A 55257-nucleotide genomic window follows, 5' to 3' on the forward strand; every position below is an offset into this window, starting at 1 on the left:
GGGGGAGGCCACAGCATCGGTGGGGCCGGGCGATGTGCTCGGTATGAGGAGGAGTGACCATGGGGCTGCTGACCATCGGGGCGTTCGCGAAGGCGTCCCGGCTGTCGCCGAAAGCACTGCGCCTGTACGACGAACTCGGCCTGCTGCCCCCCGCTCGCGTCGACCCGGTGACCGGCTACCGCCTCTACGCGCCGGAGCAACTCGACCAGGCCCGCCTGGTCGCCTGGCTCCGCCGCCTGGGAATGCCCCTGGCCCGCATCCAGCACGTCTGCACGCTGGAGGCGGGCCCGGCAGCAGCCCAGGAGGTCCGCGCGTTCTGGGCGCAGGTCGAAGCCGACACCGCCGTACGGCGGGACCTGGCCACCTTCCTCATCGACCATCTGACCTGGAAGGACCCAGCCATGTCCCCGACCGCGAAGCCCCTGGGAATCCGTTACGCCGCCCTTTCCGACAGGGGCCTGGTCCGCGAGAGCAACCAGGACACCGCCTACGCAGGGTCCCGTCTGCTCGCCGTCGCCGACGGCTTCGGCAGCGCAGGAGCCCCCGCGAGCGCTGCCGCCGTCGACGCGCTCAAGCACCTCGAAGCCGGCAGCGTCAAACCCGGCAGCATCCCGGCAGGCGACCTCCTCAACCTCCTCGAAGACGCCGTCGACCAGGCCAAGGAGGCAGTCCACGGTGTCGCCCGGACCGGCTCCCCAGCCGAAGACGGCCCCTCAACCGCAGAAGCCGGTACGACACTCACCGCAATGTTCTGGACCGGATCACAGCTCGCCCTCGTCCACGTCGGTGACTCCCGCGTCTACCTCCTGCGTGACCAAGAGCTGTTCCAGATCACCCACGACCACACCCTGGTGCAGTCGATGGTCGACGACGGGCGCCTCAGCCCGGAGGAAGCCGCCTCCCACCCCCAGCGGTCGCTGCTGGTACGAGCCCTGGGTCAAGGAGCCGACGCCACCCCCGACATGCGCCTCCACGACGCCCGGCCACACGACCGATACCTGCTCTGCTCCGACGGTCTGTCGACCGTCGCGGCGACCGACGAGATCCAACGGGTTCTTTCCGAGACCCGGGAGCCCGAGCACGCAGTCCGCCAACTCGTCGCCCTCGCCAACGACTCGGGCGGCCCCGACAACGTCAGCTGCGTGGTCGCCGATGTCGTGGAGCTCCAGCAGTAGGAAAGCTTGACTCCGCGGGTGAACCATCACCCTGCCTCCCCTGTTCGGGACTCGGCGGAGGCTCGCTCACCTCGGCCAGGAGTTCCGCGAACATGGGGCGGAGTCGTGCAGCGAGTGCGGGATCGGTTCGTTCCAGTTCGTCCGTCACCACGGTGACGGCCGCGCTCAGCGCGCGGTGGAGTTCCGGCTCGGCGAGTGAACGGACGAGGGTCGTCTCCAGCGGTGCTGTCAGGTCATCGGGCAGCAGGTGGGCGCCTTTGGCGTACGCGGTGGGGTGACCCAGCCGCAGGCAGGCCAGCGTGATCACGTGGTCGCGGATGCCGCTGATCCAGTGCACGGCCTGCCACCAGCGCCTGCGCCGGATGCAGATTCCGGCGTGGAGGGCATGGTGCCAGACGAGTCCGGCCAGGGTGTTGCGATCGGGGTCCGCAAAGGGTTCGACCGGCTGCGGCCTGCCGAAGACCGTCCGCCACTGCGGGCCCCGAGGGCCGAACTCGGCCTCGGGCGCGAAGGTCACGTCGATCTCAAGCCACCCGGGCAGGAGGAAGACGCGGATGGTGCTCGCACCGACTTGCAGGTCCCAGTGGTGCTGGGCGCCGAGTTCGTCGTAGAGCCATCTCGTCCATCGCTTCAGCGTTGCGGTGAGATCGCCGCGGACGGCGAGGACGACATCCGTGTCCGACCAGCGGTCACCGACTCCGACGGCATGCGACCCGGTGAGCGCGGCACCGACGACGGCCTCGTCGGCCTCGGCGTTCGCGAGCAGCCGCTCTCGCACGTTGTCCCGCTCTTCGACACTGAACATCACGCAACTCCCCTCTCTCTTCGTGCCTGCACATGGCAATCCCGATCTTCCTGCCTGCGGCCAACCACCCTGCGACAGCGGCCGCTCGTGATAGGGAGTGCGAATGCCTGCTCGACTACCGCTCGTTGAACAGATCGATGCCCTACGCTCTGCGCTCTCCCAAAACACGGACCTGACCGACGTGTTGACCAGGGCGGCGACGTTGGAGCTGCCCGGCTGGTACGTGACGGCGGGCTGTCTCTTCCAGACGGTGTGGAACGTACGCACCGGCAGACCCCCGACCAACGGCATCAAGGACTACGACATCTTCTACTTCGACGACGCCGACCTGTCCTGGGAGGCGGAGGATGCCGTGATCAAGGCGGGGCACGAGGTGTTCGCCGGTCTGCCGGCCGAGGTGGAGATCCGCAACGAGGCCCGTGTGCACCTCTGGTACGAGCAGAAGTTCGGAGTGCCTTGTCCGCCGCACGACTCCACCGAGGCAGCGATCGACTCCTTCGCCGCGACGACGTGCTGTCTGGGGGTGCGGCTTGAGCCCGGTGGAAGCTGGCGCGTCTATGCGCCACACGGGCTGTCCGACGTGTTCAACCTCGTGGTCCGGCCCAACCCGGTGCTTGCCCCTCGGGAGGTGTACGAGGCCAAGGCGGCGCGCTGGCAGGACGAGTGGCCGGAGCTCACTGTGCTGCCGTGGCCGAGCTGAGGTCCGGATGCGGATGGTCATGGGGCGGGATAATCGGGCGGAACCCGTCCGGCTCGCCAACTCCAAATCGCCACGCGCTACGTCTGAAATCATCCGGGAGCGGAGTGGGGAGGTAATTGGGTATTGCCTCACCACTCACCCAGGCATTACGGTTACACCTATGACTGCCGGGTCGGCCTTGTGCCGTGAACGAGTTGGGCACCCGGCCTCCGAGTGAGGCCGGGGCGGGGTAGAGCCCCGCCCGCCGTTACCTCGTACGACGTGCTCGTACGACATCTTCGTGAGACTCCTTTCACGCCTGCGTGACTGCGCGCCCGCACCCCCTCGGCGTCACCCACCCGTGCCCGTGTGCGCCCACGCCCCAAATTCCATGCGCCCGCGCAAACGCCCAAACGCGTGCCTTCGTGCATCCATTGCACCCATTCCCACCCCACGGGATTCCCCCTGCCCAAAAACAAAAGAAAGCAGCGAATGCCCAACCCCTTCAACCAACAAGTCATCGAAGAATTCCGGGCCAACCACGGAAAGGTCGGCGGCTATTTCGAGGGAGCGCGCCTGCTCCTCCTCACCACCACCGGCAGCCGCACCGGAACCCCGCACACGACCCCCGTCGGCTACTACCCCGACGGCGGCGAGCGGGTCCTCGTCATCGCGTCGGCCGGTGGCGCGCCCGGTCACCCGGACTGGTACCGCAATCTCGTCGCGACCCCGCGGGTGACCGTCGAGGACGGCGTCTTCACGTACGAAGCGGAGGCCGTCGTACTCGAACCCGCCGAGCGGGACCGTGCGTTCGCCCGCGCCGTGGAGGCCGACTCGGGGTGGGCCGACTACCAGGAGAAGACGGATCGGGTGATCCCCGTCGTTGCCCTGCGCCGGATCGCGCACGGAAGCCCGCCGAACATGAACGACGGCTCCATGGCCGAATACCTGAAGGTCGTCCACGACGCCTTCCGACGCGAACTCGCCCTCATCCGCGAGGAGTTCAAGAAGTCGGGTTCCTCGCTCGGCGCCCAGCTCCGCGTCAACTGCCTCACCCTCTGCCAGGGCCTGCACAACCACCACACCGGTGAGGATCTCGGCATCTTCCCGCTCCTCGCCGCACGGCACCCTGAACTCGGTCCGACCCTCGACCGCCTCCGCCAGGAGCACGAGACGATCGCCGACCTGCTCGGACAACTACGTGAGGTACTGGCCGCCACCGAGCAGGCGGAACCCGGCCGCGTACTCGCCCAGGTGGAACACCTGACGGCCGAGCTCGAAGCCCACCTGACCTACGAGGAAGAGCAGTTGATCCCACTCCTGGCCCTGGCGGGAGAACCGGACTGGTAGATCACCACGGCAGCGCGGGCCGGTAGATCGCCACGGCAACAGGCGCTGTCCGAGCAGCTCGGCGCTGATGGATCACCACGGCAGGGGCCGCGCGTGCACCACGTCCAGCCGCGACACCGCCCGCGTCAGCACCACGTACACCCGGTGCGGCCCCCGCGCCTCCGCCTCCGCGACGGCCGCGGGTTCGACGGCGACGACGTGGTCGTACTCGAGTCCCTTGGCGAGGGTCGCGGGCAACACCGCGACCCGCGCGCCCAGTTCGGCGGGTCCGGCGGTCTCGATGCCCGCGGCGCGGAGCGCCTCCCGCACACCTGCGACATCGGCGTCGGCGGCGATCACGCCGATCGACCCCTCGTGCGTGAGCGCTCCGCGCACCGCGTCGACGGTCGCGGCGAGGACGTCGGACACGTGCCGGACGTTCAACTCGCCGTCCGTCCTGAAGGATTGGGACGGAGGTACGCGCACGTCCAGGCGGGCCAGCAGCCGGTTGGCGAGTCCGACGACGGCTGCCGGGACGCGGAAGCCGGTCGTCAGGGGGACGACCGCGGCATCCGGTTTGCCCAGATGCGCGAGCAGTTCGTCCCAACTCCGGGCCGCCCAGGGAGTCGTGCCCTGCGCGAGGTCGCCGAGCACGGTCAGCGACCCGAACGGCGCCCGGCGCGCGATCGCCCGGCACTCCATCGGTGACAGGTCCTGGGCCTCGTCGATCACCAAGTGGCCGTAGCCCTCGGGGTGTTCGACGAGCCCGCCGACCTCGTCGAGAAGGACGAGGTCGGCGGCCGACCAGCGTGCCGACCTGTAGGAGCGCGGCGGCTTCGCCCACAGGATCGCCTGCTGCTCGTCCGCGTCCAGGAGCCCGTCCGCCGCGGCCGCCAACACCTCGGCATCGGTGAGGAGTTCGGCGAGCACCTCCTCGGGAGACACCTTGGGCCACACCGCGTCGACGTATGCACTGACGGGCCTGGCCCGCGACATCTTCCGCACCCAGGCGTTCGTACGCGGCCCCGCGCGCCGTTCCGCCTGCTCCAGCAAGCACCCCACGACTCGCGTCCGCACCCGCTCACGCCCGACGGCGTACGGGGGTTCCTCGGCTCGTACGCCGTCCACGATGCGGCCGAGTTCGTCGGCCGGGATGCGCCACCGGTACGAACCGTCCGGCACAGCAAGGGAGTTGACGGGACCGGGACCGCCGATCCGTCCGTACAGGGCCCGGCGGAGCACCTCCGCCATCCGCGCGTCGTGTTTGACGACGGCGGCGCGCTCGTCGTCCTCCCCCGTGACGGGATGGCGGGCGATCTCGTCCCCGAGGGTCGACTGCCGTACGCCTGTCTCGCCGAGCGCGGGCAGGACCTCGGAGATGTACGACAGGAAGGTGCGGTTGGGGCCGAGGATCAGCAGGCCGGCGCGGCGGATGCGCTGCGGGTGGGTGTAGAGGAGGTACGCGGCCCGGTGCAGTCCGACGGCCGTCTTGCCGGTGCCCGGGGCTCCCTGCACACAGACCGAGGACGCGAGATCACCTCGTACGAGATCGTCCTGTTCGGGCTGGATGGTCGCGGCGATGTCGCGCATCGGGCCGACGCGGGGGCGCTCGATCTCGCCCGCGAGGATACGGCTCGGCCGCGCGTGGCCCTCCTCCCCGATGTGCTCGTCCTCCAGGCCCGTTAGATCCGCGGAGTCCCCCAGGCTCCCCGGCGCCCAGCCGAACCGCCGCCGGACGGCGACGCCCTGCGGCGCACGGGCGCTCGCCTGGTAGAAGGCCCGTGAGACGGGGGCACGCCAGTCGACGACGAGGGGCGGCGCGGAGGGGTGCTCGGTGATCCGCAGCCGCCCGATGTGATAGCTCTGCCCGGCGTGCTCACCGGCCGCCGCACTCGAACCAGAACCAGCACCAGCACCCGCACCCGCGCTCCCGAAGTCCAACCTGCCGAAGAACAGCGGTCCTTGGGGCAGCTCGCGCATCTCCTTGGCCTTGCTGCGCAGGCGGTGGCCGAGCACTTCGGCGTCGGCACCGGAGGCGGAGACGTCCTCGCCGGTGACGACGTGCTCCTCGGCGCCGGCGACCATCGCGGCGAGGGCCGCGCGGCAGGTGTCGTGGTAGTCGCGTTCGCGGGTGAGGGACCGGGCGAGCGTCCGGGGCTGGTCGAGGACAGGGTCGGGTGACGTCATTCCAGCCAGGGTAGCGGAATAACGTAACCGAGTTACATTCTTTACCCAGTATCGCCGGGCGGTCGCACACTGGACAGCCCCGCAAACCCTGTCGCCAGCCCCTCGAACGCCCGCCGGGCAGCGGTCACGGCATCCCGTCGTACGTCCGCCACCGGCTCCCCCTCCGCGATCCGCCGCCAGTTCTCCAGCGCGAGGATTCGCTGTACGGCGGTGATCTGACCGGCGGCGAGCCGGGCGTCGAGGCCGCCGCCCAGGGCCACGGCGAGCGCCGCCTCGGATCGCTCGGCGTACGCGTACGCCCTTGCCGCCAGCGAAGGCGTCCCGTAGAGCAGCCGGTGGAAGGCGAGGACATTCGGGTGGTCGTTGAGCCCGGTGACGGGGTCATGGCGGCGGAGTCCGTCCAGGAAGTGCTCCAGCAGCGCGTCCGTGGCCGACTGTCCCTGCGGCCGCCCGGCGACGACCCGCGCCGCCTCCGTCTCGTGATCGGCGAAGCGGTACAGGACCAGATCCTCCTTGGCCGGGAAGTACCGGAAGAGGGTCGGCTTGGAGATCTCGGCGGCCGCCGCCACCTCGGCGACGGACACGGCGTCGAACCCCTTCTCCAGGAAGAGCCCGATCGCGATGTCGGACACCGCCTGGTACATCCGCTGCTTCTTGCGCTCCCGGAGCCCGATCTCAGCCATGCCCCGAGCCTACGCACGGCACCGGCCACCCCTTGACCTCAACCAAGCTTGAGGCCGAAGACTGCGCGACGACAGCCCTTCTTCTTAGGAGTGACCGATGCGTGCGGCACAGGTGAAGGCGTTCGGCGGCCCCGAGGTTCTCGTCCAGGTGGAGATTCCGGACCCGGTCCCGGGACCCGGCGAGGTGGTGATCGATGTCGCCTACGCGGACACGATCTTCCTGGAGGCCCAGTTGCGGACCGGCTGGGGCCGGGAGTACTTCGCGGTGACACCGCCGTACGTCCCCGGAGGCGGCGTATCGGGTGTGGTCAGCGCCCTCGGTGCGGGCGTCGCCGACGAGTGGCTGGGGCGCCGGGTCACCGCATCCGTGACGGGCAGCTACGCGGAGCGGGCCGTCGCGGCGGCCTCGGCCCTCTCCGTCGTACCGGACTCCCTCGACCTCCTCACGGCCGCGGCCCTGGTCCACGACGGCCTCACCGCCACCGGCCTGATCGAACTGACCGGCATCGGCGCCACCGACCGCGTGCTCGTCCTCGGCGCCTCCGGAGGCATGGGCACGCTCCTTGTCCAACTGGCCCACGCGCGCGGGGCTCGCGTGGTGGCCGTGGCCCGGGGCGCCGCGAAACTCGCCCTGGTAAGGGAGTTGGGGGCGGACGCGGCGATCGACGCCACCGACGCCGACTGGCCCGCGGCCGCCCGGCACGCCCTCGGCGGATCCGTCGCGGCCGCCGATGTCGTCCTGGACGGCGTCGGCGGCCAACTCGGCGCCGCCGCCTTCCCGTTGACCGCCAAGGGCGGCCGCTTCTCGGCCCACGGGGCCCCCTCGGGCAGCTTCTCCCCCATCGACCCGGCCGAAGCCGCCCACCGCGACATCACCCTCTTCGGCATCGCCGACGTCCAGTTCACCCCCGCCGACCTCCACCGTTTCACCTCCATCGCCCTCGCCGAGGCCGCGGCGGGGCGGCTGCGGCCGGTGATTGGCGAGGTGTTTCCGCTGGAGCGGGCGGGGGATGCGCATGTGGCTTTGGAGGGGCGGGGGTTGGTGGGGAAGGTGGTGCTGGAGGTGTGAGGAGGTACGGGTGAGAGGCCCGCCCCGGGGGCGCTCAGGCCGGCGTCCCCCGCCGCCAATGCGGTACCGCCGCCAGAATCCACAGGTCGTCGAGATGCTTGTTCCAGGTGGCGACGGCGGCCTTGGAGTCCTCGCTGCCTTCCCGGGTCCAGACGCTCAAGTCGGTGCGGTAGCCCTTGGGATCGTGGAACTCGGGGTCCGAACTGCGTAGTTGCGTGCGGGCGGCCACGTCGTACAGACCGTGCAGCACCTGCTTCCCGTTGAAGATGCAGATCTTGTCCCTCGGTATGCCCTGGTAGAGGCGGTACTCGCACTCCACACTCACCCGCCCCATCACGGTGAGCCGCTCCGCGAACCCCGAAAGCGTCCGGTCGTAGTGCTGGCACATCAGCTCCAGGCGCTTGCGGAAGTCGGGGTCGTCCAGGGGCGCACCGTCCGGTCCCACGCGCGAGGGGACGGTCATCTGCTGCCCGAAGTCCGGAATCAGGACCCTCACGGAGACGTGTCTGGTCGGTCCGGGATCATCGAGAAGGCCCTCCAGCCGGCGATGGAGCTCGCTGTAGAGCGTCTCCCCGGTGTAACCGAGAAAGCGGATCTCCACCTCTCGGGCACGGAACGCCTCGCTCACGAAACTGCCCAGATCCCTCGACTCGACCTGGACACGCGGTGGCATCCGGAGCGATGCGGCCAGTTCCTTCACCGAGTCGTACAACACGTAGCCGACGAGACTGAGCAGCGCGCCACCGAGGAATGCCTTGTCCTCCAAGGCGTCTCCGACCGGCTTGACGAACTGCGCGGTCAGTCCGGTGACAAAGATCCCGATGAGCAGGACACGCGTCACCAACGGCTCGAACCTTGCCTGATACCGCCTCAGGCGTTCACCACCGCGTTCCGCCGAACCGCGCCGCATGCCGGACATGGCCAGCCCCTCTCCCCCGAGGCCCGGCGGTCCGACGCGGCAGCTCACATGCCCACGGGCAACCCGGCCTGACTAGTGGTGCCATGGTCCCCATCCGGCAACGCACGGGCAAGGTAGGGGTTCGACAGCAGGCGTGGAGGCAGTCCAAGGGACCCTTTCACCATCCGCAGGGTCATCCCGTACGAATCCACCGCACGGCTCACGTTGGGAGCGTCGAGGCTTGCGCCGGTGATCAGGCGGTCCAGATCCACGTAGGCGGAGCGCACGTTCTCGATCCACCGGTAGACGTGCCAGTCCCGCTCCCAGTCCTTGGTGTGAGCAGGGGGCAGGGTTCTGCTCCAGCGCTGGAACATGCGGGCGCGGATCTCGGGCCGGGTCGGGGTGAGATGCATGTGCCGGACCAGGTCGTACAGAGGGTCCCCGACCATCGCCATCTCCCAGTCGATGATCGTGAGGGCGAGCTTGTGGTCCCGTCGCACCAGGTTCCAGGGGTTCAGATCACCGTGCAGCAGGGCCGACTCTCTCGGCGTCACTCGGTGACGGGCCAGCATCTCCCACAGACGGCGTGCGTTGGGCAGCCCCAGGACACCGGCCAGGTGCTTGGTCTCCTTGGGCAACTCGTCCACCAATTGCACCAGTAGCTCACTCAGCCAGGCGAAGAAGCGAACGTCGTTCGCGGTGGGGTCCAATGGCCGGTAGTCCACGTCGGTCAGGGCCCGGAGCTGGTCGACGAGTCCGTCCGCCTCGTGCGGCAGCAGGCCGTTCACGGGATGGCTGGGGGGCTGGTCGCTGTCGTGCGGGCCGACGTACGTGTGGATTGCCAAGGGGTCCTTCGTGTGGCTGGTGCCCAGCGCCAGCACCCGCGGCGCCGCCACATCGGCTCCGGACCGCTCAATGGCCCGCAGGACGGCGTGCTCGCTGAGAAGCGTGGGTTCGCGACGGCTGACGGCGGCCACCTTGCGGCGCACCATGACGGGGAACCCGACGCCCGGTACCCGCACCACCGTGTTGAGGTGCGCGGTGCCCTTGAACACCTGAGCGGCTGGCGCGGCGCCCTCCAGCCGCAACGCCTCAAGCACCGCGGTGTGCGGAAAGTCGGCAGGCTCCCGCAGCCTTCTGTCGGGCTGCCAGCCGATGGCGATGACGGCCCGATCGTCGCCGTGCCACTTCCTCCGGGACATCTGCCACCGGTGCAGGACTCGCTCGATCTCGGCCTCGTCGGGCACGTTGACGAGGCCCAGCGGTTGGGCCGCCGCCTCAAGTGCACGGCGCACCGCTTGCGTCGCCGTCTCCAGGCACTTCTGGTCGAGCGACACCTCCAGCGACTTCGCCGCACGCATCACATCGGGATACACCGACTGCGCACGTTCGAAAGCGACGTAGTGACCGAGATCCTTGACGAGACCGGCAGCCGCCGCCGGCCTGACCGTCTGAACGGCGTTGGCCCAGGCATCGACGACCTCGTCCCACTGGGACTCTGGATAGCGCATGCGGACGAGGTGGGTGGCCAGGTCGTGCAGCGGATCACCGTAGGTCGCGAGTTCCCAGTCGACGCAGATCAAGGGTGGTTCGCCGCGGTAGGTGACGATGACGTTGTCGCGGTGCAGATCCGTGTGGAGCAGGCTGTGCGGGCGGCGGGCCATGACGGGCACCCGGTCCGCCAGCCGGACCAGGGCGTCGTCCGGGATGCCCAGAGCGGCGAACAGTCCGCCGAAGTCATGCCAATTGGGCCGACGGATCTGCCGGTCGGTGAGATGCGCCAGCGTACGCAGGAACCCCTGACTGTCCTTGTGGCTGGGCGGCCACCCGTCCGGGAGGGGCGGTAACGCCTCCTTCCGCACTTTCGACATCTGCGCCAGCAGTCCTGCCATCGCCCTTATCAGCACGGTGTCCACAGGCTTGCCGTTCGGGCAGACCGCGGAGAGCGGCAGGCCCTCCACATAGCTGTGCACGGCTGTGCCGCCTCGGCTGGCGACGCAGCGCGGTACATGTGGCAGCGTGCCCTCGACGGCCCGGAGAATGTCCACTTCGCGCCATGTTCTGATCACCACGGGCAGCGCTTCCGGCCTCCGTGTCCGGACGATCACCGAGGTGCCCGGATCGCAGCTCACATAGCGCGCCATGGCCTCGGTCAGTGGAAGTACGTAGTTCCGGTTGTGATGGCCGCCGCTCGCCACTCCGTGCTGTTTCGCCAGCCGTACGAACGTGTCGTAGGCGTCATTGGCGATGCGTTGCTCCCTGGGCACAAACCCGGGAACAGGAGGTGCTCCCACTGGCCACTCCTGGAAGTGATTGGTGAGCGCACCATAGCCGGGTCGTAAATCACTCACGACCGGAGACAGGAATTGACTGGTCTCAATGCGGTGACCGCGGTGTGCAGGACGCCCGGGATGGGCAACAGTCGGCCGGTTCTCTCACTCCGCGAGCGCGCCCCAGATCGAGTCGAACCAGGACTGCATGCTGCTGACGAAGACGCTCCCCGTGGTGACCTCCGGGTCGTCAGTCTTCTCGTAGTGCGTCAGCGTCGCCCCCAGCCCGAGGACGTCCAGCGCAAGGACCTCCTCTCCGTCGTCCAGCTCGATGGTCCGCTCGATCACTTCGTACGGACCAATGCAGCGCCTCGGTTCCGTTGAGGAGGTAGAGCTTGAAGGTCGGCGCCAGGGGCACATGGCGGATCTCGACATCGACGAAGGGCACCAGGCCCTCGACCCGCAGGTCCCGCAGCGCGCTTCGCAGCGAGGCGGAGTGGCGCTCTGTGATCCCGTTCAGCCGGTCCTGAAGGCGCAGATCGTCCGGAGCGCCCTTGGTACTCGGGTAAGGCAGACTCAGTTCGTCGGACGGCAGCAGCATGCGCAGAGCGATCCGCTCGGGAGAGATCTCCCGGTCGCGTATGCGTTCCGCCTGCATACGAATGTGCGCGTCCAGGGACTCCGATGTCAGCGTGTAGACGTCCAAGGTCACCTCGGGCGCCTCGAAAGCCTCGTTGATGAACGACCTCAGCGTCACCGCTTGCGCAGGACGCCCGGTCCGCGTCCCCGACGAGTGGATTCGCTGCGCCTTGATCACCCTGGAGCCGCTGCCCTGATGGGTCTCGATCCACCCCTCATCGCGCAGCGCCCTCAGGACGCGCTGCACGGTGTCCCGGGAGACCCCGAGTTCGTGGGCCAGAAAGCGCTGAGGCGGCAGCAGGGTCCCCAACGGATAGACACCTGCGGCCATGCGCTCCCGCAGTGTCTCCAAGACGCGCGAGACCTCTCCGCCACCACCGTCGCCGGACCGCACTCCACCCATACGGCGACCGTAGTGCCACCCGCTGGGACATGCTGTCGCTGCCTCGAGACTCCTCTGGTCGGACACCCCACCGTCGGCGACTTCGCAACGCGGGGGCCTTCGGGCCGACCGGCGCCGCGAACAGCCCGCCGAACTCAGTCCAATTGGGCTGGGAGCATTGCTCAGCAGGCCGCTACCCCCGCGGCCGAGCAAACAGCACACGACGAGCCGACCTTGATCTCGATGTTCACGGGCCTGTCCGCCAGCCTCCGGCCGACGAACCGAACACGAGAAGACAGGCAGTGGGCCTTACAACTCCTGGGCCGCAGCGAACTCACTGTGCCCCCGACGCCACCGATCGAGCGCGGCCACGACCTGTCCCATGGTTGGCACCGTCTTCAACTCCAAGGGTTCCGACGCGGCTGCCAGCACTTTTTGTATCTTGCTGCCCGCACGGGTCAGGAGGCTCTCCTCGTTCTCCGACCCCGCGCCCAACGACAGGGACATGCGGATGATGTCGGTGAACACCGATTGCGCCCGCTTGTAGTCAAGCAACTTGGGTAGATCCTCTTCCCACCGGGCCGAGCTGCCGGGCGTGACCTCCTCGACAGCGGCACACCACTGCTCTGCCATCAGGCGTTCCTGTCGCTCCGGGTACCGCATCAGATAGAGGTGCGTGGCCAAGTCGTACAAAGGATCACCGAACATCGCCAACTCCCAGTCGATCGTCCAGAGTCGGCCCTGGGGATCGACAACGAAGTTCTCCCGGTGCAGATCGGCGTGCAGAAGGCAGAAGGGGCGTTCGGCCAGGCCTGACACACGCTTCTTGAGGCGCTTGAAGGAGTCGCCGTCCAGCCCGAGCTCGCCGAACAGGCTCTCGAAAGCACCCAGGTTGTCTTGGTACACGCGTTCTTCGGTGAAGCAGACGAGCCGTTCCAGGAAGCCGGAGGTGTCCCCTTCCGTCGCACGGTCCCGAAGCGCGCATCTCCTCTCCACGGTGAGCACTTCGGGTCTGACTGCAGCCAGCTGTTTGAAAAGAGAGACGATTTGCCCGAAGACGGACGGCGGGATCAAACAGCCGGACCCGTGCAGCGACCCCAGCGTCTCCCCCTCGATGAACCGCTGAAGACCGACGTTTCCTGCCTGGATGATGTCGGGGATGTCCGTGATATGCCCCTGCAAAGCCTGCAGCAGCTGCTCCTCCGAAGCGAAGCAACGCCGGTCGAACCAGAGCAGGTTGCTGCGCGGTTCACGGCATTTCCATCGCACCTGTTCGGCAGCCTCCGCCCCGCTGGGCAGCGGAAACACATACGTCTCGTGGTGGTAGCCCTGGAGTGGCCCTTCGACCACGTTCACGTTGCCACTCACCTCGACGGCTTGCTGCCAAGCCGTGGAAGCCGGTTCGGGTGACATTGCCCGTTCTCTCGCGTGAGACCACACCAATGTTGAAGGAGAGGGAAAAAGGTACTCCTCTGCCGTGAGCATCGTGCCAGAAGCGATTGTTTCGATCACCTCCATCCCCTGCGTGAGCGTAGAGAAGCTCACACGTGCGAAAGTAGACGGTTGGCGGAAGCACACCGCGAGGGCGCGGAGCACCGGTCGGAGTGGTCCACAATGTCGTCGTGACGACGAAGAGGCCCATGCGCGGCAGACCTCGTGAGCAGGAAGACCTGCGACAACTCCTGCACAGCGTGGACGCGGTGCTCTTCGACTTCGACGGCCCTCTCTGTGACCTGTTCGGCAAGGCGCCCACCGCGCCCATCGCCGAGAAGATCAAGACCATGGCGCGGCACGAATGGGGCACTCTCGACCGGGAGGTCGAGGACTGCCACGACTCGCACGGAATCCTCCAACAGCTCAGGAACATGCTCGACGGGGAAGCGGCGCTCCATCGCAGCCGCGCGGTTTTGGACAGGGCGCACACCATCGTCACCCGGTATGAATACGCCGCTGTAAATTCCGCTGTGCAGGCTCCGGATGTCGAGACCTTGCTGGACGTACTGCTCGACCTGCGAAAGCGTCTCGTAGTCGTGAGCAACAACGCCGAGGAACCCATCTGGCAATACCTTAAGCGGGCTGACCTGCAGTCAAAGTTCGAGGCGGTCTGCGGCCGCGACGCGCGGGAACCGCGACGCATGAAGCCCGATCCCGACGTAGTGCTCCGCGGCCTGGAAACCCTGGACGGGCTGGCACCCTCCCGCGCCCTGCTGGTGGGCGATCAGCTCACCGACCTCCAGGCTGCCCGGTCTGCGAGGGTCCGCTTCCTCGGATTCACGCAGAACAACAAGCGCCGCCGGCAGATGAATCGGAACGGCGCGGATGAGGTGGTCGCGTCACACGCCCCGGTGGTCGCAGCGGCTCGGACACTCCTGGACGACTACTCCGCCAGAAGGCTCCACATCGAGTCGAAATAGGTCTGCATGCTGTCCACGAAGAAGGAGCTCGAGGATTCCGGATCTGCGTCCTTCTCGTAGTGCATGAGGTTGGCTCCAATGCCTTCGACATCGATAGCGGTCAGCACCTCCCCGTCGTCCAGCCTGATCCGGCGCTCGACCACTTGGTACAGCCCGAACAGCGCCTCAGATCCGTTGAGCACATACAACTTGAAGTTCGGAACGACGGATGTGTGCCGGATGTCCAGACTGACCTCCGGCACCAGCTCCTCGACCCGCAAGGATTCAAGCGTGTGCCGCAGCGAGGACGCCGACCGGCGCGCGATGTCCCACACCCGCTCCACCGGGCGACGGTCGGACGGGTTGTCCTTGGAGATGGGAAACGGCAGCCAGACTCCCTCTGCAGGCACCAGAATGCGTATGGCCACGCGTTGGGGTGCGCTCTGAGGCTCCCCACGAATCCGCTCCGCCTGCAACCGGACGTGGGTGTCGAGGGATTCACCGGTCAGGGTGAAGACGTCCAGGCTGACCTCGGGCCGGCCGAAGGCCTGGCTGATGATCGGCCCGAGACCCGTGGGCCGAGGGACCGTGCTGACCACGACCGCGGGTTGTATGCGCTGAGTCTTGACCACACGGGATCCGCTGCCCTGCCGGGACTCGACCCAGCCTTCGCCGGCCAGTGTCTTCAGCACCCGCTGGATGGTGTCCCGGGATACCCCGAGTTCCTCGGCCAGGGCTCGCTGCGGCGGCAGAGAGCTTCCCAATGCGTAATCACCATTGGCCATGCGGTTGCGCAAGACCTCCAAGACACGCCCGAACTCCCTGCCGCCTCCTTCGCCGGTCCGCTCTACATCCACATGCCGACCGTACCTCTTCCGGCCCACAAGCAAACCAGTTCCAGTCAAATCGAAAACCCAACTTGACTGCCTGTTAAGGGATCACGCGAGACGGGGAAATCAATCCTAAGTCAACCAGTCCAATTGGGCGGCTAGTTGATCGCTTGAGTGAAGTGGACGGAGTGGGGGACATGGTCATCTTCCAACTGGTGGGCGCTGCCATCGAATTCGGTACGGCCCAGCTGGTGCGCTCGGAGCTCGGGTTCGCAGGTCTGGTTCTGCTGACCCTGGCACTGGTGGGTATACGAGCAGGGCATCCGCGGCTGGCCGGCTGGGCAGCCTTCCTCTTCCTCCTGCTCACCCTTCAACTTCAGGTCTGACCCCGAAGGGCCCGCAGCAAGGGTTCCAGCGACCCCACCACATCCTCGGCCCCCGCATCCCGCAGCAGCTTCTCCTTGTAGCCGTTACGCGCGTAGCCGAGGAACGGGACTCCGGCTCGCTGGGCGGCGAGGAAGTCCGAGGGGGTGTCGCCGATCATGAGGGCGGCCGAGGGGGCGGCGCCCAGGGTGCTCAGGGCTCGGTTGAGGCAGTGCGGGTGGGGCTTGAGGTGGTCCAGGTTGCGGGTGCGGCCGTAGACGTTGGGGGCGAAGCACTCGGTGAGGCCGCGGCTCTCCAGGTAACGGGCCACCACGCGCGGGGAGTTGTTGGTGGCCACCGCGAGGCGGACCCCGACGGCCGTCCAGGTCCGTATCAGGGGATCGGCGAACGGGGTCGGCCAGGCGGACGGTACCGCCTTGAGTTCGTGCTGGGTGAGCAGTTCCTCGAGCTCGGCCACCAGGTCGCTGTGCGGATGCCGCTGGTTGACCATGCGCAGCACGACATGCGGATCGGGATGGACCCGTTCCTCCTCGCTCAGCAGCCCTCGCAGCCCCTGCTCCTCCAGCCACTCCACCAGGTTCCTCGCCACGTCCTCCGCCGAAAGCCCCGCGAACAGCCGACAGATCGGCCCGTCGAAGTCGAAGAGGACGAAGCGAGCACGGTCGATCACTTCCCGCAGGTTCTCTGTCTCTGTCGCCACCGGTTCAGTCTGCGCTGTATGAGGAGTCACTAGGAGAGTGTCAGGTCCGTGGTGATGGTTTCCCAGAGGGCGTTGAACCACTTCTGGGATTCCTCCACGAAGGAGGCGTCCCGGTGACCGGTCGTCTTCTCGAAGGAGAAGAGGAGCGAGGAGGAGCCGACGGCGTCGTACATGTCGAGTACTCCTCCGCTGTCCACCGTCTCCTCGCGCCTGGTGATCATGTAGTACGCGATCAGCGCCTCCGACTCGTTCAGGAGGTACAGCTTCACCGGTGGAGTGAACGGCAGGGCGCGGAAGGTCACGCGGACATCGATGCCGTGCGAGTGGCGCAGGGTCTGGAGGTTGTGGCGCAGGACGTGTCCCTGGGCGTTGCGCTGGGCCAGCCACCGCTTGTGGACCGCGTCGTCGTCGGTGCGGCCCTCGACCGGGACCGGGAACGCCAGGGTGATGTCCCGGGAGGGCAGCAGGATCCGGACGTCGATCGACTCGGGCCGGATGGCGCCCTCGTGGATCAGGCGCACCGGTTCACCGAGGGCCACCATCAGGGTCTCCGCGGTGAGGCACGCGGCGTCTATACGGACGTGCGGGGCCGCGAACGCCTCGGCCAGGCGCGGCGCGAGGCCCACCATCGTGGTCTGGGGTTCGTCGCGGGTGGGTGACACGTCCGCGATCCGCGGCGGGCTGCCCCTGCCGGTGTTGCTGAGCAGCCCGTCGCTCTGGAGTGAGCTGAGGGCCTGGCGGACGGTGCCGCGCTCGACGCCGAACTCGTCCGCCAGCTCCGCCTGGGTGGGCAGGCGGTCGCCCGCCTTGAGATCCCCGGCACGGATCCGGTCCCGCAGGACGCCGGCGATCTCCTGGGACGAGAGCCTTCTGTCACCGTTCACTGCCACGTTCTCCTGGGTCACGACCAAACGCTACAACTCCCATCCATCTATGGGGAGTTGTTTGAAAGTTGTTTATGAGTACAAGCCAAGTGGGGACAACTTAAGCATAGTTGGTCGCCAACTTAGCCAAGTTGGCGGAAGTTTTGCTTCCCCCTTTACCTCCCCCAGAAGCAGGAGGAACCACCATGCCTGTCATCGCCCTCCTCTCCGCCGTCTTCGTCGTCGGCTTCGAGCAGCTCGTCCAGTGGCACTACGGCCCCACAGGCATCGTCGGCCTGCTGCTGCTCACCATCGGAATCAAGGCGAAAAGCCCCACCTGCAGCTCCATCGGAGCGGTCGTCCTGGCCCTGATGGTCACGGGCCCGGCCCTCTGACCCGCATGCGTCCGAACCGGAGAACCCTCCGCCCAGGAGGCCTCAGCTCGTGAGCACCAGCTCCGAGCTGATGGTCTCCCACAGCGCGTTGAACCACAGGTGGGACTGCTCGACGAAGGTCGTGTCCCGCAGCCCGTTCCCCTGCATGAAGGGGAACAGCATGGACTGGGTGCCCTGGACGTCGTACATCTCCAGGTGCACATGGTCGATCTCCTCCTCGCGCTTGGCGAGGGTGTAGTACGCGAAGAGCGCCTCGGACCCGTTGAGCAGATACAGCTTCACGGGCGGCGTGAAGGGGAGCGCACGGAAGGTGACGTTGACCTCGATGCCGTGCGTGGCTCGCAGCGCGAACAGGTTGTGGCGCAGGACCTGCCCCTGGGCGTTGCGGTTGGCCAGCCAATTGCGCTGAAGGACGTCGTCGTTGGACCCGCCGTCGGCCGACGCGTCCACCGTGGTCGGGAAGGCCAGCGGGATGTCACTACTGGGAAGCAGCACCCGGACGTCGATCCTGGCCGGTTTTATTCGCTCGGCGTGGATCTGACGGAGCGGCTCGCCCATGGCGAGGGTGAGTGAGATGGACGTCAGGCACAGCGCGTCGATCTCCACATGAGGGGCCGCGAAGGCTTCCGTTATCCTCGCGCCGAGTGCCACCGTGGTGGGCTGCGGCGGGGCTTCGGGCCCGGTCAGGGCCCTTCCCAGGTCGTTCGCGACGGTCGCCGGGCTCCCTTTGGAGACGTTGACGAGCAGTTGCTCCGACTGCAGGATGCGCAGCGCCTGCCGTACGGCCCCACGCTCGACGCCGAACTCGTCCGCCAGCCTGGCCTGGGTGGGCATGCGCTGGCCGGCCCGCAGTTGACCGGACCTGATCCGGCTGCGCAGCTCGTCGGCCACCTCGCGATGCGATGCCAGTGACCGTGGTGACCTGTTTCGCCCATTGGCGGCGGCGTGTTCCGGGTCCACGACCAAACCCTACAACTTCCCGCCATCTTTGGGCAGTTACGGGATAGGTGGTTATGAGTCGACCCAACGCGGAGATAACTATGAATAAGTTGGTCACCAACTTAAGCAACATGGTCAAACTTCCAGGGGGTTGGCCGCCAGGGTCGCAAGCGTTGACCAGGTGGACGGTTCCCAGCGGTTCCCAGCCGAGGTTCGCCTCCCCGTCCCCAAGGAGGGACCGTCATGCCGCTCGTCGCCCTCGTAGTCGCCGCCCTCGCCATCGGATTCGAACAGCTCATCCAGTGGAAGTACGGGCCGATGGGAATCATCGCGTTCGTCGCGCTGACCATCGGCATCAAGGCCAAGAACACCATGCTCAGCGGCATCGGAGCTGTGCTCATCGTGATGCTGCTCGCCCAGTCCGGCTGATCGGGCGCCACCGTCCGGACAGTCCGGCTGACCGAGCTCCCCCCTGGAGGGGAGCCGGGAGCTCGGTCAGTCAGCACCACCCACAACCACAACTGAACAGCTACAAGAGCTACCAGCTACCAGCTACGGATCAACGGCCACCACCGGCACGGCGGGGAAGGAGCCCGGCCGCACAAGCTCAGAAGACCGCGATCAGAAGATGTCCGGGCACCACGGTCGCCTGGACGTTCGCAGCAGGGCGTCGGCCACGGAGCCGGCGCCCGCTCGTTCTTCCCGGACCCGGCCCAGCGCCACGAGCCGCGCCGCCGACTCGTCGCCCAGCCACAGCCGCGCCAACTCACCCACATCCAGCGTGAGTTCGGCGTCCAGCGTGGTCGGCGCACAGGACGCCCCGTCCGGCCCGGCCTCCAGCCGGTACCGCCCGGCCGAGAGCCCGTCCCGGTCGGTCACCTCAAGCACCAGCGTCCCCGTACCCCCGTACGTCCGCGCCTCCAGAGCCCGTACGACATCCAGGATCCGCACCCACAGCCAGTCCGACTGTGTCGTGATCCGGGCGGCCCTCGGGTCGGGCAGGAACTGCGGCAGCAGGTCGTCGGGGGCCCGCATGCCCGTCTTGACCCTGGTGATCCAGTCGATCGAACAGAGGTACTGCCACAGGGCGCGCTCCGCCGCCGGCGTCGCCGCGATCAGCCAGTTCACGTCCACCGTCTGGTGCGGCTGCTTGTCGTGCCACTTGTCGTCCGACTCGTACGAGACGAGACCCTCGACCTCGCCGGCCGCCGAGCGGTAGACGGCGTAGAACGGTTCCGTCCACGGCGCGCGGTCCAGTTGCAGCACACCGGTGTTGACCTGCCACCAGCGCTCGTCGCGGCTGACCGCGCCGGGCTGGGTACGCCTGAGCCGTTCGTGCAGTTCGGGGCCGGTCTTCCGGACGTCCTCGCCGTCGACGAGGTCGATACGGGCGCCGTCGGCCGGGCCCGACCAGCGGCGGTCCAGGCCTGCCCTCGGTACCTCGATGGTCCACTCGGCGGTGGAGGTGGCGGGGCCGAAGCCGTACCGGCCGTAGATCGGGTACTCGGCGGCGATCAGGGTCGCCACCACGTCGCCCCGCTCCTTCGCCGCCGCGAGGTCCGCCGCCATCATGCGGGTGAGGAGGCCCCGGCGGCGGTGGGTGGCGGTGACCGTGACATTCGAGATCGCGTCCGCCGGGACGGGGGTGCCGCCCACGGTGGTGAGCTCCTGTGCGAACGACCTGAAGGTCGCGACGCATCGGCCCGCGTCGAAGGCGGCGAGGGTGCGCTCCGGGACGATGTACGAGCTCCGGTCCCGGATCTCCGTCTCCGCCACCGCGGGCGAGCGCAGGAAGCCCGTGTTCAGCGCGCGGATCCAGTCCGGTATCTCGGCCTCGGTGATCGCTCGTACGTCGATGGCGTCGCGGTCAGTCATGAGGCCCACGCTAGGTGTACGGGGGTGAGAGTGTCGCGGGGATTTTCCTCGCCCCCGCCGCCCCTGCCCGTCCCTTGTTCCTGGGGGCTGCCGCCCCCTGACCCCCGCCATCGCGCTGAACGCGCTCGTCCTCAAACGCCGGACGGGCTGAAACCACTGCAGCAGGGGCGGAGGGGGCGAAAAACTCTCCGGCTCAGGCAAGGTCCACGGACAGGTCCGTCACACGAGCAGGTCGTCGACCTGCGCTTCGCCCTCGCGGTACCGGCGGGCGATCTCCGCGCTGCAGTCGTCGGCGGTGCGCTGGAGCTGCTGGCGGCGCCGGGAGACCTGCTGCTCGTACCGCACGAGCCGCCCCATTCCCGCGCCCAGCTCTTCGTCCGTACGGGCTTCGAGGTCGGACAGTTCCACCTCGGAGAGCATGTCCGAGGCCAGCCGCCGGTACTCCTCGCCGTGTGGCGTGCCCACCGTCACATGGCGGGCCGAGGACCGGTGCCGGGCGGGCGCGTCCGTGAGGATCTCCGAGAGCCGCTCGACGACCGACGGCTCCCCGGCTCCGACCACCCGCGGCTGCCCCGCGCCGGGCGCCCGCAGTCCCCCGCGGCGCGCCAGCTCGGCCCGCAGGATGTCGATGCGCCCCTGGAGCAGCCGCCTCACATAGCTGAGGTCGGCCTCGTCCCGCTGGGCGTCCCGGCGCAGCACGCGCAGCTCGGGCAGCCGCAGCACGGCCAGGTCGTGCCGGGGACCCTCAGGGGACAGCGGGCTGTCGGTGCGCTGCACCGGCGGCCGGGCGGTGGCCGCCGTCCCCACGGCCCGCCCTGTCCGTCCCGCCCGCGGGCTCGTACGGGTCAGTGACACGACCCCGGGCGGCTGCCCACTACTCGGTGTGCTCATGTGCCTCTACCGTCCCCTCGACCGGCGCGGTCCGTCCCACGCATGCGCCATGAATGCGCCCATGAATGCACCGCAACACCCCGCATGGTGCCACCCCCAGTGGTCGCTATGTGACCGAGTGCCCCCGATCGGCCCCAGATGGGGGTTTGGCGAACCGGGAAATCACACGAAGGGCCCGCACCGAGCCCCCGTACGCGCGCACGGCATGATGGTCCGCATGCGTGCGGTGGTGCAGAGAGTGGACGGCGCGAGCGTCGTCGTCGAGGGCGAGACGGTCGGCGAGATCAGCGGCGAGGGACTGTGCGTCCTCGTCGGGATCACCCACGACGACACCAAGGAGAAGGCGGCCCAACTCGCCCGCAAACTCTGGTCGGTTCGCATGCTGAGCGAGGAACGGTCCTGCTCAGACATCGACGCGCCGCTGCTGGTCATCAGCCAGTTCACGCTGTACGGCGACGCCCGCAAGGGCCGCCGCCCCACCTGGAACGCGGCCGCCCCGGGCGATGTCGCCGAGCCCCTGGTCGACGAGGTGGTCGCCCAACTCCGCGCCCTGGGAGCGACGGTGGCGACGGGCCGCTTCGGCGCGCAGATGCGCGTCTCACTGACGAACGACGGCCCGTTCACGGTCCTCGTCGAGATCTGACGGTCCTCGTCGCGATCTCGCCGCTACGGCCGTTCACCGTCCTGATCCAAACGACACCCCCTAGGGCTCGACCACGACCTCCTGCGCCGCCGCCGTCGTGTCGGCGAGCAGCGGCGCGTCCAGCGGCACGTTCCGCTTGATGACCGCCAGGGCGATCGGGCCCAGCTCGTGGTGGCGTACGGAGGTGGTGATGACGCCGACCTTGCGGCTGTCGGGGCCCTCGTCCGCGCGGCGCAACTCCGTGCCGGGCGGCGGGAGATGGACCTCGCTGCCGTCGAGGTGGAGGAAGACGAGCCGACGCGGGGGCTTGCCCAGGTTCTGCACGCGGGCGACGGTCTCCTGTCCTCGGTAGCAGCCCTTCTGCAGATGCACCGCGCTGCCGATCCAGCCCAGCTCGTGCGGGATGGTGCGGTGGTCGGTCTCGAAGCCCAGGCGCGGCCGGTGGCTCTCGACGCGCAGGGCCTCGTACGCGAGCAGCCCGATCGCCGGACCGCTCTTCTCGGCGTACGACTCCAGCTCCGTACGGGGGAGGAAGAGATCACGTCCGTACGGTGTCTCGCGTGCGACGACGCCTTCCGGAATCTCGGCGATCGATCCCGCCGGCAGGTGCACGACCGCGAACTCATCTGTCCGGTCGGCGACTTCGACGCGGTAGAAAAACTTCATGGACTCCAGGTACTCGATCAGCGCGTCCTGGCTGCCCGGCTCCACATGGATCCAGGTCGTGGTGGAGTCGTCGACGAGGTACAGCGCGTGCTCGATGTGGCCGTGCGCGGAGAGGATCAGCGCTTCGGTGGCACGGCCCGCCGGCAGGTCCGTCACATGCTGGGTGAGCAGCAGGTGCAGCCAGGTGAGCCGGTCGTCTCCGGTGACCGTGACGACGCCGCGGTGCGAGAGGTCCACGAAGCCGGTGCCGTCGGCGAGGGCACGCTGTTCGCGGAACAGGTCTCCGTAGTGGGCGGCGACGCCTTCGTCCACACCCTCGGCGGAGACGGCGCCGGGCAGGGACAGCAGAGGGCTCTTCATATGCCTAGCCTACGACTTGGTAATTGAATTTTTGAGCGAGCAGTCCTTGCAGAGGCCGAAGATCGCGAAGTGCTTCATGTCCGTCTCGAAGCCGAACCTCTCGCGGAGCTTGGCGGTGAACTCGGCGGCGATCTTGGTGTCGGCCTCGATGACGTTCTTGCAGTCCCGGCACACCAGGTGGATGTGGTGATGGCGGTCCGCCAGGTGGTACGTCGGCGCGCCGTGCCCGAGGTGCGCGTGGCTGACCAGGCCGAGTTCCTCAAGGAGCTCCAGCGTCCGGTAGACCGTCGAGATGTTCACACCCGAGGCCGTTCTGCGTACCTCGACCAGGATGTCGTCCGGGGTGGCGTGCTCCAGCGTGTCCACCGCTTCGAGCACAAGTTGCCGCTGCGGAGTCAGCCGGTAACCGCGCTGCCGCAGATCGCTCTTCCAGTCGGTGCTTACCACGCCGCCCAGTGTAGGCCCGCCTCTAGGGAGCCAGGATCTCTCTTACGCGCGTGACGATGTTCTCGAGGACGAAGGGCTTGGGGAGGAAGACCACCGGGACGTCGTGGCCGTCGTCGCGCAGGATGCGGGCGACCTCCAGGCTGTCGAAGTCCGGCAGGCGGACGTCGAGGACGACGAGGTCGGGCGGTTCGGCGTACGCGGTGTTCAGCGCGGCGACACCACTGGCGACGGCGGTGACCTCGAAGCCGGCCAGCCGGAACGTTTCCGCGAGCACCTCGCGGACGCCGTACTCGTCGTCGACCACGAGCACTTTCGAGCCGGGAACACTGGGGGCGCCGGAAGCGCCGTGGGTACCGCGGGAAACAGCTGTAGGGCCGGTCACACCAGCAGGGTGACCGGCCCGGATCAGAACAGCGTGAAGTTCGTCTTTGTGGGGCGTAAGACCGCCGGCCCCGCGCCGTCCTACTTGAAGAACGCGATGCCGTCGTCCGGCATGTCGTCCGGGAGGGCCTTGGCCCAGCGCTCGACGTCCTCCGGGGTCACGACCTTCTTCAAGTGCGCGGACATGTAGGGACGCAGCTCGACCTCGGGGGTCTGCTTCTCGCCGACCCACATGAGGTCGCTCTTCACATAGCCGTACAGCCGCTTGCCACCGGTGTACGGACCCGACGCGGCCGTGCGCGCCACGGCGTCCGTGACCAGGTCGATCTGCGGCTGCTTGGCGGCCAGGTCGCCGTACCAGATCTCGACGACACCGTCGTCGCGGGTCATCACGACCTCGACCTTGCGGCTGGGGTCGATCCGCCAGAAACCGAACTCGGACTCCAGCGGCCTGACCTTGTTCCCGTCGGCGTCGAGCACCCAGGTGTGCGAGTGGTACTCCAGGAAGTCCCGCCCGTCATGGGTGAAGGTGACCTCCTGCCCGAAGTTGCACTTCTCGGAGCCGGGGAAGTCGTGGACACCCGCGCCTGCCCAGTTGCCGAGCAGGAAGGCAATGGGGAGCAGGTCCTTGTGCAGGTCGGACGGGATCTCGATCATGAGCAGCTTTTCTTCGTGGTGGTCAGCGCTGGCCCTGGTACAGCTTCTTCACGGTCAGCCCTGCGAAGGCGAGAACGCCGACGCAGACAAGGGCGAGCAGGGCTTCGAAGAATGCCTCAAGCACGGGGTGCTCCTCGGGTGACACGGTGAAGGCGGTACAGGTCCGGGCCCCACTCTAGTGGGGTGGGGCCCGGACCTCACTGCGAGGTGCACCCTGGCGGCTCAGTCGAGCAGCTGGCTCTGCAGGATCACCGTCTGCTGGAACGGCAGGGCCTCCGCGGTGCCCTTGCGGGACTGCAGGACCACGGCGACGGTGTCCGCCGCCGAGAGGTACGCCTGCCGGACCTGCTCGGGGCCGTACGGCTTCGTCTCCACGAACGAGTACCGCGAGACGTCGGCGACCTGAGCCTCCGCCGCGAACCCTGTGTAGGCCTCGACCGCTTCGGCGCCGCGCGCCGTGTGCACCGGGGAGTTGTAGCTGATGAGCTCGGAGGTGACCAGTTCGTCGGCGACGGCCGCGGTGCCGAACTGCAGCAGGTAGATCCGCGTGTGCGTACCGTCCGGTGTCGTCCAGCCGCGCGCCGCGATGTGCCGCAGGCCGTAGTCGGTCAGCAGCTGCCCGACGGTCTCCCGGTCCTCCTTCGTGGCGTACTCCGCCAGGAAGGTCTTCGTCGCCAGCCAGCCGTCCTCGCCGCGCAGCGCCACGTCGGCCTTCGCGCCCTTCGGAGCCGGGAGTACGAGCTTTCGCAGGTCGGCGTAGTGCGCACCGGCCGTGTTCGTCTCGGCGAACGGGCCCGGGCTGCCGGCGGGCAGCGGCGGCTTGCTGATCGTCGGGTACTCCCAGCGCCCGTCCGGCTCGGTCGCCAGCCCCGGTACGTCCGTGCGCTCCATCCGCGTGATGCCGTACGCCGCCGCCGTACCGACCGCCGCGAACACCACGACGGCCGCGGTCCAGCGCAGGACGGCGCGGAGAACCCGGCGGTCCTTCTTCACCGGGGGTGCCTGCGGTTCAGGGACCACGGGCGGCGCCTCGGGCATCGGCGGCAGGGGAGCCTGCGCGTCAGCCGACGCCGGTTCCTCGGCCGGCAACGGCGCCTGCGCCGGCGTCACCTGCCCGGCCTGCTCGCTCTGCCCAGCCTGTAGGCCCTGTTCGCCCTGCCCGACCTGTTCGCTCTGCTCGGTCGTCATACCGCCTCCCCAGGCTCCGCGATGCGGTCGAGCTGCTTGCTGAGCAGCATCGCGACCCCCTTTGTGTCCAGTGGCTTGGCCCCGTCCGCGGTGGCGGTGACCAGGACGTCTCCCACGTAGGCGGAGCAGTACATCGCGTCGAGGTCCTCGTCGGTGTCCTTGGGCGGCAGGAAGCACTGGGCGTTCTTGTAGCCCTTGATCGCCGGACCCTTGCGGAAGATGTCCAGGGCGTCGAGGAACTCGTTCTGGAACGTCGAGATCTCACGGACGGCCGTCTTGTTGTCCATCTGGACCAGCGTGACGTTCACCGTGTAGATGCCCTCGTTCTCACCGAGCGCCTCGGCCTCCTCGCTGATGTAGCTGCGCATCGCCATGCCCTGGACGCGCTGCTTGTCGATCTCCTTCTCCAACTGCTTGCGCTGCGAGCGGGGCAGGTCGCTCAGCCCCTCCTTGCGCAGGGCCGTGGCCTGGGCACCGCTGAGCTGGGCGTCGTAGCCGTACTCTCCGATGTCGGGCCCGCGATACCAGCCGTCCTGCCCGTACGGCACGAGCATCGCCGCCAGCCCGGTGACGGTCGCCGCCTTCTTGTCGTCCGCGGCCTCCTTCGGGAGCGTCCAGACGGGCGCACCGGCGTCCCGGTCGGCCTCGTCCACGGTCACGACGGTGTAGCCGACACCGGCGACGAGGGCCCCGGTGAGCAGCAGGGACCCGGCCACAGCGGCGATACGTCCGCGGCGGACGGACTTCTTGACGGGCGGGACCGGCGGCAGCGACGGCTGCTCGGCGGACTCCACGGTCTCGGCCGACTCGCTCTGGTTCTCGCTCTGGTTCTCGTTCTCGCTCACAGCCGCCCCATCTGCCGCTTGGCCAGGTCCATGATCTTCGCCTTGGGGATCGGCTTGGAGTCCCACACGTATATCTCGACGGCGATGTCCCCGCGCCAGGCGGACGCCTCCGCGAAGTACTGCGGCAGATAGCCGGGCTCGGTCTCGGGCTTGTTGTGGACGTACACCATGCCGTTCCCGGTACCCGGGATCGGCCAGCTGTCGGTGTCGTCCTCCTTCTCCTCCCAGTACTGCTCGCTGTCGTTGCGGTCGGCAGCGCCGAGGGCCTCCTCCTGCCGGAACTGGACCAGCCGGATCTGCACGCCGTACGTGCTGCTGACCTCCCAGCCGGTGGTGGCCACCCGGCGGAGCTCCGCGCCGACGAGGTCGCCGAACACCTCGCCCGGCTCCTCGAAGGCGTCGGCGTAACCGGCCAGCTCCACCCAGCCGTCGGCGCCCTCGACCCAGTCGGCCTCCTTCAACCCGGCCGGCCGCTTCAGCAGCAGCTTGCGCAGGTCCCCGTCGGTCTTCACCTGACGGTCCTGCGCGGCCGACAGGGGCTCGGGGCCCTCGCCCTTGGCCTGCGCCGGCACCGGCTGGGAGAGCGACGGCAGCTTGGTGGGCTCGCGGTCGGCCTGGATCAGGAAACCGGCGCAGGTGCCGGCGACGAGGCCGAGCACCGCGGCGGTGGCGATCAACAGGGTCGTACGACCGCGTCGGCGCCGCCCGGCAACGGGCACGACTTCAGGTGTCTCACGTATCTCAGATGTCTCAGGTATCTCGGATATCTCAGGTATCTCAGGTGTAGCGGATACCGCGAACACCCCCGATTCTTCGGGTGTTTCGGGCACTTCGGGTACTTCCACAACGTCCCCCCACGAACGCGAATCGCGGATTCCATATCCGCGCGCACAGGAGACCCACGGCCAACACCTTGGGTTGCACGGGAGTTGATCACGATTCGGAGTACCACCCGACTAGCATTCGGGCATGGCTAAGAAGCTCGTTATCAAGGTGACGGCGGGGGCCGATGCCCCCGAGCGCTGCTCGCAGGCGTTCACGGTCGCCGCGGTGGCCGTGGCCAGTGGTGTCGAGGTGTCCCTGTGGCTGACCGGCGAGTCCGCGTGGTTCGCGCTGCCGGGCCGCGCCGCCGAGTTCGAGCTGCCGCACGCGGCGCCGCTGCCCGATCTGATCGACTCGATCCTGGCGGCCGGCCGCATCACCCTGTGCACACAGTGCGCGGCCCGGCGGGACATCACCGAGAAGGACGTCATCGAGGGCGTACGGATCGCGGGTGCCCAGGTGTTCGTGCAGGAGGCGATGGCGGAGGAGACGCAGGCGCTCGTCTACTGAGGCGCGGGCTGCTCCCGCACCCAGAGGCAGAACGGGTGTCCTGCCGGGTCGAGGAGGACGCGTACGTCCTCCTGCGGCTGGTAGGCGGCGAGCCTGGCGCCCTCGGCGAGGGCCCGCGCCGTCTCCGCGGCCAGATCGTCCACCTCGATGTCGAGATGGAGCATCATGCGCTGGTCGCCGGGTGCGGCGGGCCAGACCGGCGGGACGTAGCCACGCGAGGTCTCGAACGCGAGCGCCGTGCCACCCCCCGGTGGGCCGATCAGCATCCAGTCGGGCTCCTCCGCGCGGACCACATAGCCGAGGAGCCGCCGATAGAACCCGGCGAGCGCATGCGCGTCGGGTGCCTCGAAGGCGACGGTCGACAGCCTCACGCTCACACGTACCCCCATATGACAGGAGATCGGATGACCGGATAACCGACCGGATGACGGATGACCGTATGGCCGGATAACCGGCCGGATGACCGGATGACGGATGACGGGGGCCTGCCGCCTGCCGCCTGCCCCTACGGCCGCCGCCGTTTCTTCCCGTCCAGCTCGTCCCACCAGTCGTCGGACTTGGGGTCGCCGGAGGGGTCGTCCCACCAGCGGTCGTCCGGGCCGCGCCGGTTGGCGGCCATCGCGGCGACCGGCGGGATGACCATGGCCACGACGCACATGCCGACCGCCACCGGGACCGACCAGAGGCGGACGACTCCCCAGGCCAGGACGAAGAGCCCGATGCACGTCCCCATCATGGCGAAGTAGACGTGCCGCCGTCGTGCGTACATACATCCAGGGTAGGTCCGGGCACGGCGAAAGGCCGTACTCCAGCGCCCGGAGTACGGCCCTTCAGTGCCGCTGGTGTCAGACGGCGATGGCGACCTCGGCGAGGCCGCCCGTCTGGGCGACGACCGTGCGGTCCGCGGTGCCTCCGGGGACAAGGGCCCGAACGGTCCAGGTGCCCTCCGCCGCGTAGAAGCGGAACTGGCCCGTCGCGGAGGTCGGGACCTCCGCGGTGAACTCACCGGTCGAGTCCAGCAGGCGGACGTAACCGGTGACGGGCTCGCCGTCGCGGGTCACCTGCCCCTGGATCGTGGTCTCACCGGGCTTGATCGTCGAGGCGTCGGGGCCGCCGGCCTTCGCTCCACACATATTTCGTTTCCGTCCTTCAGGCCTTGACTTGCCGTTCTTGCCGCACTTGCCGTATCTGCCGGATTACTTGTTGGCGCCGAGCTCGATCGGTACGCCGACGAGGGAGCCGTACTCGGTCCAGGAACCGTCGTAGTTCTTGACGTTCTCGACACCGAGGAGCTCGTGCAGCACGAACCAGGTGAGCGCGGAACGCTCACCGATGCGGCAGTACGCGATGGTGTCCTTGGCGAGGTCGACCTGCTCGTCGGCGTAGAGCTCCTTGAGCTCGTCGTCCGACTTGAAGGTGCCGTCGTCGTTGGCGTTCTTCGACCACGGGATGTTGCGCGCGGACGGGACGTGGCCCGGACGCTGCGACTGCTCCTGCGGCAGGTGGGCCGGCGCGAGCAGCTTGCCGCTGAACTCGTCGGGCGACCGCACGTCGACCAGGTTCTGCGAACCGATGGCCGCCACGACGTCGTCGCGGAAGGCACGGATCGCGGTGTTCTGGGCCTTGGCCTTGTAGTCGGTCGCGGCGCGCTCGGGCACCTCGACGACCAGGTCGCGGGAGTCGAGCTCCCACTTCTTGCGGCCGCCGTCGAGAAGCTTCACGTTCTCGTGGCCGTACAGCTTGAAGTACCAGTAGGCGTACGACGCGAACCAGTTGTTGTTGCCGCCGTAGAGCACGACGAGGGTGTCGTTGCCGATGCCCTTCGCCGACAGGAGCTTCTCGAAGCCCTCCTGGTCGATGAAGTCACGGCGGACCGGGTCCTGGAGGTCCTTCGTCCAGTCGATCCGGATGGCGTTCTTGATGTGGTTCTTCTCGTACGCGGACGTGTCCTCGTCGACCTCGACGATGGCCACGCTGGGGTCGTCCAGGTGTGCCTGGACCCAGTCGGCGTCTACCAGGACGTCGCTGCGGCTCATGCTCGTTCTCCTCCGGGGCAGTTGCGGCGGGGCGGGGCTTGGCGTTCAGGAGAGGGGTGCGCGGTCATGCCGATGGCGGCCGGCCGACGCAGGGGTGGCCCTGACGCGAGAGGTCAAAGGGCCCGGCTCGCGGAAGTAACGACGCTTCCGCTCAGAAGGTGCGACAGAGCATGGCGGCGACGCGGCACAGGTCCACTGCCCGCCGCTTCGTGAAATCCGCCTGTCCCCTCGACCGGAGGACGCTCAAATTGCACTGCATGTCCACGATCGTAGGGACGGACTGCCGGGGATGTCACCGGCGTGTCGAATGCTGAGACGCGATCGTCCGCGATGTGGGAAGGGCGGATCGCCGGGGCCACGTCCGTACGGTTTCCGGGCACCTGTACGCGCTCCGTCCCCGTCACCCATCTGCAGGACGGACGGGGCCGTCTCGCCCTTCGGAACGTACGCCCGATCCGACGGCCCCCTCAGGCCCGGCTGAAGGCCCTCAGCGCGTGGCCCGGCAAGCCTGCCCCTTCGGGCCGGATGCCCGACCCCGGGAGCCCTCTTACCCGACCAGCCTGACGTCCGAACCCTTCACCGAGATGTCGACGCCGTCCTTGGCCGCCTCGACCTTGTCGAGCTGGATGCCGCCGGGCAGGTCGTCGATCTTCTGCTCGAAGTCCGTGACCGAGCGGACCGTGTCCTCGGCGAGGTCGACGCCCAGGTTCGGCAGGGAGTCGGCGTGCACCTTCACGGTGTCGCCCTCGACGCTGACCGAGCTGAGGACGGAGACCGGCTGCGGCAGCTTGGTGCCGAGGACGGTCGCCTCGACGGTGACCTTGATCTTGCCGTTGCCGCCGTCGGAGAGGCCGATGACCTGGGCGGTGACGCCCGCCGTGACCTCCGTGGTCTCGGACTTGGCGGCCTTGAGCAGCTCGGCGTACGAGATGGTCGCGGTGCCGGTGGCCGAGTTGGCGGTGGCGGTGCTGTAGCTGCCGCTGAAGACGACGCCGTGCATCTCGGCGTTGAGGTCGTCGATGCGGATGGTGCTGACAGCGTCGCCCGACCCGCTCGTGGACGCCTCGTAGTCCTTGATGCCGATCTTCACGTCGTCGAGTTCGCCGCCAAGGGCCTGGGTGAGGAAGGGGAAGCCCTCGATGGACACGTCGGGGGTGCTGGCCAGACCCTCGGTGGTCTTGATCCGGTCCGCCGCCTCGTCCTCCGCGAATCCGACCGCCACCCGGTCCGCGATGACGAACAGACCGCCCAGGATGACGGCGACGACCAGGAATATTCGCAGTGCACGCATGCTCGCAGTTTCCCCAACCTCGGCCCTGTGCCGACGATCCGTGACGGCCCCCGAAACGGCCGAGTGGCCGCCGACCGCCGAGCCTAACCCCGAAGGACCCCCGGATCGGGAGCCCTTTCGAACACTTGTCGATCACCTGTGACGAACGCACGGTGACCAGTCGCCGGCCAACGAACGGAAACCGGGAGCCGGCTCTCGGGGCAGCGGCCGGCGCTCAGCCGAACGCGACCCGCTCCAGCCAGAAGTCGAGCAGCCCGGCGTCGCCCTCGACGTCCAGACCGCCGTCGGCCACGGAGCGGCGGCGGTAGACGGTCAGCAGGAGTTCGGACAGCGGGCCCCGCACCGTCACCGCGGCAGGCTCGGCCGACCGGCGCCAGGCGAGCACGTCGCCGGTCAGATCCACCAGCCAGGACGCCTCGCCGTCGGCCCGTACGTCGTTGGTCGCCTCGAACCGCAGAGTGCGGCCAGGGCCGAGAAGCTCCCGCTGTCCCGGGTGGAAGTCGAGCATCTCGGGCAGCGAGCCCAGTTCCATCCACTCGTCGAGGCCGTCGGCCGCCACCTCAGGGGCGAGCGTGTAGTCGCCCTTGAGGGCCAGGACCGCGTCGGCCCGGTGGAGGGCGGTCTCGTGGGTCATGCGGCGCGCGTAGAAAGACGGGTTCCGCGGGCCTCTGGGGAGCGGCGTCCACACGGCCGCGTCTGGACCGGTCTTCCGGAGCGTGGCCGCGAACTGCTCGGCGCCCTCGGTGAGCCAGTCGGCGAGCATCACCGGGTCCTCCCCGGCGTACGGGGAGAGATCGCGGAAGTCGAGGTCCGGCGGCGGCTGCGCGGCCCGCGTGCGGACGATCTCCTCGGCCCAGCGCTGGCCGCCTCCCAGGTGGCGCACCAACTGGTTGACCGTCCAGCCGGGGCAGGACGGCACCTCGGCCGCGAGGTCCGCGCCGGGGAGGACGGCGGCGAGGAGTCCGGTCTGCGTGACGATCTCGGCGCAGCAGCGCTCGAAGCCCAGCCCCTCACCCGCCGCGGTGAACGGTTCCTCGTGCATCAGGTGTCCTCTCGGGACTCGGGATTCGAAACTCGGGAGGGGCGCCGGGCGGCCGTCAGGTCGTTCAGGCGAAGGCGCGCCCCAGCAGATAGACGGCCGGGGCCGCGGCGGCCAGCGGAAGAGCCACTCCCGCGGTGAAGTGGACGAAGCGGGACGGGTAGTCGTAGCTGGCGACCCGGTGGCCGACCAGCGCGCAGACGCCCGCGCCGAGGCCGATGAAGGCGCCCTGCGTGCCGACGTCCGTCATCCCGCCGACCGCGATTCCGGCGCCGGTGGCCGCCAGCAGCGCCACCACCACGGAGGCCACGGTGGGCAGCGGCAGCGCGCGGGCGATGACCGCCACGGCGACCGCGACGGCGCCCACCGACACGGCGTCCGGCTCGGCCGCGAGATACCCGGCCGCGATGATCGCCAGTGCCGCCGAGACGACGGTCGCCATCAGACCGGACATCCGGGTGTCCGCGTCGGCGTGACTGCGCAGCTGGAGTACGAGGGTGAGCAGCACCCACACGCCGAGGGTGCCGAGGATCGCGGCGGGCGCGTTCTCCCGGCCCGCGGCGAGCAGCGCCACGTCTGCGGTCAGCGCGCCCGCGAACGCCAGCGCGATGCCCTGCCGGGCCGGCCACATCCCGTTCAGCCGGAACCAGCCGGCCGCGGTGACGGCCTGCAGCAGTACGAGGGGTACGACGAGGGCATACTCCCCGGCCGCCGCCGTACCGGCGAGCAGCAGCCCGAGCAGCGCGGTGAGCCCGGCGGGCTGGATGCCGGGTTCGATGATGGGTGAGCGGCCCTCGGCGCGGGCGCGCTGGGCGTCGGTGACGCGGGGGTTGCCGGTGACGGTCGGGGGGCCGTAGCCGGGGCCGTCCTCGGCGGCAGCCGCGTACGCGTCCGGCTGGGGCTGGGGCCCCGGTTGCGGCTCGCGGGCCCAGCCCTGGGAAGCAGCCGCGGCCGTGCCCTCGGGCGGGAGTGGCTGGTGTGCGGGCGTGGCGGCTGCGTACCCGTACGCCGACGGCTCCCCGTAACCCTGGCCCTGCGGCGCGCCGTACGCCTGCTGGTATCCCTGCGGCGGCAAATACGCGGTGTCCGGCGCGGACGCCACGGGGGCATGGGTCTGGGTCTCCCAGGTCTGCCCCTCCCACTGCTGGGTGTGCTGCTGCCAGTCGGGCCCCGGCGCGGGCTGCTGGTACGGGTCGTAGCCCTCGTACGGGGGCTGGTACTGCGGATCGTGGGGCTGGTTGCTCATCGTCTCGGTCACCCTCCTGCGAACGGCGGGAGCACCTCGACCGTGCCGCCCTCGGCCAGCCGTACCGTCTCATGCCCGCGGGTTCCCACGGGGTCACCGTCGATGAGGAACGAGCATCGCCGCAGCACGCGGACGAGTTCGCCGGGGTGTCGCTTGCGCGCCTTGTCGAGCGCCTCGGCGAGGGTCTCGGCCTCGTACGGCTCCTCGGCGACGCCGGCGGCGGACTTGGCCGCGGCCCAGTAACGCACCGTGCCCTTTGCCATCACGTTCCTCAGTCAGTCGTCGGTCGGTCGTGGGTCAGTCGTCGGTCGGTCGTCAATGGATCGGTCGCTGTGAACACGGTCAGGCTAGCCCGCGTGGGTGGCGGCCCATTCCCCGATGCGGGCCAGGAGCTCGTCATCGGCGGCGTGTTCGGCGTGACCCATGCCACGCTCCAGCCAGAGATCGGCGTGGCCCTCGGCGGCCGCGGCCAGCATCCGGGGGTGGTCGACGGGGAAGTAGCCGTCGATGTCCCCGTGGACGATCAGCAGGGGCGTGGGCGCGATCAGCGGGACCGACTCGACCGGGGAGGCCGGGACCGGGTTCCAGCCGCGGCCGTGGATCCGGGTGCGCAGATAGCAGCGGGTGACGGCGCGGCCGACCGGCTGGGTCACCAGCCAGTGCACGCGGCGCATAGGGGCCGTACCCCGGTAGTACCAGCGGGCCGGTGCGCTCACCGAGACCACCGCGTCCGTACGCGCCTCCGTACGCCTCCCGTGCTCCTGCCCCTGTTCCCGCCCATGTTCTTGTTCCTGCCCCGCCGCCCCGTACAGCGCCGCGTGCCGCAGCACCACGGAGCCGCCCATCGAGAAGCCGACGGTCGCGACCCGCCGGTGCCCGAGTTCGCGCGCCCAGGCGACCACGGCGGCCAGATCGTGGACCTCGCGGTCGCCGACGGTGGAGCGGCCGCCGGATCTGCCGTGACCGCGGAAGGAGAAGGTGACGACCGCCGCGTTCCGGGATAGGGCCTCCGCCGCGCGGCGCACGTGCGGGCGGTCCAGATCGCCCGTGAAACCGTGCGCGACGACGATCGCCAGGTCACCTGATGGCCGCGTTCCAGGGTCGTACGCCGCATCAATCGTGATCCCGTCGACCGTGCGCAGAAACTTCCGCAAAGGGGTGCGCGGGGTCGTCTCAAGGGATGGACGAAGGAAAGATCCCGTGACTTGACCTGCCGGACCTGAGCTCATGTGGGCTATTCTGACGGGCAGAGGACTCGGGCAGAGTAGCCCCCGGGTCCTTTTGTGCATTCGTAACCGTTGTATACGAAGCGGGAAACCGCAGGTGTACGAAGGCCACCAGTGCATAGCGGCTCCCAGGGGCGCGGGAGACGCGAGTGACAAGCAGTGCCGCAAACGTCCTCGCAGGGACCGAGGAGGAACCGACGTTATGGGCAAGCGAACCGTGCATGACCTTGTGACGACGACCCGGGCAGGTGGGGCGCGATGAGTTCTCTGCTGCTCCTGACCAATGCCCTTCAGCCGTCGACGGAGGTGCTTCCCGCTCTCGGCCTGCTCCTGCACAACGTGCGAGTGGCTCCCGCGGAAGGCCCCGCTCTCGTCGACACCCCCGGTGCCGACGTCATCCTGATCGACGGACGCCGCGATCTCCCCCAAGTGCGCAGCCTTTGCCAGCTGTTGCGTTCGACGGGACCGGGCTGTCCGCTGATCCTCGTCGTGACGGAGGGCGGCCTCGCGGCCGTCACCGCCGACTGGGGCATCGACGACGTCCTGCTCGACACCGCCGGTCCGGCGGAGGTCGAGGCCCGGCTGCGGCTGGCCATGGGCCGCCAGCAGATCGTCAACGACGACTCCCCCATGGAGATCCGCAACGGCGACCTCTCCGTGGACGAGGCGACGTACAGCGCGAAGCTCAAGGGCCGGGTCCTCGACCTGACCTTCAAGGAGTTCGAGCTCCTCAAATACCTGGCGCAGCACCCCGGCCGCGTTTTCACGCGCGCCCAGCTGCTCCAGGAGGTCTGGGGCTACGACTACTTCGGCGGTACGCGGACGGTCGACGTCCACGTACGGCGGCTGCGCGCGAAGCTCGGCATCGAGCACGAGTCGCTGATCGGGACCGTCCGGAACGTCGGTTATCGATTCGTTACACCGGAGAAGACGGACCGCACCACGGACGACGCGAAGGCCAAGGCGGCCCAGCCAAAGCCGGAGGATGCGGACGAGACGGCCCACCTCGACGCGGCCGCCGCCGCCGAGGCCACAGCTCCGGCACAGGAAGTAGCCGTACGGCCTGCCCAGGGGTAGGTCCATCCGCGTAGACTCCGCGCGTGGCCAAGGTAACTCGGGATGATGTGGCGCGGCTGGCGGGTACTTCCACCGCCGTGGTCAGCTATGTCATCAACAATGGACCGAGGCCGGTTGCCCCGGCCACGCGCGAGCGCGTTCTCGCCGCGATCAAAGAACTGGCGTACCGGCCCGACCGGGTCGCCCAGGCCATGGCATCGCGGAGGACCGAGCTCATAGGCCTGATCGTGCCGGACGCACGCCAGCCCTTCTTCGGGGAGATGGCGCACGCGGTCGAACAGGCCGCCGCCGAGCGCGGAAAAATGGTCCTGGTCGGCAACTCCGACTATGTCGCGGAGCGCGAGGTCCACTACCTGCGCGCCTTCCTCGGCATGCGGGTCTCCGGGCTGATTCTCGTCAGCCACGCCCTGAACGACAACGCCGCCGCCGAGATCGAGGCCTGGGACGCCCGCGTCGTGCTGCTGCACGAGCGGCCCGAGGCCATCGACGACGTCGCGGTCGTCACGGACGACATCGGCGGCGCCCAGCTCGCCACCCGCCACCTGCTGGACCACGGCCACGACTACGTCGCCTGCCTCGGCGGTATCGCGGAGACCCCGACGGTCGGCGACCCGGTCTCCGACCACGTCGAGGGCTGGCGCCGCGCGATGCAGGACGCCGGGATCCCCACGGAGGGCCGGCTCTTCGAAGCGCCGTACAACCGCTACGACGCCTATCAGGTCGGCCTCCAGCTCCTCGCCGGACCTGACCGGCCGCCCGCCATCTTCTGCTCCACCGACGACCAGGCGATCGGCGTGCTGCGGGCAGCGCGCGAGCTGCGCATCGACGTGCCGGGCGAGCTGGCGGTGGTCGGCTTCGACGACGTCAAGGAAGCGGCGCTGACGGATCCACCGATGACGACGATCGCGACGGACCGTACGGGTATGGCCCGCGCGGCGGTCGATCTCGTGCTCGACGACGGGCTGCGGGTCGCGGGATCGCGCCGGGAGCGCGTGAAGCTGTTCCCCTCGAAGCTGGTTGTGCGTCGGTCCTGCGGCTGCGCCTGAGCCTGCCCGTACGCGGGGCGGGGGCACCCCGCCTCCGGGGCTCAGACCGCTCTAATACCGCTCTAATACAGGGCTCCAGCGCCTTTATATCGGGCATACGAGCTTCTGCCGGGCTTCTCAGCGGGCGCTCAGGGAGCTCTCATGATGGGGCGCCAGTCTCTTTTACATGACCGAGAGCTTCCGCCGCAGCGGCGAGTACGAGCACCCCCAGCAGGGCGACGAGTCCGGGTATGTGCAGGGCAGCCAGCAGCCCGCGTACCCCCAGCAGCAGCATGCTTCCTCCCCCGTGAACCCCGAGTGGCCGCCCCCGCCGGCGCACCAGCCGTCCGAGCCCGTCACCGTGGAGCCCGGCACCACCGTATGGCCGGGCTCCGGTCAGGGTGGCAGCGGCGGGAACGGCGACGGCGGCCAGGGCGGGGGCGCCTACGGCGGCTACCCCGAGCCGGCCGCGGGGAACACCGCAGTCCTCACCGCCGAGCCCGCGCCGGCCACCCACCACACCTCGAAGAAGCGCGCCAAGGGTCCCCTCGCCCTCCTCGCCGCCGTCGCGATCGTCGCCGCGGCCATCGGGGGCGGCACCGCGTACGGCATCCAGGAACTGACCGGCAACGACACCGTGTCGAGCAGCACCAGCACCAGCGTCGTACCCACCGCCGAGAGGGGCACCGTCGCCGGTGTCGCCAAGGCCGTCAGCCCGAGCATCGTCGAGATCACCGCCTCCTCGAACGCAGGTGAGGCCACGGGTTCCGGCGTGATCATCACGACCGGCGGCGAGATCATCACCAACAACCACGTCATCTCGGGCGCCTCGACGATCAAGGTGCAGCTGAGCGACGGCAAGTCGTACACCGCGAGCGTCGTCGGTGCCGACAGCGCCAAGGACCTCGCGCTGATCAAGCTGGACGACGCGCCCTCCGGTCTGACGGTCGCGACGCTCGGCGACTCCGACGGCGTCCAGGTCGGCGACGAGGTCGTCGCGATCGGCTCCCCCGAGGGCCTGACCGGCACCGTCACCAGCGGCATCGTCTCCGCCCTGAACCGTGACGTCACCGTCTCCACGGACGAGAGCCAGGGCCAGCCCCAGGGAGGCGGCGGCAACGGCAGCGGCCAGTGGCCGTTCGAGTTCGGCGGCCAGCAGTTCAACGGCGACACCGGCTCGTCCACCACGACCTACAAGGCGCTCCAGACGGACGCGTCCCTCAACCCGGGCAACTCCGGCGGCGCCCTCATCGACATGAACGGCAACATCATCGGCATCAACTCCGCGATGTACTCCGCCGCGGACGCCACCAGCTCGTCGAGCGCCGGCAGCGTCGGCCTCGGCTTCGCCATCCCGATCAACACCGTCAAGTCCGACCTGGCAACCCTCCGCGCCGGCGGCTCGGACAGCTGAGACGCCCTCCGGGGCCGTGAGTGAGCAAGGAGTTCGACATGACCACGCAGATCAAGCAGACCAAGCAGGCCACACAGGCTTCGGCCGGGCAGCTCTCGATCAAGCAGGTTTCGCACAGCGTCGCGGGCGACGACCCGGCCGGTCTCGGCCTGGCCCTCGCCGTCGCCCGCGAGCTGCACGCTCCGGTGAGCCGGGCTCCTGAGGTCTCCACGGCCGCCGCCCCGCGGTCCCGCCGCACTCCCACCCGCCGCCGTACCGTCGTACGAGGCTGATCCCTCGTAAGCAGGGCTGATCCTTTTCGGCCCTACGACACAGCCAGGAAACGTGCGAGGCTGAAAGCGACCGGCCCCGTCCCACCGCACCTGAGGAACCCACGCCCATGAGCCCCGCCGAAGGCGACCGTGAACCCCAGCGCATCCTGATCGTCGACGACGAGCCGGCTGTGCGTGAAGCACTCCAGCGCAGCCTCGCCTTCGAGGGTTACGACACCCAGGTCGCGGTCGACGGGGCGGACGCGCTGGAGAAGGCGACCGCCTACCAGCCCGACCTGGTCGTCCTCGACATCCAGATGCCCCGCATGGACGGTCTGACGGCCGCCCGCCGGATGCGCGGCGCGGGCACCACCACCCCCATCCTCATGCTGACCGCGCGCGACACCGTCGGCGATCGCGTCACCGGGCTCGACGCCGGCGCCGACGACTACCTCGTCAAGCCCTTCGAACTCGACGAACTCTTCGCCCGCGTCCGGGCGTTGCTGCGGCGCAGCTCGTACGCCGCCGCTGCGGTCGGGGTCCCCGAGGACGACGCCCTCACCTTCGGCGACCTGCGCATGGACCTCGCGACCCGCGAGGTCACCCGCGGGGGGCGTGCCGTGGAACTGACCCGCACGGAGTTCACCCTCCTGGAGATGTTCCTCGCCCACCCGCGCCAGGTCCTCACCCGCGAGCAGATCCTCAAGTCCGTCTGGGGCTTCGACTTCGAGCCCTCCTCCAACTCCCTCGACGTGTACGTCATGTACCTCCGCCGCAAGACCGAGGCGGGCGGCGAGCCACGCCTCGTCCACACGGTGCGGGGTGTCGGGTACGTCCTGCGCTCGGGCGGCGCGGAGTGAAATCGGTGGTACGCCGGATCCGGACCCTTCCTATTCGGGCTCGGCTGTCGATGCTGGTCGCCGCGGCGGTGGCTTTTGGGGTGGCGGCGGTTTCGGTGACCTGTTGGTTCATCGTGCAGGGGAAGCTGTACGACCAGGTGGACGAAGACCTGCGAACGTCAACTCAGCCCCAGCTGATCAGCCAGGTCCAGGGTGCGCTTCAGAATTGCACCCAGACTCCGACGCAGAACACCAACACCTTCGGCGTCAAGGAGACCAACTACCTGCAACTGGTCCAGGACGACGGAACGGCCTGCGTGTCGGCGACCTCCCAAGGCACGGTCAAGGTGACCGCCCGCGATACGGATGTCATCAAGAACGCGACCACCACCGGCAACGGCATCATTCGTAACGGCACCGACAGCGACGGTAATGCCGTACGCGTCCTGACTGTCCCCCTGACCGTCATCGACGGACCCGGCAATCGGCAGGCTCAGCTGTACCCCGGCGTCGCACTGCTCATCGCCCTCCCCCTCAAGAGCACCCAGGCCACCCTCAACGAACTGGCCCTCGTACTCCTCCTGGTCAGCGGCGTGGGAGTCCTCGGCGCCGGTGCCGCCGGCCTCGCGGTCGCCCGCGCGGGTCTGCGACCCGTCGACAAGCTCACCGAGGCGGTGGAAAACGTCGCCCGCACGGAAGACCTCTCGATCCGCATCCCGGTCGACGAAGACAGCGCGGACGAGATCGCCCGCCTCTCCCACTCCTTCAACTCGATGACCGCGTCGCTCGCGAACTCCCGCGAACTACAGCAACAACTCATCGCCGACGCGGGCCACGAACTCCGCACCCCCCTGACGTCGTTGCGCACCAACATAGAGCTCCTCGCCCGCAGCGAGGAGACGGGCCGGGCCATCCCCCCGGCGGACCGCAAGGCGCTGCTGTCGTCGGTGACGGCGCAGATGACCGAACTGGCCTCGCTGATCGGGGACTTGCAGACGCTGTCTCGTTCGGACGCGGGGCATCAGGCGGACCGGCTTCAGGTGGTCGCGCTGCAGGAGACGGTGGACGCGGCGCTGCGCAGGGCGCGGCTGCGTGGCCCGGAGCTGACGATCAGGGCGGACATCCAGCCCTGGTACGTACGGGCGGAACCGTCGGGCCTGGAGCGGGCGATCGTGAACATCCTCGACAACGCGGTGAAGTTCAGCCCGCCCGGCGAGGCCATCGACGTGATCCTCAGGGACGGCGAACTGACCGTCCGCGACCACGGCCCCGGCATCCCCTCCGAGGAACTCCCCCACGTCTTCGACCGCTTCTGGCGCTCCCCCAGCGCACGAGCGCTGCCGGGCTCGGGCCTGGGTCTGTCGATCGTCGCGCGTACGGTGCAGCAGTCGGGCGGCGAGGTGTCGCTGACGCCCGCGGCGGGCGGCGGCACGGTGGCGACGGTACGGCTGCCGGGGGCGCCCACGCCTCCGCCCGAACTGCCGTAACCCCCGCGGTCCCGCTCGCCGAACGGACCCCCAGCCTCCCCACACCCCCCTCCAAGCTCTCCCACAGGCCTCCGTAACACGTTTGGCGGATGGCGCGGAAGATCCTGCTGGCCGATGACGACGAGGCCGTACGAGAGGGGCTCGGCAGACTGCTCAGGTTCGAGGGGTACGAGACCGTCCTCGCCGGGGACGGCAGGGAGGCGCTGGAACTGGTCGCCTCGAAGGACGGCCTGCCCGACCTGGTGCTGATGGACGTCACCATGCCGGGCCTCGACGGGCTCGCCGCAACACGGCGGATCAGGGCCTCCGGGTCCACCGTGCCGATCCTGATGATCACCGGCCGGAGCGCCGTCGGCGACCGTATCGTCGCCCTCGACAACGGCGCCGACGACTACCTCACCAAGCCCTTCGCGACCGAGGAACTCCTGGCGCGTGTACGGGCGTTGCTGCGCCGCAGTCCCGCGCGGAAGGCCGCGCCCCGCCCCGGCGACCGGCTCGCCTTCGCGGACCTCGCCATGAGCCTGCGCGCCCGCACGGTGACCCGCGACGGCCAGGTGCTCGACCTCACCAAGACGGAGTTCGGCCTGCTTGAGTATCTGCTCCGGCACCCGGGCAAGGTCCTCAGCCGCGCCAGGATTTTCAAGGAGGTCTGGGGGTTCGACTTCGAGCCGGCGTCCAACACGCTGGACGTGTACGTGATGTATCTGCGCCGGAAGATGGAGAGCCGGGGCGGACCCCGGCTCATCCACACCGTGCGGGGGCTGGGCTACATGCTGCGGGCCCCTGAGGCGTCGTCGCCCGGCGCGCCCGGCACCCGGGGTGCGCCGGAGAGGCCGGGCACGCTCGGCACCCGCGGCGGGCGCGGGACACGCGGCACGCTCGGGATCAGATAGCCGCCGAGCCCCAGCGCCGAGCGGCCCAGCACGAGAGTCGAGTCACCGGGCACCGTCACCGACGCCCCCAGTGCCGACGGCGTCGCCGTCGCCGTCGCCGTCGCTCCCGACCCCACCGATTCCGGCACCGCAGAACCCGACCCCACCGATTCCGGCACCACGGAACCCGACCCCACCGATTCCGGTGCCGAGGCGCCCGACTCCACCGCCCGCTGCCCCAGATCCGGCGTCGCCAGTCGCGCGTACGCCCCGCCCCGCTCCATCAGCTCCTGGTGGGTGCCCGCCTCCACCAGCCGCCCGCCCTCCACGACGAGGATGCGGTCCGCGTCGGGGGCGAGACTCAGATCGTGCGTGATCATGATGGTCGTACGGCCCGCCATCAGGCGGCGCAGCGGCTGCACCACCCGGCGTGCGGCGACCGAGTCGAGTCCGGTGGTGGGCTCGTCGAGGACGAGGACCGGGGCACCGCGGAGCATGGCGCGGGCGATGGCGATGCGCTGGAGCTGGCCGCCGGAGAGGGTGGCGGTGCCGGGTGCGATCTCCGTGTCGTACCCGTCGGGAAGCGCATGGATGAACTCGTGCGCGAAGGCGTCGGCCGCGGCCCGCTCGATGTCGGCCGGGGAGGCTCCCGGGCGTCCGCATCCGATGTTCTCGCGGATGGTGCCGTTCAGGATGAGGGTCTCCTGCGGCAGCAGTGCGACGTTCTCACGCAGGAACTCCAGGGGTACGGCGGTCAGCGGGACCCCGTCCAGGCAGATCACGCCCGAGGTGGGGTCGTAGAAGCGCGTGAGGAGTTTGGAGAGGGTCGACTTTCCGGCGCCGCTGGGGCCGGTGACGATGACGAGTTCGCCGGGTGCGGCGGTGAGGGTCACGTCGTGCAGGGAGTCGCGGGCGGCGCCCGGGTAGCGGAAGGAGGTGTTGTGGAGGCTGACCCAGCCGCGTACGGGCCAGGGCCTGACCGGGTCGGCGGGGTCGGTGACGGCCGGCTCGGTGTCCAGGATCTCCGCCAGCCGGTCTGCGCCCGCCGTCGCGGCGGTGAGCGTCAGGCCGAGCTGGCCGAGGCTGCGGATCGGCGGATACAGATAGCCGAGGAAGGCGGCGAAGGCGAGCAGCTGGCCGAGCGTCATGCGGCGTTGGGCGATCTCCCAGACGCCCATGCCGATCACCGCGAGCACGCACAGCGTCTCGACGACCTCGACGAACTGCTCGTACATCTCACTGGCCCGCGCCCCGCGCACGGACGCCCGCATCCAGGCGCGGGCCTCGCGGTCGAGCCGCTTCTCCTCGGCGCCGCGGCGGTTGTAGGCCTGGGTCAGCACGACGTTGCCGAGGGACTCCTCGACGACCGAGGTGATCGCGCCGTCGGCGGCGCGCTCCTCCTGGGAGGACGTCTTGATACGGCCGGCGAAGCGGCGGGCGGCGACGAGGAAGAGCGGTGCCAGGAGGAAGGTGACGAGGGCGAGGTCCCAGCGGAGCCAGAGGGCGGCGGCAGCGTAGAAGACGGCCGAGAAGGCGGCGGAGACGGTGCCGACGACGCCGGACACGACCATCTGCTCGATGGCCTCGACGTCGCCGGTGAGGCGTTCGACCAGGTCGCCCTGGCGGTGCTTCTGGAAGAAGTCGGGGGGCATGCCCTGGACGTGCCGGAAGACGCTGGCGCGCAGCCGCAGCACGAACCTCTCGGCGGTCCACACGGCGAGCGAGTTGCCCAGGTAGCCGACGACCGCGCCGAGAACGGCGACGCCGAGCCAGGTGGCGGCCGGTCCCCAGAACTTGGCGAGCCTGCCGAACTTCAGCGCGTGGTCGGTGAGATCCGCGAAGATCAGGATCGAGGCCGTCTCGGCAAGCGCTGCCACGACCACGCAGCAAATGACCAGCGCCAGCCATTTACGGTCACCGCGTGTCAGCGGCCAGAACCGCGCGAACGCCTCCCGGACTTCCCGCATGTCGATTCAACTCCCCTTTCCGTTCCGGAACATGGCCGAGGCGGGGCCACCGGAGCAATTCCGGTGACCCCGCCTCGTTGCGGCTGCTAGCGGTCCTGGTGACCCACCGGACGCTTCGGAGCCTTCTTCGCCGTCTTCTTCGGCTCGGGCTTCGGCGCGGCCTTGCTGGACTTCTTGACCGGGGTGATCTTGTGGAAGCTCATGATGTTCTCCTCTTCCGCTGCGATGTCCTGTGGTGAATTCCTTGTGCCGGAAGCTCCGTTCGCTTTCGACAAGAAAAACACTACGGGACAGCAAACCCGCAAATCGCCAATTCGCCTTAGAGCTCAGTGAATTGCACCTGAAAACAATTCTCAGCCCGGAGACGGAACCAACCCACGTCTCACACAGAGTTTATTACAGGCCTGACATGGAATTTATCGGTGCGCTCGTGAGCATAAAGCAGCGGGGCCGGTACGCACAGGCGTACCGGCCCCGCTCAGCTATTCGCTGTCGCTACTTCACTCCAACGTCATTCCTACTTCACGATCGTGATCCGGTTCGCCGCCGGCACCGGATACGGCGTCGTGGCCGAGGAGTTGGCCGTCAGATAGGCCTCGAACGCGGCGAGGTCGTCGCCGCCGACGAGGACGTCTCCGCCCTTGCCGAGCTCGGCGAAGCCGTCACCGCCGCCCGCGAGGAAGGAGTTCATCGCGACGCGGTAGGTGGCGGCCGGGTCGATGGCCGCACCGTTGAGTTTGACGGAGTCCGCGACCACGCGAGCGGCGCCGGACTTGGTCAGGTCCAGGGTGTAGGTCAGCCCGGCGGAAATCTGCAGGATCTTCGGGGAAGCCTCGTTCAGGCCGCTGACCTGCTGCTGGAGTGCGGTGATCACCTGGGCGCCGGTGAGGTCGACCAGGTTGACGGTGTTGGCGAACGGCTGGACCGTGTACGCCTCGCCGAAGGTGACCACCCCGTCACCCTCACTGCCGCTCGCCGCATAGGTGAGCCCGGCGCGGATACCGCCCGGGTTCATCACCGCGATGTCGGCTTCCGGGTCGAGGGACTTGGCGTGCGCGAGCTGCGCGTCGGCGATCAGGTCGCCGAGCGGGGACTCGGTGCCGGTGTTGGGGATCTCGCCCGCGATGTAGCCGATGGGGCGGGAGGCGATCGGGGCGGAAAGCGCCTTCCACCGGTCGATCAGGGCGGTCATGTCGGTGGCCTTCGCCACGTCACGGGTGACCACGTGGTTCGCGGACTTCACCGCCGTGCGGGCGATGTCGCCGGTCCAGCGGTCGTACGTCAGCGTGGTGTCCGTGTAGAGACGGCCGAAGGACGAGGCCGAGGTGACCGTACGGGGCTTGCCCGCCGGGTCGTTGATCGTGCAGGCGTACGCCTGGTGGGTGTGGCCGGTGACCAGCGCGTCGACGGCCGGCGTGACGTTCTTGGCGATGTCGACGATCGGCCCGGAGATGCCGTCACCGGCGCCGGGGCTGTCGCAGTCGTAGTTGTACGACGTCGAGGCGGGCGCGCCGCCCTCGTGGACCAGCGCGACGATCGACTGCACGCCCTGCTTCTGGAGCTCCTTGGCGTACTTGTTGATCGTGGCGACCTCGTCACCGAACTTCAGGCCCTTGACGCCCTCGGCGGAGACGATGTTCGGGGTGCCTTCGAGCGTGACACCGATGAAGCCGACCTTGATGCCGTTCTGCTTCCACACCCAGTAGGGCTTGAGGATCGGCTTACCGGTCTTCTCCTTGGTGACGTTCGCCGCGAGGTAGGGGAAGTTGGCCCCGTCGAACTCCTCGCTGTCGTTGTAACAGCCGTCCGTCGGGTGACAGCCGCCGTTCTGCAGGCGGGCCAGCTCCTGAGCGCCCTCGTCGAACTCGTGGTTGCCGACGGAGGTGACATCCAGGTCGAGGCCGTTCAGCGCCTCGATGGTCGGCTCGTCGTGGAAAAGCCCGGAGATCAGCGGGGAGGCGCCGACCATGTCACCGGCGGCGGCGGTGATCGAGTACTTGTTGCCTTCGCGGGCCTCGCGGAGGTGGGTGGCGAGGTACTCCACGCCGCCCGCGTCGATGGTCTTCGTGGTGCCGTCCGCCTGCACCTCGGTCACCCGGCCGGAAGAGCCCGACGGCGGCTCCAGGTTGCCGTGCAGGTCATTGAAGGAGAGCAGCTGTACGTCCTGGTAACGGCCGCTGCCCGGCTTGTGACCGGCGGACTTGTCCAGGGCCGGGCCGGCGCTCGCGGGCAGCGCGGCGGCCAGGGCACCGACGGTGGCCAGGCCCGCGGCGCCCGCGAGTATGCGATACGTACGTCTGTGCCGGGGAGTCGGCGGCATGGGTTCCCCCCAGGGAAGTGTGAGAGCCGGGAGCGCCTGAGAGCCGCGAGGGTCACGAGCGCTGTAGGACGGCTGTGGTTTTGCACGCACTTTAGAATCAACGCGCGTAGCGCAACAGGGGGTTCGTGGTTACAGACAGGTTGCCGTTGCCCCTCGGCCGCTGTCTCTCGACGCCCTGGCCGCTGCCTCTCAACGTCGTGGCCGCTGCCTCTCGATCGATTTGCCGCTGCCTCTCGATCCATCCGGGCGGCTCGCCGTACCCTCGTATCCATGACCAGCGACGACACCGCACAGTCCGGCCTCTCCCGCGCCATCGAGACCTACTCCGTGCTCTCCCCGGCCCAGGCCGAGGACGTGCTCGGGCTGCTCGCGGAGGCCGCCGGGACCGACGGTCAGCAGGCGGTCTCCGAGCAGGGGCGTCTGCAGCTCAAGGGCGGTGCCCGTCCCGGCGTACGGCATCTGCTGCTGACCCTCGGGGACGAACTGGTCGGGTACGCGCAGCTGGAGGACACCGACCCAGTGGAGGCCCCGGCCGCCGAGCTGGTCGTCCACCCCGCGCACCGCGGGCGCGGGCACGGCCGGGCGCTGGGCGCCGCGCTGCTCGCCGAGTCCGGGAAACGGCTGCGGGTGTGGGCGCACGGCGGGCACTCCGCCGCCCGGCATCTCGCGCAGGTCCTCGGGCTCACCCTCTTCCGCGAACTGCGCCAGATGCGGCGACCGTTGACCGGCCTTGACCTGCCCGAGCCGAAGCTTCCGGACGGTGTGCACGTCCGCGCCTTCGTGCCGGGCCGGGACGACGCCGCCTGGCTCGCGGTGAACGCCGAGGCCTTCGCCCACCACCCCGAGCAGGGCTCCCTCACCCAGCGCGACCTGGACGACCGGATGGCCGAGCCGTGGTTCGACCCGTCCGGCTTCTTCCTCGCCTTCCGCGACGGCGAACTGATCGGCTTCCACTGGACGAAGGTGCACGCCGAGGAGCAGATCGGTGAGGTGTACGTCGTCGGTGTGCGGCCCGGCGCGCAGGGCGGGGGCCTGGGCAAGGCGCTCACCACGATCGGGCTCCGCCATCTCGCCGGGCAGGGGCTGCCCACCGCGATGCTGTACGTCGACGCCGACAACAAGGCGGCGGTCACGGTGTACGAGCGGCTCGGCTTCCACACCCACGAGACGGACCTGATGTACCGAAGCGAGTCCTGACGCGGGTTTTCGCCCCCTCCGCCCCTGCCCGTCCCTTGTTCCTGGGGGCTGCCGCCCCCAGACCCCCGCTGTCGGCCTGAACGGCCTCGACCTCAAACGCCGGACGGGCTAAGGGGGGGTCAGCCCCTCCGGCGTTTGAGGAGCGGGGGTTTGGGGGCGGAGCCCCCAAGTGACGGGAATGGGCAGGGGCGGAGGGGGCGAAAAACCCTCACCCCCCGCCGGCACCTACCGGCGGACAGGCAGCACCGTCCGCCTCCGCAGCGGCTCCACCCAGGCCGCGGCACCCACCACCACAGCCACGACAAGGATCCCCGCCCACCGGTCATGCGCGCCGCCCCAGCGCGGGTCGTTCACCGGAACGACGAGCGCCCACCGGTCCGGGACCAGCAGGGCGGCGTACAGCCCGGTACCCAACAGCACGCCCGCCACCGCGACCCCGGGCTCGGCCGCCTCCGTGCACCGCACCACCACGGCCGCTCCGGCCAACGCGAGCGCGGCGACGGCCGCGGCCTCCAGGGTCACCGCGCCGACCGGCGGCCGGACATCCTCCGGTACGAGGAGCAGCGCGCCCGTCCACCAGAGCGCGGCGAACGGAACGGCGAACGCCACCCGGAGCCCTATACGCACCGGCCGCCGGGTCGGCACCGCCGCGGTGGTGTGCCGCGCGGGGTCGTCAAGCAGGAAGGCCAGGCCCAGGCCGAAGGCGAGCGCGGCGGCCCGCAGGACATCAAGTCCTGGCCAGCCCTCGCGGGAGACCGACAGCAGCCACGGGGCGCCGGCGATCAGCAGCCCCAGGGCGGCACCGGCCGCGAGGGCCCGGCGGGGCAGGCTGCGCCACACGGGGCGGAGAAGGGCGCGGATCACGGCGTACGCACGCCTCGTGGGCGGTCCACTGACACCGGCCACCGTCGACCGCGCGCCCTCCCCGTGAGCGGCTACTCGCACGTCTCGTCCTCCGTCGCGGCAACCGATCCCGTGGTCGCGGCCGGCACACCCAGCAGTTCGGCCACCCGGGCCAGGGACGTCTCCGGGGAAGTGAGCTCCGTCCAGTGGGACTTCACCTTGGGGATGACGCTGTAGCGGGGCTTCTGGAGCAACTCCCGTACGATCCGGGTCTGTTCGGCGGACAGGGAGATGCCGTTGGTGGGCGCGAGGACAAAATCCGCACCCTCGATGCTGTCGCCGAGCCGGACGTTACGGAACGCGGTCATCGGGTCGGAGTCGCCGCCCAGCGCCAGCCACATGACGGTGACCGCGCGGGCGTCCCCGGTGCACCACTCGCTGCCGGCCGCCTCGCTGCCCGCCACCAGGACCGAGGCGACTCCGACGGCGAACTCGGGGACCCGGTTGCCGCCCCAGCGCGTGCCGACGGTCACCGTGCCCGGTGTGGTGGACGCTTCGAGCGTGGAGTCACCGGTCAGGCCATAGGTGGCGTCGATCCGCTGCCGTACGGTCAGCCGCTCACCGCCGGCGGCGCCGCCCGCCAGGGACTGGACACGGTCGACGACCGGGGACCAGTCGAGGGCGGCGCGGGCATCCCACTCGGGGAAGGCGCAGTACGTCGACCTGCCGTACTCGTGGCACGTCTGGAACTTCTCCGGGCTGACGGACGCCTCCTTGCGGGCCGCGAGCAGGGCGGCCGAGTCACCCTGGGACTGCCCGGCGACACCGGCGACCGTGGCGGCGAGGGTGACGGCGGTCGCCGCCTGCACGATCCGGTCACGACCGCCGCTGACCAGCACCGCGGCGCAGACCAGCACCCCGACGAGCCCCACCAGATACAGCGCGTGCCAGCCGGCCGGGCGGCCGATGAGCTCGGACGGGAACGGATCGGCGCCCGTTTCGGTGACGACCGGCGACAGCCACTGCTGCCAGCGCGGGCTGCCGTCGCTGGAGGACAGCAGGGCGGGCAGGATGGCGACGCCGACGACGAAGAGCGGGGCGGCGAACGAGGACCGGACCAGCCGCGCGAGCAGCACGCCGAGGACGCCGGACAGGAGCACGGCCAGCGGCCCCACGGCCAGTTCGGCGGGCGAGGGATGGCCGACGGCGCCCAGCTTGCGCCCGGCCCAGACGATCTGGAAGGCGACGACTCCGGCGGTGATCACCGCATACGGCACGACGGACAGCGCGTGTGCCACCGTACGCCTCCACGGCTCCATGACCAGGACGTCGAAGTGCCGGTCGGTGCCGCGCCGGTGGGAGCGCAGGACGGTCCGGTTGACGACGATGAGCAGCGCGACGCCGAGGAGCAGCGGGGCGGACTGGGTGGACCGGTCGAAGTCCTGGAGGGCCGGGAAGTCGTCCATGCCCTCACGGCCGTTGAACAACTCCCAGCCGGTGACGCCGAGGTAGAGCAGGAGGAAGGCGAACACCGGTATGTGGAGGAAGAGTTGGTATGCCTCGAAGCGGGCGAGGGCGATGACGGCCGCCGTCCTGTGCTGTGTGGTCCGCGGGGCCGGCTCCACCCCCGTGGGCGCCGCCTCCTTGACCAGACCGGTCGTGACGCTCATGCGGCAACCTCCGAGGTCTCGCCGTTCCCGTCGTTCTCGCCGTTCCCGTCGCTGTCACCCGTCTCGCCGTCGAGGGTGAGCAAGTAGCCGTCCTCCAGGGTCGGTTCGACGAGCTCGGCACCCTGGGGCGGGTCGCCGACGTTACGGAAGGAGCCGGTGCCGGTACGCCATCCGGCGCGCGCGGCGGGGTCACGTTCCGTGCTGCTCCACACCCGGCCCGCCGCACGCGCGGTCAGTTCGGCCGGGGTGCCCTCGAAGCGGACGCGCCCGCGGGCCATGACGATCACGCGGTGGCAGAGCATCGCCACGTCCTCGGTCTGGTGGGTGGACAGCAGAACCGTCCGCCCCTCTCCCGCCTGGGCGATCAACTCCCGGAACCGCATGCGCTGTTCGGGGTCGAGTCCGACGGTCGGCTCGTCGAGGACGAGGAAACCGGGGTCGCCGACGAGCGCGGCGGCCAGCGCGACCCGCTGCCGCATACCGCCGGACAGCTTCTTGATGCGCTTGCTCCGTACGTCGGACAGGTCGACGGCGTCGAGCACCCGGCGCACCTCCCGGTGCCGGGCGGTGCGGTCGGTCAGCTCCTTCAGGATCGCCACGTAGTCGACGAACTCGAAGGAAGAGAAGTCCTCGTGGAACCCCGGCGTCTGCGGCAGGTATCCCAGCTCGCGCCGCAGGTCCAGGCGCCCGGCGGCCGTTCCCGGGTCGTGCCCGAGCACGGTGAAGGCCCCCCGGTCGGCGGGCACGGCGGTGGCGAGCACCCTCAACAAGGTGGTCTTTCCTGCCCCGTTGGGCCCGAGGAGCCCGGTGACCCCCTCGCCCAGGCGCAGCGAGACATCGTCGAGGGCGAAGGTTCCGCCGTAGCGGAGGGTCAGCCCGGAGGCGGAGACGGTGGGCGTCATACGTACGGCGCTCCTGTAGGAGAAGTTATGTGCGGAGGGGAGTTTCACGCCCCGCCCCCGCCGGAGAAGGGCACATGCGCGGGCGCCGAGTCGAACCGGTCCCGTACGAGATAGAGCAGCGCGACGGCGAGCGCGGCGACCGCCCCGGCGATCCCCTGTCCGGCCGCCGTGAACGGCGCGAGCGTGGCGTGCTCGGCGGTCGTCGCCTGCGCCGTAAGGAGCAGTGCTACCCATGCGCCGCCGACCAGTGAGGGTGCGAGGACGGGACCGAGGCGGGGCGTCAGGGCGAGTCCGGTGCCGGTGAGGGCGAGCGCGGGCAGCAGCCAGGCCAGCGCGCGCAGCCCGTAGGTGGGCAGCGCGAGGGTGGCTAGCCCGTTCAGACCGAGGCCGACGGTGAGCACGGCGACCGTACGGATGAGGAGGAGCCGGAATCCGTGGGTCGGCGAGACGACGGCCATCTCGTACGTCGGGTCCAGCGTGGGTCCGTACGACAGGGCGACGCCGGCGAGCGGGAGCAGCGGTGCGAGCGCCAGGAACAGCTTGGGGGTGGCCCCGGCCTCCACCGAGTAGGTGGCCGCCACGGTCATCAGGAGCACGGCGGTGACCGCGAGCAGCCAGGAGCGGCGCAGGACGGGCGTGGCCGCCAGCAGCCGTGCCGTGTGGTCGGCGACGCCGACGCGCACCAGCAGCGACTCGACCAATCCCGGGCGCGGCGCGTCCAGTTCGGCATCCAGCCGCTCCCAGCCCGCGTCCAGCGCGACCGGATCGCTGACGGCCGCCAGCGCCTCGCGGCACCGTGCGCACGAGGCGAGATGCGTGTCGGCGGACCAGAGCCGGGGAGGGGTCAACTCGCCCTGGCTGTAAGCCCGGAGATCGGCATCGTCCACGTGCCACTGACCGTCGGCATCGGGCACAGCAGCGGTTTTCGCCCCCTCCGCCCCTTCCCTGCCCGTCATTGGGGGCTGCGCCCCCGAACCCCCGCTCCTCAAACGCCGGAGGGGCTGAAATTTGCCGCTCATGCCAGTGCCTCCCGCAACTGCTTGCGCGCACGCAGTGCCCGCGTCTTGACCGTGCCCGGCGGGATGCCGAGCAGGACGGCCGCTTCCCGGGTGGTGAGCCCGTCGATCACCGTGGCCTGGAGCACCGCGCGCAGTTCGGGCGAGAGCCGGGTCAGGGCGCCCGCGAGGTCGCCGTGCTCGACGCCGGCCAGGACGCGTTCCTCGGCGGAGACCTCGTCCCGGTGCCGGAGGCGGGCCAGCGCCTGCCGCATCCGCCCGCGCGCGCCGTCCCCGCGCAGGGTGTCGATGAGCCGCCGTGAGCCGATGCGCCACAGCCAGCCGGCGGCATCTCCGGGGGAGCCCTCCTCGCGGTAGCGGGCGGTGCCGCGCCACACCGCGAGGAACGTCTCCTGTACGACGTCGTCGATGATCCCGGCGTCGGCGCACCGGCCGCGCAGCCGCGCGGTCAGCCACGGCGCGTACCGCCGGTACAGCTCCTCGAAGGCGCGCCGGTCACCGTCCGCCGCGATGGCCCGCAGCAGCTCCCCGTCGCTTCTCGTTTCCCTCACGCCCCCTCATCGGACGAGCCCTGCCGATCGGTTCGCACCCACCGAAGAAATCTCGTTCTTGACAGCGCTCACCATCATGCACCACCCTTTCACTACTCAAATAGTGAAAGGTGGTCGCCGTAGTGGTGGAGTACCGCATCGACCGGCGCAGCGGTGTCGCCACGTACGTCCAGATCGTCCAGCAGACCAAGCAGGCCCTGCGTCTTGGCCTGCTGGTGCCGGGGGACAAGCTCCCCACGGCCCGCGAGGTCGTGGAGGCCACCGCGATCAACCCGAACACCGTCCTGAAGGCCTACCGCGAGCTGGAGCGCGAGGGCCTGGTCGAGGCCAGACGCGGTCTCGGCACCTTCGTCAAGCGCTCGCTGGGCAGCGCCCCGGCCGACTCGCCGCTGAGCGCCGAACTGGACGCCTGGGCGGCCCGCGCCCGTGAGGCAGGACTCCAGCGCGACGACGTGGCAGCACTCTTCACCGCCGTACTCGATGAACAGTTCACCAAGGGAGACCAGGAATGACGGACACCGCCTTGGAGGCGGCCGGACTCGGCAAGCGGTTCGGGCGGCGCGGCGGCTGGGCACTGCGCGAGTGCACGTTCCGGCTCCCCGCCGGACGCGTCTGCGCGGTCGTCGGACCGAACGGCGCGGGCAAGTCGACCCTGCTGGCCCACGCGGCCGGACTGCTCGCCCCCACCGAGGGCTCCCTGACCGTGCTCGGCACGCACCCGGCCGCCGCCCGCGAACGCATCGCGTACGTCGCCCAGGCCAAGCCGCTGTACCCGCAGCTCACCGTCGCCGACACCCTCCGCGTGGGCCACGAGCTCAACCCCGGCCGCTGGGACGCCTCGGTCGCCGAGCGGATCGTGGCGAAGGGCGACCTCGACCCGAAGAGCAGGATCCGCTCCCTCTCCGGCGGCCAGCGCACCCGCGTGGCCCTCGCCCTCGCGCTCGGCAAGCGGCCCGAACTGCTGCTGCTGGACGAGCCGATGGCCGACCTTGACCCGCTCGCCCGGCACGAACTGATGGGCACGCTGATGGCCGAGGCCGCCGAGCACGGCACCACGGTCGTGATGTCCTCGCACGTCGTCTCCGACCTGGAGGGTTCCTGCGACCATCTGCTCCTGATAGGCGGCGGCCGGGTCCGCCTGGCGGGCGACCTGGACGAACTGCTGGCCGCGCACACCCTCCTCACCGGTCCCGTCGGCGACCTCGCCCCGCACACCGTCGTCGAGTCCCGCACCACCGGACGCCAGCTCACCGCGCTCGTCCGCCCGGACGGGCCCCTCGCCGACGGCTGGCAGAGCGCCCGGCCGTCCCTGGAGGAGCTGGTCCTCGCGCATCTGCGCAGCCCCGACGCGCCCACGCTCTCCCTCGACGCCACCCCCACCACCCCCACCACCGCTCAGGAGCCCGTCGCATGAGCGCCGTCATCCCCTTCGCCACGACACGGGTGATGCTGCGGCTGCACCGGCCCGCGCTGTACGTCTGGGCCGGCGTGCTCCTCGTCGTCGGAGCCCTGCTGCTGTGGCTCTACGGCCCGCTCACGGACGCGGCGGCCTCGGCGTGGCGGCAGTGGAACGGCTGCGGCATGGGCTCCTGCGCCTACGACCAGGACGCGATCCTCACCTACAAGTCGCTCGCGAATTACATGAGCATCGCGGTGAACCTCGTCCCGTTCCTCGTCGCCGCCTGGGCGGGCGCCTCACTGACCGGACGGGAAATGGAGAGCGGCACAGCGCAGCTCGCGTGGACCCAGTCGATCTCCCCGGCCCGCTGGCTGGCCACCAAACTCGCGCTCCCGGCCGCGCTCGTCCTCGCCGGCACGAGCGTGCTGGTGCTGCTGCACAACCTGGTGTGGTCCAAGGGCCACGGAAAGATCGACACCGCCAAGCCCTGGACCGACGACCTCACCTTTCACGCCAACGGCCCGACCACGGTCGCCTTCGCCCTGTTCGGCCTGGCCGCGGGCGCTCTCGCCGGGCTGGCGCTGCGCCGCACCCTGGCCGCGCTCGTGGTGGCCCTGGTGACGGTGGGAGCCGTCCGCGTCGTCGTCTCCCTGGTGCTGCCCCACCTGTGGCCGCCGGTGAGGACCGTCACCGGCCTCTCGGGCGAGGGTCCCAAGAGCCTGGGCCTCACCGTCAGCGGAGGTCTCCTCACCTCCGACGGCGACCGCATCGCCAACCCGTACTGCGGGAGCAGCCAGTTCAAGGAGTGCAGCGACCTGTACGACCGCCTCGGCGCCGTCAGCTTCTACACCGACTCCCACCCCTTCTCCCACTACTGGCCCCTCCAGCTCACCGCGACCGCCCTCGTCCTCGCCCTGACCGCACTCGCGGCCCTGGTCGCGTTCCGCCTGCTGAAGCGGTACACGGGCGCCGCCACCGCCGTCACCATCAAGGAGCACGCATGACCGCGGCCACCACCGCCACGCGTCCCCTCACCCGGCGCCCCTCCCCGCTCACCCCGCACGGCACGGTCTGGACCTCGCTGCGGCTGCACCGCGCCGCGCTGCTGATCTGGGCGGCACTGGTCACGGTGACCGCGGCCGGCCTGCTGTGGGCGTACGGCCCCGGAGCGGACGCCGCGCGAAAGGAGCCGTATCTGCTGCAGCTCTCCTGCGGCACGGACAACCTCTGCGCGGACACGACCGGCAACGCGACGCTCTGGTACGACGCGGTCGCCCAGCTCGCCACCTCATCCATCGTCTATCTGCCCTACCTCGTCGCCGCCTGGGCGGGCGCCACGCTCGTCGCCCGCGAGCTGGAGAGCGGCACGGCCGCCCTCGCATGGACGCAGTCCGTCACACCCGCGCGCTGGCTGGCGACGCAGCTCGCGGTGCCGGCCGCGCTGGTCACCGCCGGCACGACCGTGCTGGTGCTGCTGCACCGCCTGATGTGGATCGACGGCCACCAGGACGTCCTCTACCAGGACTGGTACGCGACGGACGCCTACCGCTCCAACGGCACGGTCGCCGTCGGCGCCGCCCTGTGCGCGCTCGCCGTGGGCGCCCTGGCGGGCATGCTGGTCCGCCGCACGCTGCCCGCGCTGGGCGTGGCTGTCCTCGTCACCGTGGCCGTACAGACCCTCGGC

57 protein-coding genes and 1 pseudogene (1 of these 58 running past the window's edge) are annotated in these 55257 nt (G+C 69.6%); 22 read left to right on the forward strand and 36 right to left on the reverse strand.

The window, feature by feature from the left end; genetic code table 11:
* Nucleotides 1–59 precede the first annotated feature (59 nt).
* Complete coding sequence (locus tag ACFVKT_RS22220) at nt 60–1175, forward strand: MerR family transcriptional regulator (RefSeq protein WP_385734016.1); 1116 nt, start codon at nt 60–62, stop codon at nt 1173–1175.
* Here ACFVKT_RS22220 and ACFVKT_RS22225 read toward each other — a convergent pair.
* Entirely contained in the window at nt 1135–1980 is an 846-nt protein-coding gene (locus tag ACFVKT_RS22225) for a hypothetical protein (RefSeq protein WP_385734017.1), read from the reverse strand. The two genes, ACFVKT_RS22220 and ACFVKT_RS22225, sit on opposite strands and share 41 nt — an antisense overlap.
* A 103-nt stretch (nt 1981–2083) precedes the next feature.
* Here ACFVKT_RS22225 and ACFVKT_RS22230 point away from each other — a divergent pair, with 103 nt between their 5' ends.
* Complete coding sequence (locus ACFVKT_RS22230) at nt 2084–2680, forward strand: nucleotidyltransferase family protein (RefSeq protein ID WP_385734019.1); 597 nt, start codon at nt 2084–2086, stop codon at nt 2678–2680.
* Between the two features lie 471 nt (nt 2681–3151).
* Nucleotides 3152–4009, forward strand: a complete 858-nt coding sequence (locus ACFVKT_RS22235) for a nitroreductase/quinone reductase family protein (RefSeq protein WP_385734021.1) — start codon at nt 3152–3154, stop codon at nt 4007–4009.
* Between the two features lie 72 nt (nt 4010–4081).
* Here ACFVKT_RS22235 and ACFVKT_RS22240 read toward each other — a convergent pair whose 3' ends face one another.
* Both ACFVKT_RS22240 and ACFVKT_RS22245 read right to left on the reverse strand, forming a co-directional pair.
* On the reverse strand, nt 4082–6175 hold the full coding sequence (locus ACFVKT_RS22240) for a HelD family protein (protein ID WP_385734023.1): 2094 nt from the start codon (nt 6173–6175) through the stop codon (nt 4082–4084).
* A gap of 41 nt (nt 6176–6216) precedes the next feature.
* Nucleotides 6217–6858 (reverse strand): TetR family transcriptional regulator, encoded by a 642-nt coding sequence (locus ACFVKT_RS22245; RefSeq protein WP_385734025.1) that lies wholly within the window; start codon nt 6856–6858, stop codon nt 6217–6219.
* Between the two features lie 97 nt (nt 6859–6955).
* Here ACFVKT_RS22245 and ACFVKT_RS22250 point away from each other — a divergent pair, with 97 nt between their 5' ends.
* Nucleotides 6956–7927, forward strand: a complete 972-nt coding sequence (locus tag ACFVKT_RS22250; protein ID WP_385734027.1) for a zinc-binding dehydrogenase — start codon at nt 6956–6958, stop codon at nt 7925–7927.
* A 34-nt stretch (nt 7928–7961) separates the two neighbouring features.
* Here ACFVKT_RS22250 and ACFVKT_RS22255 read toward each other — a convergent pair whose 3' ends face one another.
* The 4 genes from ACFVKT_RS22255 to ACFVKT_RS22270 form a co-directional block, all read right to left on the reverse strand.
* Nucleotides 7962–8768, reverse strand: a complete 807-nt coding sequence (locus tag ACFVKT_RS22255) for a hypothetical protein (RefSeq protein WP_385734235.1) — start codon at nt 8766–8768, stop codon at nt 7962–7964.
* A gap of 122 nt (nt 8769–8890) precedes the next feature.
* Nucleotides 8891–11119 (reverse strand): phosphotransferase, encoded by a 2229-nt coding sequence (locus ACFVKT_RS22260; RefSeq protein ID WP_385734029.1) that lies wholly within the window; start codon nt 11117–11119, stop codon nt 8891–8893.
* A 226-nt stretch (nt 11120–11345) separates the two neighbouring features.
* A complete protein-coding gene (locus ACFVKT_RS22265) occupies nt 11346–12137 on the reverse strand; it encodes a winged helix-turn-helix domain-containing protein (protein WP_385734031.1) in 792 nt (263 codons plus the stop codon).
* A 288-nt stretch (nt 12138–12425) separates the two neighbouring features.
* Complete coding sequence (locus tag ACFVKT_RS22270; RefSeq protein ID WP_385734237.1) at nt 12426–13529, reverse strand: phosphotransferase; 1104 nt, start codon at nt 13527–13529, stop codon at nt 12426–12428.
* Between the two features lie 209 nt (nt 13530–13738).
* On the opposite strand from ACFVKT_RS22270, the gene ACFVKT_RS22275 reads away from it, so the two are divergent.
* On the forward strand, nt 13739–14530 hold the full coding sequence (locus ACFVKT_RS22275) for an HAD family hydrolase (RefSeq protein WP_385734033.1): 792 nt from the start codon (nt 13739–13741) through the stop codon (nt 14528–14530).
* Here ACFVKT_RS22275 and ACFVKT_RS22280 read toward each other — a convergent pair.
* On the reverse strand, nt 14494–15366 hold the full coding sequence (locus ACFVKT_RS22280; protein WP_385734035.1) for a winged helix-turn-helix domain-containing protein: 873 nt from the start codon (nt 15364–15366) through the stop codon (nt 14494–14496). The genes ACFVKT_RS22275 and ACFVKT_RS22280 overlap by 37 nt on opposite strands.
* A 170-nt stretch (nt 15367–15536) precedes the next feature.
* Between ACFVKT_RS22280 and ACFVKT_RS22285 the strand changes: the two genes are divergently transcribed.
* Nucleotides 15537–15725, forward strand: a complete 189-nt coding sequence (locus tag ACFVKT_RS22285; protein WP_385734037.1) for a hypothetical protein — start codon at nt 15537–15539, stop codon at nt 15723–15725.
* Here ACFVKT_RS22285 and ACFVKT_RS22290 read toward each other — a convergent pair.
* The gene (locus tag ACFVKT_RS22290; protein WP_385734039.1) at nt 15716–16453 is read right to left on the reverse strand and encodes an HAD family hydrolase; all 738 of its coding nucleotides are present in this window, start codon (nt 16451–16453) and stop codon (nt 15716–15718) included. The two genes, ACFVKT_RS22285 and ACFVKT_RS22290, sit on opposite strands and share 10 nt — an antisense overlap.
* Nucleotides 16453–17334 (reverse strand): GntR family transcriptional regulator, encoded by an 882-nt coding sequence (locus ACFVKT_RS22295; protein ID WP_385734041.1) that lies wholly within the window; start codon nt 17332–17334, stop codon nt 16453–16455. The genes ACFVKT_RS22290 and ACFVKT_RS22295 overlap by 1 nt, the downstream gene beginning before the upstream one ends.
* A gap of 158 nt (nt 17335–17492) precedes the next feature.
* Here ACFVKT_RS22295 and ACFVKT_RS22300 point away from each other — a divergent pair, with 158 nt between their 5' ends.
* Complete coding sequence (locus tag ACFVKT_RS22300) at nt 17493–17681, forward strand: hypothetical protein (RefSeq protein WP_365443023.1); 189 nt, start codon at nt 17493–17495, stop codon at nt 17679–17681.
* Between the two features lie 42 nt (nt 17682–17723).
* Here the strand turns inward: ACFVKT_RS22300 and ACFVKT_RS22305 are convergent, their stop codons facing one another.
* Nucleotides 17724–18647, reverse strand: a complete 924-nt coding sequence (locus tag ACFVKT_RS22305) for a winged helix-turn-helix domain-containing protein (protein ID WP_385734043.1) — start codon at nt 18645–18647, stop codon at nt 17724–17726.
* A 216-nt stretch (nt 18648–18863) separates the two neighbouring features.
* On the opposite strand from ACFVKT_RS22305, the gene ACFVKT_RS22310 reads away from it, so the two are divergent.
* Complete coding sequence (locus ACFVKT_RS22310) at nt 18864–19049, forward strand: hypothetical protein (RefSeq protein ID WP_385734045.1); 186 nt, start codon at nt 18864–18866, stop codon at nt 19047–19049.
* A gap of 192 nt (nt 19050–19241) precedes the next feature.
* Here the strand turns inward: ACFVKT_RS22310 and ACFVKT_RS22315 are convergent, their stop codons facing one another.
* Both ACFVKT_RS22315 and ACFVKT_RS22320 read right to left on the reverse strand, forming a co-directional pair.
* Nucleotides 19242–20495 (reverse strand): GNAT family N-acetyltransferase, encoded by a 1254-nt coding sequence (locus ACFVKT_RS22315; RefSeq protein ID WP_385734047.1) that lies wholly within the window; start codon nt 20493–20495, stop codon nt 19242–19244.
* Nucleotides 20496–20714: 219 nt separating this feature from the next.
* Complete coding sequence (locus ACFVKT_RS22320) at nt 20715–21386, reverse strand: AmfC protein (RefSeq protein WP_385734049.1); 672 nt, start codon at nt 21384–21386, stop codon at nt 20715–20717.
* Nucleotides 21387–21603: 217 nt separating this feature from the next.
* Here ACFVKT_RS22320 and dtd point away from each other — a divergent pair, with 217 nt between their 5' ends.
* The gene (gene dtd / locus ACFVKT_RS22325) at nt 21604–22029 is read left to right on the forward strand and encodes a D-aminoacyl-tRNA deacylase (RefSeq protein WP_385734051.1); all 426 of its coding nucleotides are present in this window, start codon (nt 21604–21606) and stop codon (nt 22027–22029) included.
* Nucleotides 22030–22089: 60 nt separating this feature from the next.
* Here dtd and ACFVKT_RS22330 read toward each other — a convergent pair whose 3' ends face one another.
* From ACFVKT_RS22330 to ACFVKT_RS22360, 7 genes are all read right to left on the reverse strand, one after another.
* Nucleotides 22090–23055 (reverse strand): YgfZ/GcvT domain-containing protein, encoded by a 966-nt coding sequence (locus ACFVKT_RS22330; RefSeq protein ID WP_385734053.1) that lies wholly within the window; start codon nt 23053–23055, stop codon nt 22090–22092.
* A gap of 9 nt (nt 23056–23064) precedes the next feature.
* On the reverse strand, nt 23065–23502 hold the full coding sequence (locus ACFVKT_RS22335) for a Fur family transcriptional regulator (protein ID WP_385734055.1): 438 nt from the start codon (nt 23500–23502) through the stop codon (nt 23065–23067).
* Between the two features lie 22 nt (nt 23503–23524).
* Nucleotides 23525–23884, reverse strand: coding sequence for a response regulator transcription factor (locus ACFVKT_RS22340; RefSeq protein ID WP_385734057.1), 360 nt, complete (start codon nt 23882–23884; stop codon nt 23525–23527).
* Between the two features lie 80 nt (nt 23885–23964).
* Complete coding sequence (locus ACFVKT_RS22345) at nt 23965–24540, reverse strand: FABP family protein (RefSeq protein WP_385734059.1); 576 nt, start codon at nt 24538–24540, stop codon at nt 23965–23967.
* A 222-nt stretch (nt 24541–24762) separates the two neighbouring features.
* Entirely contained in the window at nt 24763–25728 is a 966-nt protein-coding gene (locus ACFVKT_RS22350; RefSeq protein ID WP_385734061.1) for a hypothetical protein, read from the reverse strand.
* On the reverse strand, nt 25725–26573 hold the full coding sequence (locus ACFVKT_RS22355) for a hypothetical protein (RefSeq protein WP_385734063.1): 849 nt from the start codon (nt 26571–26573) through the stop codon (nt 25725–25727). The genes ACFVKT_RS22350 and ACFVKT_RS22355 overlap by 4 nt, the downstream gene beginning before the upstream one ends.
* Entirely contained in the window at nt 26570–27292 is a 723-nt protein-coding gene (locus ACFVKT_RS22360; RefSeq protein ID WP_385734064.1) for a hypothetical protein, read from the reverse strand. The genes ACFVKT_RS22355 and ACFVKT_RS22360 overlap by 4 nt, the downstream gene beginning before the upstream one ends.
* 250 nt (nt 27293–27542) lie before the next feature.
* Between ACFVKT_RS22360 and ACFVKT_RS22365 the strand changes: the two genes are divergently transcribed.
* Nucleotides 27543–27905 (forward strand): DsrE family protein, encoded by a 363-nt coding sequence (locus ACFVKT_RS22365; RefSeq protein ID WP_385734066.1) that lies wholly within the window; start codon nt 27543–27545, stop codon nt 27903–27905.
* On the opposite strand, the gene ACFVKT_RS22370 is transcribed toward ACFVKT_RS22365, so the two are convergent.
* The 9 genes from ACFVKT_RS22370 to ACFVKT_RS22410 form a co-directional block, all read right to left on the reverse strand.
* Nucleotides 27899–28282 carry a VOC family protein gene (locus tag ACFVKT_RS22370; protein WP_385734068.1) on the reverse strand — a complete coding sequence of 128 codons (384 nt, stop codon included), beginning with the start codon at nt 28280–28282 and terminating at the stop codon, nt 27899–27901. The genes ACFVKT_RS22365 and ACFVKT_RS22370 overlap by 7 nt on opposite strands.
* A 128-nt stretch (nt 28283–28410) precedes the next feature.
* Nucleotides 28411–28674: a DUF3099 domain-containing protein gene (locus ACFVKT_RS22375; protein ID WP_385734070.1), complete on the reverse strand. Its 264-nt coding sequence runs from the start codon at nt 28672–28674 to the stop codon at nt 28411–28413.
* Between the two features lie 76 nt (nt 28675–28750).
* Complete coding sequence (locus ACFVKT_RS22380) at nt 28751–29038, reverse strand: DUF1416 domain-containing protein (RefSeq protein ID WP_054232391.1); 288 nt, start codon at nt 29036–29038, stop codon at nt 28751–28753.
* A gap of 63 nt (nt 29039–29101) precedes the next feature.
* The gene (locus ACFVKT_RS22385) at nt 29102–29941 is read right to left on the reverse strand and encodes a sulfurtransferase (protein ID WP_385734072.1); all 840 of its coding nucleotides are present in this window, start codon (nt 29939–29941) and stop codon (nt 29102–29104) included.
* A 547-nt stretch (nt 29942–30488) separates the two neighbouring features.
* Nucleotides 30489–31232, reverse strand: coding sequence for a DUF2993 domain-containing protein (locus tag ACFVKT_RS22390; protein WP_385734074.1), 744 nt, complete (start codon nt 31230–31232; stop codon nt 30489–30491).
* Nucleotides 31233–31446: 214 nt separating this feature from the next.
* Nucleotides 31447–32274: a maleylpyruvate isomerase family mycothiol-dependent enzyme gene (locus tag ACFVKT_RS22395; protein ID WP_385734076.1), complete on the reverse strand. Its 828-nt coding sequence runs from the start codon at nt 32272–32274 to the stop codon at nt 31447–31449.
* Between the two features lie 64 nt (nt 32275–32338).
* Nucleotides 32339–33517, reverse strand: a complete 1179-nt coding sequence (locus ACFVKT_RS22400; protein ID WP_385734078.1) for a hypothetical protein — start codon at nt 33515–33517, stop codon at nt 32339–32341.
* Between the two features lie 8 nt (nt 33518–33525).
* Nucleotides 33526–33780: a MoaD/ThiS family protein gene (locus tag ACFVKT_RS22405; RefSeq protein WP_385734080.1), complete on the reverse strand. Its 255-nt coding sequence runs from the start codon at nt 33778–33780 to the stop codon at nt 33526–33528.
* Between the two features lie 84 nt (nt 33781–33864).
* Nucleotides 33865–34746, reverse strand: a complete 882-nt coding sequence (locus ACFVKT_RS22410) for an alpha/beta hydrolase family protein (RefSeq protein ID WP_385734082.1) — start codon at nt 34744–34746, stop codon at nt 33865–33867.
* Nucleotides 34747–35001: 255 nt separating this feature from the next.
* On the opposite strand from ACFVKT_RS22410, the gene ACFVKT_RS22415 reads away from it, so the two are divergent.
* From ACFVKT_RS22415 to ACFVKT_RS22445, 7 genes and pseudogenes are all read left to right on the forward strand, one after another.
* A complete protein-coding gene (locus ACFVKT_RS22415) occupies nt 35002–35820 on the forward strand; it encodes a response regulator transcription factor (RefSeq protein WP_385734084.1) in 819 nt (272 codons plus the stop codon).
* 23 nt (nt 35821–35843) lie between these two features.
* Nucleotides 35844–36866, forward strand: a complete 1023-nt coding sequence (locus ACFVKT_RS22420) for a LacI family DNA-binding transcriptional regulator (protein ID WP_385734086.1) — start codon at nt 35844–35846, stop codon at nt 36864–36866.
* 166 nt (nt 36867–37032) lie between these two features.
* Complete coding sequence (locus ACFVKT_RS22425; RefSeq protein ID WP_385734088.1) at nt 37033–38259, forward strand: S1C family serine protease; 1227 nt, start codon at nt 37033–37035, stop codon at nt 38257–38259.
* Nucleotides 38260–38297: 38 nt separating this feature from the next.
* Nucleotides 38298–38531, forward strand: a complete 234-nt coding sequence (locus tag ACFVKT_RS22430) for a hypothetical protein (RefSeq protein WP_385734090.1) — start codon at nt 38298–38300, stop codon at nt 38529–38531.
* Between the two features lie 107 nt (nt 38532–38638).
* Nucleotides 38639–39370 carry a response regulator transcription factor gene (locus tag ACFVKT_RS22435; RefSeq protein ID WP_385734092.1) on the forward strand — a complete coding sequence of 244 codons (732 nt, stop codon included), beginning with the start codon at nt 38639–38641 and terminating at the stop codon, nt 39368–39370.
* Nucleotides 39367–40836, forward strand: coding sequence for an ATP-binding protein (locus ACFVKT_RS22440; protein ID WP_385734094.1), 1470 nt, complete (start codon nt 39367–39369; stop codon nt 40834–40836). The genes ACFVKT_RS22435 and ACFVKT_RS22440 overlap by 4 nt, the downstream gene beginning before the upstream one ends.
* Before the next feature lie 89 nt (nt 40837–40925).
* Nucleotides 40926–41618, forward strand: a pseudogene (locus ACFVKT_RS22445) (response regulator transcription factor); the annotation flags it as partial.
* Here the strand turns inward: ACFVKT_RS22445 and ACFVKT_RS22450 are convergent.
* Together ACFVKT_RS22450 and ACFVKT_RS22455 are read right to left on the reverse strand one after the other, a co-directional pair.
* Entirely contained in the window at nt 41603–43675 is a 2073-nt protein-coding gene (locus tag ACFVKT_RS22450) for an ABC transporter ATP-binding protein (RefSeq protein WP_385734096.1), read from the reverse strand. The pseudogene ACFVKT_RS22445 and the gene ACFVKT_RS22450 sit on opposite strands and share 16 nt — an antisense overlap.
* A gap of 517 nt (nt 43676–44192) precedes the next feature.
* Nucleotides 44193–45995 (reverse strand): bifunctional metallophosphatase/5'-nucleotidase, encoded by a 1803-nt coding sequence (locus ACFVKT_RS22455; protein WP_385734098.1) that lies wholly within the window; start codon nt 45993–45995, stop codon nt 44193–44195.
* A gap of 270 nt (nt 45996–46265) precedes the next feature.
* Between ACFVKT_RS22455 and mshD the strand changes: the two genes are divergently transcribed.
* On the forward strand, nt 46266–47192 hold the full coding sequence (mshD, locus tag ACFVKT_RS22460; protein WP_385734100.1) for a mycothiol synthase: 927 nt from the start codon (nt 46266–46268) through the stop codon (nt 47190–47192).
* Between the two features lie 225 nt (nt 47193–47417).
* Here the strand turns inward: mshD and ACFVKT_RS22465 are convergent, their stop codons facing one another.
* The 5 genes from ACFVKT_RS22465 to ACFVKT_RS22485 all read right to left on the reverse strand — a co-directional run bounded on the left by ACFVKT_RS22465 (nt 47418) and on the right by ACFVKT_RS22485 (nt 52174).
* Entirely contained in the window at nt 47418–48137 is a 720-nt protein-coding gene (locus tag ACFVKT_RS22465) for an ABC transporter (RefSeq protein WP_385734102.1), read from the reverse strand.
* The gene (locus ACFVKT_RS22470) at nt 48128–49705 is read right to left on the reverse strand and encodes an ABC transporter permease (RefSeq protein ID WP_385734104.1); all 1578 of its coding nucleotides are present in this window, start codon (nt 49703–49705) and stop codon (nt 48128–48130) included. Before ACFVKT_RS22470 ends, ACFVKT_RS22465 begins: the two co-directional genes overlap by 10 nt.
* A complete protein-coding gene (locus ACFVKT_RS22475; RefSeq protein WP_385734106.1) occupies nt 49702–50607 on the reverse strand; it encodes an ABC transporter ATP-binding protein in 906 nt (301 codons plus the stop codon). Before ACFVKT_RS22475 ends, ACFVKT_RS22470 begins: the two co-directional genes overlap by 4 nt.
* Before the next feature lie 44 nt (nt 50608–50651).
* Nucleotides 50652–51521, reverse strand: coding sequence for a zf-HC2 domain-containing protein (locus tag ACFVKT_RS22480; protein WP_385734108.1), 870 nt, complete (start codon nt 51519–51521; stop codon nt 50652–50654).
* Nucleotides 51522–51622: 101 nt separating this feature from the next.
* Nucleotides 51623–52174 (reverse strand): RNA polymerase sigma factor, encoded by a 552-nt coding sequence (locus tag ACFVKT_RS22485; RefSeq protein WP_385734110.1) that lies wholly within the window; start codon nt 52172–52174, stop codon nt 51623–51625.
* A gap of 122 nt (nt 52175–52296) precedes the next feature.
* Between ACFVKT_RS22485 and ACFVKT_RS22490 the strand changes: the two genes are divergently transcribed.
* The 4 genes in view from ACFVKT_RS22490 to ACFVKT_RS22505 are tightly spaced (each overlapping or abutting the next) and all read left to right on the forward strand, a layout consistent with a single transcriptional unit that may run on beyond the window.
* The gene (locus ACFVKT_RS22490; RefSeq protein ID WP_385734239.1) at nt 52297–52686 is read left to right on the forward strand and encodes a GntR family transcriptional regulator; all 390 of its coding nucleotides are present in this window, start codon (nt 52297–52299) and stop codon (nt 52684–52686) included.
* On the forward strand, nt 52683–53588 hold the full coding sequence (locus tag ACFVKT_RS22495; RefSeq protein WP_385734112.1) for an ABC transporter ATP-binding protein: 906 nt from the start codon (nt 52683–52685) through the stop codon (nt 53586–53588). Before ACFVKT_RS22490 ends, ACFVKT_RS22495 begins: the two co-directional genes overlap by 4 nt.
* On the forward strand, nt 53585–54577 hold the full coding sequence (locus ACFVKT_RS22500; protein ID WP_385734114.1) for an ABC transporter permease: 993 nt from the start codon (nt 53585–53587) through the stop codon (nt 54575–54577). The genes ACFVKT_RS22495 and ACFVKT_RS22500 overlap by 4 nt, the downstream gene beginning before the upstream one ends.
* Nucleotides 54574–55257, forward strand: the 5' portion of a protein-coding gene (locus tag ACFVKT_RS22505) for a hypothetical protein (protein ID WP_385734116.1). Its footprint extends 327 nt past the window's final position; 684 of the gene's 1011 nt are visible here — the first part of the coding sequence; its start codon is at nt 54574–54576; its stop codon lies beyond the right edge, outside the window. Before ACFVKT_RS22500 ends, ACFVKT_RS22505 begins: the two co-directional genes overlap by 4 nt.

Source organism: Streptomyces sp. NPDC127595 (assembly GCF_042671685.1).
Lineage (GTDB): Bacteria > Actinomycetota > Actinomycetes > Streptomycetales > Streptomycetaceae > Streptomyces.

What these genes read in the sequence shown, in the direction of transcription:
- ACFVKT_RS22220 (WP_385734016.1), top strand. Translation starts at nt 60, where the DNA reads ATGGGGCTGCTGACCATCGGGGCGTTCGCGAAGGCGTCCCGGCTGTCG.
- ACFVKT_RS22225 (WP_385734017.1), bottom strand. Translation starts at nt 1,980, where the DNA reads ATGTTCAGTGTCGAAGAGCGGGACAACGTGCGAGAGCGGCTGCTCGCG.
- ACFVKT_RS22230 (WP_385734019.1), top strand. Translation starts at nt 2,084, where the DNA reads ATGCCTGCTCGACTACCGCTCGTTGAACAGATCGATGCCCTACGCTCT.
- ACFVKT_RS22235 (WP_385734021.1), top strand. Translation starts at nt 3,152, where the DNA reads ATGCCCAACCCCTTCAACCAACAAGTCATCGAAGAATTCCGGGCCAAC.
- ACFVKT_RS22240 (WP_385734023.1), bottom strand. Translation starts at nt 6,175, where the DNA reads ATGACGTCACCCGACCCTGTCCTCGACCAGCCCCGGACGCTCGCCCGG.
- ACFVKT_RS22245 (WP_385734025.1), bottom strand. Translation starts at nt 6,858, where the DNA reads ATGGCTGAGATCGGGCTCCGGGAGCGCAAGAAGCAGCGGATGTACCAG.
- ACFVKT_RS22250 (WP_385734027.1), top strand. Translation starts at nt 6,956, where the DNA reads ATGCGTGCGGCACAGGTGAAGGCGTTCGGCGGCCCCGAGGTTCTCGTC.
- ACFVKT_RS22265 (WP_385734031.1), bottom strand. Translation starts at nt 12,137, where the DNA reads ATGGGTGGAGTGCGGTCCGGCGACGGTGGTGGCGGAGAGGTCTCGCGC.
- ACFVKT_RS22270 (WP_385734237.1), bottom strand. Translation starts at nt 13,529, where the DNA reads ATGTCACCCGAACCGGCTTCCACGGCTTGGCAGCAAGCCGTCGAGGTG.
- ACFVKT_RS22285 (WP_385734037.1), top strand. Translation starts at nt 15,537, where the DNA reads ATGGTCATCTTCCAACTGGTGGGCGCTGCCATCGAATTCGGTACGGCC.
- ACFVKT_RS22300 (WP_365443023.1), top strand. Translation starts at nt 17,493, where the DNA reads ATGCCTGTCATCGCCCTCCTCTCCGCCGTCTTCGTCGTCGGCTTCGAG.
- ACFVKT_RS22310 (WP_385734045.1), top strand. Translation starts at nt 18,864, where the DNA reads ATGCCGCTCGTCGCCCTCGTAGTCGCCGCCCTCGCCATCGGATTCGAA.
- ACFVKT_RS22315 (WP_385734047.1), bottom strand. Translation starts at nt 20,495, where the DNA reads ATGACTGACCGCGACGCCATCGACGTACGAGCGATCACCGAGGCCGAG.
- ACFVKT_RS22320 (WP_385734049.1), bottom strand. Translation starts at nt 21,386, where the DNA reads ATGAGCACACCGAGTAGTGGGCAGCCGCCCGGGGTCGTGTCACTGACC.
- dtd (WP_385734051.1), top strand. Translation starts at nt 21,604, where the DNA reads ATGCGTGCGGTGGTGCAGAGAGTGGACGGCGCGAGCGTCGTCGTCGAG.
- ACFVKT_RS22330 (WP_385734053.1), bottom strand. Translation starts at nt 23,055, where the DNA reads ATGAAGAGCCCTCTGCTGTCCCTGCCCGGCGCCGTCTCCGCCGAGGGT.
- ACFVKT_RS22345 (WP_385734059.1), bottom strand. Translation starts at nt 24,540, where the DNA reads ATGATCGAGATCCCGTCCGACCTGCACAAGGACCTGCTCCCCATTGCC.
- ACFVKT_RS22350 (WP_385734061.1), bottom strand. Translation starts at nt 25,728, where the DNA reads ATGACGACCGAGCAGAGCGAACAGGTCGGGCAGGGCGAACAGGGCCTA.
- ACFVKT_RS22365 (WP_385734066.1), top strand. Translation starts at nt 27,543, where the DNA reads ATGGCTAAGAAGCTCGTTATCAAGGTGACGGCGGGGGCCGATGCCCCC.
- ACFVKT_RS22375 (WP_385734070.1), bottom strand. Translation starts at nt 28,674, where the DNA reads ATGTACGCACGACGGCGGCACGTCTACTTCGCCATGATGGGGACGTGC.
- ACFVKT_RS22380 (WP_054232391.1), bottom strand. Translation starts at nt 29,038, where the DNA reads ATGTGTGGAGCGAAGGCCGGCGGCCCCGACGCCTCGACGATCAAGCCC.
- ACFVKT_RS22385 (WP_385734072.1), bottom strand. Translation starts at nt 29,941, where the DNA reads ATGAGCCGCAGCGACGTCCTGGTAGACGCCGACTGGGTCCAGGCACAC.
- ACFVKT_RS22390 (WP_385734074.1), bottom strand. Translation starts at nt 31,232, where the DNA reads ATGCGTGCACTGCGAATATTCCTGGTCGTCGCCGTCATCCTGGGCGGT.
- ACFVKT_RS22395 (WP_385734076.1), bottom strand. Translation starts at nt 32,274, where the DNA reads ATGCACGAGGAACCGTTCACCGCGGCGGGTGAGGGGCTGGGCTTCGAG.
- ACFVKT_RS22400 (WP_385734078.1), bottom strand. Translation starts at nt 33,517, where the DNA reads ATGAGCAACCAGCCCCACGATCCGCAGTACCAGCCCCCGTACGAGGGC.
- ACFVKT_RS22405 (WP_385734080.1), bottom strand. Translation starts at nt 33,780, where the DNA reads ATGGCAAAGGGCACGGTGCGTTACTGGGCCGCGGCCAAGTCCGCCGCC.
- ACFVKT_RS22410 (WP_385734082.1), bottom strand. Translation starts at nt 34,746, where the DNA reads ATGAGCTCAGGTCCGGCAGGTCAAGTCACGGGATCTTTCCTTCGTCCA.
- ACFVKT_RS22415 (WP_385734084.1), top strand. Translation starts at nt 35,002, where the DNA reads ATGAGTTCTCTGCTGCTCCTGACCAATGCCCTTCAGCCGTCGACGGAG.
- ACFVKT_RS22425 (WP_385734088.1), top strand. Translation starts at nt 37,033, where the DNA reads ATGACCGAGAGCTTCCGCCGCAGCGGCGAGTACGAGCACCCCCAGCAG.
- ACFVKT_RS22430 (WP_385734090.1), top strand. Translation starts at nt 38,298, where the DNA reads ATGACCACGCAGATCAAGCAGACCAAGCAGGCCACACAGGCTTCGGCC.
- ACFVKT_RS22435 (WP_385734092.1), top strand. Translation starts at nt 38,639, where the DNA reads ATGAGCCCCGCCGAAGGCGACCGTGAACCCCAGCGCATCCTGATCGTC.
- ACFVKT_RS22450 (WP_385734096.1), bottom strand. Translation starts at nt 43,675, where the DNA reads ATGCGGGAAGTCCGGGAGGCGTTCGCGCGGTTCTGGCCGCTGACACGC.
- ACFVKT_RS22455 (WP_385734098.1), bottom strand. Translation starts at nt 45,995, where the DNA reads ATGCCGCCGACTCCCCGGCACAGACGTACGTATCGCATACTCGCGGGC.
- mshD (WP_385734100.1), top strand. Translation starts at nt 46,266, where the DNA reads ATGACCAGCGACGACACCGCACAGTCCGGCCTCTCCCGCGCCATCGAG.
- ACFVKT_RS22470 (WP_385734104.1), bottom strand. Translation starts at nt 49,705, where the DNA reads ATGAGCGTCACGACCGGTCTGGTCAAGGAGGCGGCGCCCACGGGGGTG.
- ACFVKT_RS22475 (WP_385734106.1), bottom strand. Translation starts at nt 50,607, where the DNA reads ATGACGCCCACCGTCTCCGCCTCCGGGCTGACCCTCCGCTACGGCGGA.
- ACFVKT_RS22495 (WP_385734112.1), top strand. Translation starts at nt 52,683, where the DNA reads ATGACGGACACCGCCTTGGAGGCGGCCGGACTCGGCAAGCGGTTCGGG.
- ACFVKT_RS22500 (WP_385734114.1), top strand. Translation starts at nt 53,585, where the DNA reads ATGAGCGCCGTCATCCCCTTCGCCACGACACGGGTGATGCTGCGGCTG.